This is a genomic window from Streptomyces sp. NPDC059743, assembly GCF_042732975.1.
Lineage (GTDB): Bacteria > Actinomycetota > Actinomycetes > Streptomycetales > Streptomycetaceae > Streptomyces.
Genome location: NZ_JBHWGS010000007.1, coordinates 360,680 through 415,089, shown reverse-complemented (window position 1 = coordinate 415,089; position 54,410 = coordinate 360,680). Strand labels below are relative to the sequence as shown.

Here is a 54,410-nt window from a genome sequence, read left to right as displayed (position 1 = left end):
GCGTACCAGCCCCGCGTGGAGTGCTTCGAGTTGTCGCTTCCAGTCATCGGCCACGCATGCATTGTCGCAACTCCCGAGCGGGATATTGACCGAATACCTCAAGTGATCCAGAAGCTCGTACAAGCGCACTGATCGCTACGGCGGCAACTAACACCCTGCGGGCCCGCAGGGTCAGAAGGCGGCCTTGCGGTCCGGTCGGCACCTGCACAAAGGTGGGAGGGACATAAATCCTCGAACTGGAAATGGAAATCAGATAAGCGTGCAGGCAGAAGTAGCATCCAGCCCCAGAGAAGTCGCCCGGCCCGTAGCGACGAGGCGGTCCTCGTCAGCGGCCGACGTCCCGTTCTCGCGGACTAGGTGGTCCACCCGATATGCCGAGCCCCGGCCGTTCAGTAGCAAATGCTCTCCATTGTCTCCGGCACTTCCACCCTGACCGGTTGATTCCAGGTGAATCCCAGAAACTGTCCGTCGTTGTTCGAGCCTCCTGTGGCTTTGAGTAGATACGCGGGGCCGGATGCCGCAAAATGAAACGTCTCAGTCGATGACTCCGATGGCCAGATGGTCGCGGACCACCTGAACACGCATCGCTGGGCGTACAGAGCCTCCGAGAGTTCCGTCCGGGCTGTTGGAATCGGGATCTGCCAACCCTGCGGCAGCGCGGAAAGCGGTAGCTTTGGACGTCCTCAGCGGACAAAATCTTGGCATGTCAGATGATTGGCCCGCGCCCGGGCATACCTTCTCCTACCAGATGAGCACTCACCTGGACGGTGGCCCGTCCTTCGACTTGGACATCACCGCTCCCAGTGCCCGCCCGAGCGTGGACATCTCCACCTTCAGGGTGGGGCGCCACGGCGGCCCGGATGGGGCCGACCTCGCCTTCCGCGAACGCCTCTACGGGCTGATCGGCGCCATCGTGGTCGCAGGCGGACATGTGGAGGCTGCCATGAAGCGGCTCGTCCTGCTACTCAGAGACGATCAGGGCGGCTTCTCGCTGGTCGACAAGACATGGTCGGACCTCCACAAACTGCTGGTGGCGCAGTCGCGTCGGAGCCTTCCGCAGGCCACCGCACTTGCCGTGACCCTTGAGTGGGGCGAGGCCAACGAACTCAAACGCCGCCGTGACGACGCCGTTCACGCTTCCTGGTGGAACTGGGACGGCGTAGGTGTCATCCGGTCCCGCTTCTTCAGGAAGCAGGACGGTGCCAACATCGTCTGTACCTTTGAGGACCTCGAGGAAGACACGAAGCTGCTCTTCGAGTACGCCGAGAGACTCGATCTGCTTCTCGGAGCAGACTGGCCGCAGGCGCGACTACCGCGCCGGACGTCATGAACTGCGCGGCTACGTACGGGCCACCTATGAATTCGCCGGCGCCCTCCACCCCGCCGCCGTCCCGGACGGGGTCGATGCCTTCGCACCGAGGTTCGCCGCCGTGACACCCGTCGAGGTGATGGAGGACGACAACCCCAACGCTAAGGAGTGCGACCGCACCTTCGGCATGGACTTCGAGAACTACATCATCGGGGCCGCTATCAACGGCAGGGACAACTACGACTTCGACCACCCCGACTACCGCAGGGCCCGTGCCGAGGTCATGGCCCGTGTCTGGGAACTGGGCTGGCGCGAGAAGGAACTCGGCAGCGTCGACCAGTCCATTGCCGCGAACACCGAGCGGCCTTACAGCACCAAAAGGAGGGTGGAGCGATACGGCAAGAAGTACGGCTGGATCGCCTACCACGAAATGGTCGGCCGTCTCGTGGACGTCGGCCGCGCACCAGCTCCCTTCGGGGACGCAGAACGCTTGATGCCCGACATCGACCCGGCCTTCCCCGACAGGCCCCCGGTGGCGCCCATGCCCCTTCCGCTGTGGGCGCCCGTGGAGCCCACTGACGACCAGACCTGGCTAACCTCGGGGACAGTGGCCGTCTCGGACCAGCTGTGGTCGCCCGAGGAGATCCACGGAGTGGACGGAGGCTGGCTTCTGGTCGAGGGATATCTGGACCAGAGTCCACACATTGCCAAACCCGAACAAGAACGTCAGCCCCACCACTGCACCCATCATCACGGTCACAGCACAGAGAGTGAACGCTCCCTCCGGCTTGGGCCCTACATCACCGTCAGCAACCTTCGACGCGTCTTTGAAATCCATCAGACCACCCCGCCCGCGCCACGAGCGCAAACCGGCCCTCGATCACGAGCCGGTCGGCCAAAGGACCCAGGTCAGACCGTCCACCTTCTGCGCCTACCAAGGGCTCGAACCTGCGGCCAGCGCTCTCCGTGCATCTGCGGTTCACGGTCAGTTGACCTCTCGGTCCAGGCCGGACCAGTACGGTTCGCGGAGCTTGAACTTCTGGACCTTGCCGGTGGCGGTGCGCGGGATGGCGTCGCGGAATTCCACGGTCGTCGGTGCCTTGTAGCCGGCCATCCGCTGCTTGCAGTGGGCGATGATGTCGGCTTCATGTGCCGTCGCCCCGTCCGCGAGGACCACCAAGGCTTTGATCGTCTCGCCCCACTTCTCGTGCGGGACGCCGATGACGGCTACCTCGGCGACCGACGGGTGGCTGAAGATCGTGTCCTCCACCTCGATCGACGACACGTTCTCACCACCCGTGATGATCACGTCCTTCTTCCGGTCGGAGATCGTCAGATGCCCGTCGGCATCGTCGAACGTGCCGCCGTCGCCCGTGTGGAACCAGCCATCCTCAAGAGCGGCCGAGGTCTCCTCCGGCTTGTCCCAGTACCCGTCGAGTACGACGTTCGACCGAGCCAGGACCTCCCCGGACTCGGAGATCTTCAGTCTGGCCCCGAGCGCGGGAAGTCCCGCGCGGGAGAGCTTGCGCGCCCGTTCCTCCGCGGGCAGGTTTTCATCGCCGGGCCGGGGCCGGTTGAAGGTGAGCAGTGGTGACGTCTCGGTCAGGCCGTAGATCTGAGTGAACTCCCAGCCCAGTTCCTCGTCCACCCGCTGGATCATCTTGCTCGGCGGCGGGGCCCCCGCGCAAACGATCCGCACCCTGTCCCTGCCCGGGATCTCTCCGTCCCAGGACGCCGCCGCATCCAGCACCGCGTTCCACACCGCGGGAGCACCACACATCAGCGTGACTCCGTGCTCGTCGATCCGGCGCAGGATTTCCGTGCCGTCCACCTTGCGCAGCACCACCTGCTTGACTCCCAGCCCGGCCATCACGAACGGCATCCCCCAGCCGTTGCAGTGGAACATCGGCAGTGTGTGCAGATAGACGTCCCGCTCCCACACCCGGGTGTGAAGCCCGAAGGTCACACCGTTGACCCAGATGTTGCGGTGGGTCAGCTGAACGCCCTTGGGGCGGGCGGTGGTTCCCGACGTGTAGTTGATCGTCGCGGTGGCGTCCTCGTCCGGCCTTGACCATGGGCGCGGCTCGACGCCGAAGCGCATGAGTTCGGCCTCGGTCTGCTCGCCCAGCACGAAGCGGTGGCGCACCTTGATCCCGGAGAGTCCCGCGTCCAGCTCCGGATCGACGAACAGAACCGAGGCTCCGCTCTGCCGCACCACATACTCGATCTCTTCCGGCTTCAGGCGGAAGTTGACCGGCACACAGATCCGCCCGCTCATCGGCACAGAGAACAGCAGTTCAAGCAGACGCGCGGAGTTGTGGCTCACCACCGCCACTCGCTCCCCCTCCCCCACGCCGAGCGCATCGAGCCCCGCCTGCCAGGCCCGCACCCGCTCGCCGAGCCGACCGTACGTCGACACGGGCACGGGCGGGCCGGGTTGATCCCATTCGTCGACCACACCCGGGCTGGTACGAAACCCCTGCTCCGCGCGGTCGAGGAAGTCCGCGACAGTCATCGGTACCCGCATTGCTCTCTCCCTACCGTCCGGAACCAGCGCTTCTCAGTCGCTCAATCCCATTCGGAAAGGAATGTCCCCTGATCTTGACGCCTTGAAGACATCGTCGGAACGGCCGACATAGGTGAGATGGCCGTCGGCGTCACGCGCGCCGATGTCACCGGTCCGGTAGTAGCCGCCGGCCATCGCCTCCGCGGTCCGGTCGGGATCGCCGTGGTAGCCGGTCATCAGCCCGACCGGATAGGTGGAGAGATCGAGGCAGATCTCGCCCTCGTCCACGCCCGGCACTCTGGTGACCGGATCGACCAGTGTGACCGTGAAGCCGGGTGTCGGCCGTCCCATGGATCCGGCTTTGAGCAGCTGGCCGGGCGAGTTGGCGACCTGGACGGCGGTCTCGGTCTGGCCGAAGCCGTCCCTGATCGTCACGCCCCACGCGCGGCGGACCGTCTCGATCACCTCGGGATTGAGCGGCTCGCCCGCGGCGACGGCCTCGCGCGGCGGTGTGCGCAGCAGCGAGAGATCGGCCTGGATGAGCATCCGCCATACGGTGGGCGGCGCACAGAAGCTGGTGACTCCGGCGGCGTCCATCTCTGCCATCAGCCGGGCCGGGTCGAAGCGCGTGTAGTTGTGGATGAAGACGGTCGCCTCGGCGTTCCAGGGCGCGAACAGATTCGACCAGGCGTGCTTGGCCCAGCCGGGCGAGGCGATGTTGAGATGGACATCGCCGGGCTTGAGCCCGATCCAGTACATCGTCGCGAGATGACCGACGGGATACGAGACATGGGTGTGCTCGACCAGCTTGGGGCGTGCGGTCGTGCCCGATGTGAAGTACAGCATCAGCGGGTCATCCGCATGGGTGACACCGTGCGGTGTGAAGGTGTCCGGCCGGGTGTACGCGTCCTCGTACGGGAGCCAGTCCCCGTCCCGGGTGTCGCCCTCTTCGGTGGGAGCGCCGACGGGACCGCTGACGGGACCACCGGCGGGACCGCCGACGACGATCCTGGTGAAGCCGCCCGCGATGCCGACGAACTTCCCGGTGTCCTCGGCGCGGACGATCACATGGCGGGCCCGGCCGCGTCCGATACGGTCGCGCAGATCGACGGGGCCGAGCAGCGGAGTCGCGGGGATGACGACGGCCCGCAGCTTCATCGCGGCGAGCGCGGTCTCCCACAGCTCGGTCTGGTTGCCGAGCATGACGACGATCCGGTCCTCGGCCCGGACGCCTTGCTCACGCAGCCAGTTCGCGACCTGGTTGGAGCGGGCGGACATCTCGGCGAAGGTGAGCCGGGTCCGCCGTCCGTCCTCCTCTACGAGATGCAGGGCGGTGCGGTCGTTGCCCTCGGCGATGCGGTCGAACCAGTCGAGCACCCAGTTGAAGCGTGTCGGCCGCGGCCAGGAGAAGCCCTCGTACGCCGTCGCGTAGTCCTCTCGGTGCGCCAGCAGGAAGTCGCATGGGCGGACAGGCCATAGCATCGTGTAATCGGTGACGCAGGTCTCACTACCCCCGGATCGGGGTGGCGAGCCCAGTGGTGCGGTGCGGGCGGTGTGTGCGGTGCGGGCGGTGCGGGTGGGAAGGAACGGAGGCAGCGTGATGGCCGAGGCGGTGGAGATGCGGTCGGCGCTGGCGCGGCTGCGCAGGACGACCGGGCTGACCGTGGCCTTCGGCGGGCTGACACACGACGTGGGAGAGCTGCGGATCGCCGAACTGAACGGTGCCGCGACAAGCGCCCTGCGCGGACTCGCGATCTCCTCCGGCAACGGTCTGGGCGGCAAGTCGATCGCCATGGCCAGACCATGCGCGGTGACGGACTACCGGGAGGCGCGCTACATCAGCCATGAGTACGACGCGGCGGTGGCGGCGGAAGGGCTGCGCTCGGTGCTCGCCGTGCCCGTGGTCGTACGGCGCCGGGTGCGCGGAGTGCTGTACGGCGCGCTGCGCAGCGCCCTGCCGATCGGCGAGCGCACCTTCGACGCGGCGGTGTCCGCCGCGCGGGATGTGGAGCAGGCGCTCGTCGTACGGGACGAGGTACGGCGGCTGCTCTCGGTGACGCGCGAGGCGACGGCGGGCGCCGGAGCCTGGGAGGAGATCCGGGCGGCCCATGGCGAGCTGCGCGCGCTGGCACCGCGGATCGTGGACGCGGAGCTGCGCGAGGAGCTGCTCGCCGTCTGCGGCCGGCTCGCGGGCGCCGCGCGCCCGGCCGGCACTCCCCCGCGCCCGCTGCCGGTCACGCTCGCGCCGCGCGAGGTGGACGTACTGGGCTGTGTCGCGGCGGGCTCGACCAACGCGACGACGGCGGAACTGCTCGGACTCCGCCCGGAAACGGTGAAGGGCTATCTCCGCTCGGCGATGCGCAAGCTCGGCACGCACACGCGCCTGGAGGCGGTGGTGGCGGCGAGGCGCGCCGGTCTGCTGCCATAGGTGGAGCCCGTAGGCAGGGCCCTCTTTGGGACCTGCTGGACCTGTAGCACCTTTTGAACCTGCTGGACCCGTAAGACCTGTTGGACGTACTGGAGGTATGCGCATGGTGTCCACGGACCGGTTCCTGGCCTTCGCCGTGATGTCCCTGCTGGTGATCGTGATCCCGGGACCGAGCGTGCTGTTCGTGATCGGCCGGGCGCTGGCCCACGGTCGGCGGACGGCTCTCGCCACCGTGCTGGGCAATGTGGCGGGCTCGTACGCCCTGGTGGTGGCGGTCGCGCTGGGGATCGGCGCCCTGGTGGAACGGTCGGTGGCCGTCTTCCTCACGGTGAAGCTGGCGGGCGCGGCCTATCTGGTCTTCCTGGGCGTCCAGGCCTTCCGGCACCGCAAGGAGATGCGTGTCTCGGCCATGTCCGCGCCGACAGGCCCGGCGCGCGGTGATCTTCGTACGGTCGGGGACGGTTTTGTCGTAGGGATCACCAACCCGAAGGGCGTGGTGTTCTTCGCGGCCGTGCTTCCTCAGTTCGTGGACCACTCGGCGGACCATCTGCCGGCGCAGATGCTGCTGCTCGGACTCGTGCCGATCACGATCGGTCTGGTCACGGACACGCTGTGGGGACTGGGCGCGTCCGCGGCACGGAACTGGTTCGCGCGCTCGGACCGCCGGCTGTCGCTGGTGGGCGGGGCGGGCGGTTTCGCGATGATCGGTCTGGGTGTGACGGTCGCGGCGACGGGCCGCGCCGACTGAGCGGCGCCGCGCCGCCCGTGCCAACCGCGCGGCCCGCGCCGCCCGCGCCAGGAGCGCGTCAAAATACGGGCCTTCCCGATCAGCGCTCCGTCATGGGCCCGGCGGTCCGCCGTCCGCCGGGCATAGCTTCCTGGTGTCAGTCAGTGAACGACTCCCCTGGGAGGACACCATGGAGCGCCTCATCACCGAGGAAGCGGACCCCGACTCGGACCCCGACTCGGATTCCGGCCCGGATCCCGACTCCGAGAATCCCGACCCGGACCTCGACCCCGAAGGTTCCGGCGCGGACGCCGGTCCCGGCCCGGACAAGCGTCGTACGGCACGGTCGCCGCTGTACGTGCCCGTACGGCTCGGCTCCTGCGGCGGGCAGCAGTTGCGCTTCGCCCGTACTCCGCTCGGCGCGCGGACCGCGATCGGTTTCACCAGCGCCCGGAAGCTGACCGCCGTCCTCGGCGAGCAGCAGGCCTGGATCAGGCTCGCGGAGCCCGTGCTGCGCGCGCTGGCCGCACCGCTCGGCGCCACGATCGTCACGGTGGATCCCCAGCTCACCGCGCCCGCCACGGCCACAGTCCCGGCCCCGGCGCCCGCTCCGGCGCCCGCTCCGAGGACGGCCCCGGCAAGCGCCTGTGCCCGCCATGCCCATGCCCTGGAGCTGCCGGAGGCGATGACCGTATGACCACGGAACCGTCCCTACCATCCCTACCGTCCCTGCTGATCAGCGAGCTCAACACGCCGACGGTCTGGCCCGCGTCCGCCGTCCTCGCGCCCGGTGGCGATATCGCCGTGGCCGGCGTCGGCCTCGCCGAACTGGCCGACCGCTACGGCACGCCGGTGTACGTCCTGGACGAGGACGAGGTACGAGCCCGTGCCCGGGCATGGCGGCGGGCGCTGCCCGGCGCCGAAGTCGTCTACGCCGCCAAGGCGTTCCTCTGCCGGGCGGTCGTCGACTGGATCGAGCAGGAGGGCCTCGGACTCGACGTCTGCTCCGCGGGCGAACTGCGACTGGCCGCCGGCCGCGGCTTCCCGCCCGAGCGGATCGTGCTGCACGGCAACGCCAAGTCCCCGCAGGATCTGAGCACCGCGCTGCGTCTCGGCGTCGGCCGGATCGTCATCGACTCGGCCTGCGAGACGGCCAGGATCGCCGCGCAGATGCCGGGACCGGAGCCGCAGCGGGTGATGGTCCGCGTACTGCCCGGTATCGAGGCGGGCGCGCACCCCAAGATCCGTACGGGAACGGAGGGCCAGAAGTTCGGCCTCTCGATCGCGGACGGCTCGGCGGCGGACACCGTCGACCGGATCCTCGGCCAGCCCAGGCTCGAACTCGTCGGTCTGCACTGCCATCTCGGCTCGCAGATCGCCGAGGCCGAACCGTACGCGGAGGCCGTACGCCGACTCGTGGCCTTCCTCGCGGCGATCAGGGACCGCCACGGCGTGATCCTGCCCGAGCTGAACCTCGGCGGCGGCTTCGCGGTGGCGTATCTGCCGGGAGATCCGGCGCCCGCGCCCTCGGTCTACGGTGAGCTGATCACCCGGACCTTGGCGAGCGCCTGCGCCGAACACGGTCTCCCCGTACCCGCGCTGACCGTGGAACCGGGCCGCTCGATCATGGCACCGGCCGGGATCGCGCTCTACCGGGTGCTGTCGGTCAAGCGCGGCGCCGGCGGTGTGTTCGTGGCCGTCGACGGCGGGATGAGCGACAACCCGCGGCCCGCGCTGTACGGCGCGCGCTACACGGTCCGCCGGGTGGGACGTACCTCCACGGCTCCGATGCGGACGGCGACGGTCGTCGGCCGGCACTGCGAGGCGGGCGATGTACTCGCCGGTCCTGTGGAGCTGCCGGAGGACATCAGGCCCGGCGACGTACTGGCGGTTCCGGCGGCCGGCGCGTACCAGGTGTCGATGGCGTCGGGCTACAACATGACGGGCCGCCCTCCGGTGGTGGCGGTCTCCAAGGGCGGATCACGGCTCCTGGTGCGCCGGGAGAGCTTCGAGGACCTGGGCGCCCGGGACATCGGCCTCTGAGCAGAGCTCGGGCCTCGCGGACTTCGGGACCGTCGATCAGTCCGTGTGCGAGTCCGCGGACAAGGACGCCAGGGCGAGAGGCAGCCGGGCCGGTGGTAAATGCCGCGACACGCGGTTCGGACGCTTGTTAGCTTGCCCGCCATGAAGCCGCTCAGCGAGAACGAGATCCGTGGCTCGTTCGTCAACTGCTCCAAGGGCGAGGCCCGCAGGATCAGCCTCCCCCGCGATCTGGACGGCCTTCCCTGGGCCGATCTGGACTTTCTGGGATGGCGCGATCCCGGCGCGCCGGACCGCGGCTATCTCGTCACGGAGCGCGAGGGCGTGTGGACCGGGATCACGCTGCGCGGACCGTCGTCCGGACAGAAGAGCGTCTTCAAGTCCAGCATCTGCTCGATCTGCGTGACGCCGCACACCGCGTCCGGCGTCGATCTCATGAGCGCGCCCAAGGTGGGCCTGGCCGGCCGTCAGGGCAATGCCGTCGGGATCTATATGTGCGCGGACCTCGCGTGCCCGCTCTATGTCCGGGGCAAGAGAAAGACTCTGCTCGGCCGTCGGCTGGAGGAGTCGCTCACGGTGGCCGAGCAGATAGCCAGAGCCCGCGCGAACCTGGACCGGTTCCTGGACAAGCTGTACGAGCAGCCTGCCAGGGCGACGTAACCGTACGCCGGACTCCGTACGCCGCATTCCGTACGCACCGCGCCCCGCCACGCACGCCGGAGCGCGGGTGGCGGGGCGGTGGGCGCGAGCCCTGGGCGTCCCAGGGCCCGGGCCTGCGGTCAGGCGCCGTACGAGCCCGGCGACGGGCGGCGTGACGGGCGCGCCAGGGTGTAGCCGGCGATGCCCGCGAGCGCGCCGAGCACACCTCCGGCCACGGTCCAGATCCAGCGGTCCGTCCACCAGCCCGAGGCCCAGCCGTCCTCCGGCTCGGACGCGAGCACCGTCCCGTCGTCCTCGCCGTCGTCCGTACCGTCCCCGCTCCCGGTATCCGTGGACGCGTCGGCGACGCCCGGTACCAGCGGCGCGGCCAGCTTTCCGCCGACCGCGTACGCACCGCCCTTGTCCGCGGTGGATGCCTCGATCTCCGTACGTACCGGGAGCCCGAGGTCCTCCTCCTGCGCGTTCACGACGGTCAGACGGACGTAGTAGCTGCCCGGCAGCGGATCGTTGGCCCAGGGCTCGGCCCACGCCCGTACGGTACGGAGCGTGCAGCGCAGCGCGACCGTGTCCGCGTCGGCGGCGACCGCCCTGGTCTGGGCGCCGTTCACACAGGGCTGGCGGCGGCGCAGCCCGTCGTAGACATCCACCTGCCAGGTGACCGCGCCCTTCCTCCCGGCGGAGGACTCGGGCAGCGTGACCGTGGCGTTCACGGTCGGGCGCTGTCCCGCGTCGGCCGGGAAGACCCAGTAGAGATAGTCACCGGTGGAGGCCTCGGCCGTGGCCCGCTGTCCCGGCTTGAAGGCGGCGGCCGTACGGAAGGACGTGCCCGCCTCGGTCGGTCCGGCGGCGCTCTCCGAGCCGTCGGCGGTGGGCGTGGGAGTCTCGTCGGCGACGGCGGCGCCCGCCGTACCGAGCGCCGTACCGAACAGCAGCGCTCCGGTCAGCAAGGAGCGCGTGAGCAGGGAGCGCGTGAACAAGGAGCCCGTGAGCAGGGCGGTGATACGCATCAGTTGGTGCTCCTGACGACACGCAGGCGGGAGATCCAGCCCCAGAGCAGTCCGGCGACCAGACCGGTGAGGACCAGGGTGACGAGCAGCCACCAGCCGCGGCCGAGACCGAACGCGGCGACATCGGACGCCATGTCGGGCGAGTCCACCAGATCGACGGTCAGCTCGACGGGCAGGCCCGGAGTGGTCTGCACGGAGTCCGGCGCGGAGAAGGCGTTGCTGACCTGGAGACAGACCGTCTCCGCGGCCGGCTTCACACCATCCACGTCATCGGCCGGCGGTTTCGGATAGCGCAGCCCTGCCGAGATCACATCGGTGCGTCCGTCACCCGCCTCCGAGCCCCGGACGATCTCTCTGCCGTGTACGGTCACGGCGCGCAGCAGCACCGCGTAGTCCCGGTCGACGGCGCGGTCCGCGGCGACGCTCACCGAGGCGCGCAGCTCCTGGCCGGGAAAGACATCCACGCGGTACCAGCGGTGCTCGGAGAACTTCTCGCGGTCGCTGTAGAGGCCCGGCTTGATCTGCGGCGCGTCGGCGCAGCGCGCGGCGCCCTCGGTCGCGACCGGTGTGACGACGGGATCGGCGGCCCGGTCGACCAGCTGTTTGACGCGGCCGGAGAGCTCGTCGGTGTGCCGAACGGAGGTGTAGGTACCACCGGTGGCCTCGGCGATACAGGTGAGCTGGCGCCGGGTCTTGGCGTCAGGCACGAGCCCCAGCGTGTCGATGGTGAGATGGATGCCGCGGGCCGCGATCTCGCGCGCGACCTCGCAGGGATCGAGCGGCGCGCAGGTGTCCTCGCCGTCGGTGATGAGGACGATACGCCGGGTGGCGTCACCGCCGTCGAGGTCCTCGGCCGCGCCCAGGAGGGCCGGTCCGATCGGTGTCCAGCCGGTGGGGACGAGGGTGGCGACCGCGGTCTTCGCCTCCGTACGGTCCAGCGGTCCCACGGGATAGAGCTGCCGGGTGTCCTTGCAGCCGACCTCGGTGTCCTTGCCCGGATAATTGGCCCCGAGGGTGCGGATGCCCAGCTCCACCTCCTGCGGCACCGCGTCCAGCACCTCGTTGAACGCCTGCTTCGCCGCGGCCATCCGGGACCGGCCGTCGATGTCACGGGCCCGCATCGAGCCGCTCACATCGAGGACGAGATCGACCTTCGGTGCCGGTTTCCCGGTAGGTTCATCGGCGGCGGCAGCGGGAGGGAAGAGCCCTAGGGCCAGAGTGGCCACCAGACCGCACACGGCGGCTGCCGACCGTTTACTTATGATCATCGCCGGATGATATGAGAATGGTACCAGGGAACCAAACGCGAGCTGACGAGGCGTCAGAAGGCGTCAAGTGCGTGACGTACGGAGGAGGTTGAGGCATGGGTGGAGTGAACAGACGGCGGTTCATCGGCATGGGCGCGCTTGCCGCCACCTCGGTCCTCGCGGCGCCCGCTCCCGGCGCGGACCGGTCCCGGTCCGGACCTGCCGCCGACACGGCCGACGCTCCGGCCACGCCCTCCCGGCCGCGCGCCGCAGCCGTCCGACCGCTCTTCCTCGGTACGTACACCTCCGCCGCGGGCGGCGGCAGCGGTGTGGGACTCGCCACATACGATCCCGCGACGGGCACGATCTCGGGCGCCGGAACGGTCACGGACGTCGAGAACCCGTCGTATCTCGCCGTACATCCCGACGGCGGCACGCTGTACACCGTCAATGAGCAGCAGAACGGCGGAGTCACCACGATCGCCCTGGCCGAGGACGGACACCACCGGATCCTCGGCACCCGGAGCACCGGCGGAGCCGGGCCCACCCATCTCTCGGTGCATCCGGACGGGCGGTGGCTGCTGAGCGCGAACTACACCTCCGGCAGTGTGGCCGTGCATCCCATCGACGCGTCGGGCGCGCTGGGCGAGCGCACGGATCTGGTGGCGCACTCCGCTCCGCCGCCCGGTCCCGGCCAGGACGGCCCGCACGCCCACCAGATCGTCACCTCGCCGGACGGCGGCCATGTCCTCGCCGTCGATCTGGGCAATGACACGGTCTACACCTACCGGCTGGACACAACGGCCGGGACGCTCGCCCAGGTCTCGTACGCGCGGCTGCGCCCGGGCGCGGGCCCTCGCCATCTCACCTTCCATCCGTCGGGCGCGTACGCCTATCTCGCCAATGAGCTGGACAACACCGTCGTCGTCTGCGCGTACGAGCCGGCGACCGGCCTGCTGACGCCCGGCGAGCCGCAGTCCACCGGCACGCCCGGCGCGAACGGCGGCTTCCCGTCCCAGCTCGTGGTCACCGACAACGGCGCCTTCGCCTACCTCGCCAACCGCGGCCCGAACACGCTCACGCGATACGCCGTCGAAGCAGCCGGCGCCACACTCCGGCTGCTGGACACCGTGCCGGCCGGTGGCGACTTCCCGAGGCAGCTCGCCCTCTCGCCCGCCGGAAATCTGCTGTTCGCGGCCAACCAGCGGTCGAACACGGTGACGGTCTTCCACATCGACCAGACCGGCGGCGCACTGCGCCCAGCGGGCGAGCCATTCCCCGCACCGGTGGCGGTCTGCGCGCTGCCGCTGTAGGCGCTCGCGCTATAGGGCTTCGCACTACAGGGCCGAGCGATCCGACCGAGGGCTTCTAAACGGGCCTGGTCATGGTGTGGTGAGGGTGTCGCACACGACAGCCGTGACGAAGTTGCCCCAGGCGCGGTGGGAAACCCGCCCAGCGGGGATCTTCCTGTTCTTGGAGTCACGGAACGCGACACCAGAGGTGGAGGGGATGGGTGCGACCTCGACGCAGTTGCCGTTGCCGGCGGTGTAACTACTTGTGCGCCACGAGGCATCGCTGAGGTCGACCGCGTAGTGATCGGCCAGCTTGTTCATTTTCAGACCAGCTCTTTCTCGATACGTACGATCAACTCCCGGCTATCATCCTCCGAGAGCGCGGCACCGGACAAGCTTGTAAACAGGCGGCTCAGACGCCGGAGGGTCAGCAGATCGTCCCGGTAGCTCGTCGTGTTCTCGGCCGACTCCGTGAACGCGACGTCTGCCTGTGTATCTTTCGCCGATGCAAACAGGATGAAAGCTCCTGTGCTGGCCCCCTTCTCACCCGCTTCGAATGGGATGACTCGGAAGCGGACGTTGTCGCGCTCCGACACCTCGATCAGGTGCCGCAACTGCTCACGCATGACCTCCGCCCCGCCGACCAGCAGGCGCAGCGCCGCTTCGGTGACGACAGCCTCGAAGAACAGCGCGTCGTCCTCGCGAAGCCGCTCCTGGCGCCGCATCCGCACCTCGACCAGGCTGTCAACCTGATCCGGGCCGAGGGCGGCGTAGCCGTCTCCGGTCACTTTGCGGGCGTAGCTCGCCGTCTGGAGAAGCCCGGGGATCAGCAGTGGCTGGTACTCGGAGCATCGGGTGGCCTCGGCCTCGTAGGCGAGGAACTCCTCGTAGTTGGCGCTGATGACGTCCTTGAACGCGTGCCACCACGGGGGCACCCGCTGGCGCCCCTTGACCATCAGGTCGTTGAGTTCGGAGAGCAGCGGGTCTTCGACTCCGAACAGCTCCATGAGCCCCTCAAAGTCCTTCTTGGTGCAGGCACGCTTCGCTTTCTCGATGCGGCTGACCTTGGAGTTGTGGCAGTTGAGGTGTGCTCCCACTTCCTCAGTGGTCAGCCCTTGCTGGTCGCGCAGCTTGCGAAGCTCGTTACCCAACTTCCGGCGTGCGGTGAGTGGGCTAACGCTGGTCACAACTGTGAAGGAGCCCGACTGGGAGTCGATGACCGGCCGAGGCATGTTCCTTGTCGAGGCACTCTCCGAGGACTGGACGGCCGTACCCACTCCCACCGGCAAGGACGTCTACGTCACCCTGGTCGCTCCGACCGAACAGCCGTTACAGGAACGCGTCAGCCTGACGAGGTGTCCGGCATGAGCGTCACTGCCCAGGGTGCGCATCAGCGGCGAGCTGTGTTACTGAGCCTTCGTGGCGACCTCTGCGCCGACGCGAGCTGGTTGGGCGGTGCACTGCCCGGAAGTAACACCTGGCGTGATCCGGCACCTCCGACGCCCTCGGTGATCAGGGCGAACCGGCTGCCGAAGCCGGCCGTCATACGCAAAAGGCTCTACGACAGCCCGCGGGCCACGCATTCATGGGCCTTACCCCGCCTGAGCGTTGACCCGCCCACCCACACGGAGAAGGACGCCTCCGTCATTGAGCGGTCCGCCGCTGTGAAGGCGTTCACCGGCGGTGACCTCACGAGCGAATACCGCTCGAAGAGAGGAGCGCTGGTGTCGCTCGCTCTGACTGCATGTCCTCGGCAAACCAGCGGAGACCTCCTTGCCCCATGGCGACCGAATCCGACCTGGGTCGCACCCATCCAGGAAATGCGCCAAGTCGCGACAGGCACCTACAACACCGGAGGACAAAGTGACTGACCTCGGCACTCTCACCATTCCCAAGAAGAAGACACTCGACGTCGGGAACGGCGTGTCGTTCAGCACCAACGGCCACTACTTCACGGCCCCCTCGGAACTCGACCTCGACACCTGCATCGACGGCCTCACTGCCCCGCTGTCGGTGATCGCGCAGGTCACCAAGCGATGCGACATGGACTGCGACTACTGCTCCGAGACCCTCCAGCGGCCGGACCCCACGCTCGACCAGCTCGACACCATGCGCAAGAACCTGAAGGGCGTGAAGCGGGCCTTCCTTTCCGGCGGTGAGCCTCTGCTCCGGAAGGACTTCTCGGAGATCGTCGACATGTGGCACAAGGACTTCATCCTCGCCGTGCCCACCAACGCCACTCACGGACATCAGCACGCCAGGAACATCGCAGGAAAGATCGCCTACGCGAACATCGGCCTCGAAGGGCCGCGCGGTGTCACCAACCGGGTACGAGGCGACTACGACACGATCATGAAGGGGGTTCAGGCGCTCCAAGAGGCCGGTATCCCGCTGGCCCTGTCGACTGTCGTTCTGCGGTCGTACTCGGAGTACCTGCCCTACACCGTGCAGATCGCAGACATGCTCGGCGCGGGCAAGGTGAAGCTCATCATGCCGCTCCGCAAGGGCAACGCCCTGGATCTGGCCGAGCACGAGTTCATGTCCCACGAGGAGGCGGACAGCGTCTACCGGCGGATCATGGAACTGCGTACCACACTCATGTGGCGGCCTGCCGTGCGCCTGACCAAGTGGACCCCGGAGAACGAGGGGCACATGATCTGTGTCGAGCCGAACGGGATGGCCAACGCATGGCCGGTGTACGTTGCCAAGGACCTCTTCGAGCCCCTCGGCAACGTAATGGAAGAGCCGATCACAGAGCTTTGGAAGCGCTACCGGTTCAAGCGCAACCACGTCACGAAGTACCTCGGCAGGTCCATCCTGGCGGCCGACTACACGGAGCCAGCCGATGCGTGAGCTGACCAGCCTTCTGCATCCCAAAACTCCGTACGGAGCTGAACAGCGCCCCTTCGGGCACAGAATCCACCTTCTCACGGGGCTGGCGTGCCAGTGGGCCGACGTGGACGGCGATCCGGTGCTGGTAACGGCCGGCGCCGTCTTCCTACCGGTCCACCGGACCGCAGAACGGAAGCTCGATCCGGACCTCACGCAGTTCGCCTACCGACTGGCGGCCAGCGAGAGCCCGGAAGACAACGGCGCGATGCTCCGCTTCGTCGACAGCATCCTCGTCCAGGCACGCCGACACGCCGCCGGTATCGCCTGGCACTCCTTCGCGGACGACCTCCACGTCATGACGACTCTTGCCACGGAGAGGTTTCCGGGCATCATCGCTGTCGGCGAGGCATGGCAGGACCGGCAGCACCGGGAACGTGGCGTCGTATCAATGGTGGACACCGCCGGCGACGCCCACTTCGACGGCCTGATCGTAGAAGCCATGGATCTCCAAGGCCTGGAGATCAGTCCCGTCCTGCACACCTTCCAGCACCAGAACACAGTCCAGAATCTCGCCGAAAAGCTCTTCGCCGGTGAGAGTCACGACCGGCTGACGGAAGAACTCGGCGCGGGAACACTGACTCAAGCGGCAGCCGTCACTCTCCTGGGCGGCAAGCTGATGGAACGCCTGACCTGGGACAAGCCGTTCGACCTCGGCGGGGTGATCGACAAGGCCGCCTGGGACCGCTTCCCGTCCGTCTTCGCCACGACCACCGGCTCTTCCCAGTAGCGTCACACGGCAGGGGTCGGCCGAACCGGTCGGCTCCTGCCGTGTGAGGAGACCCATGATCACTGTCAGCAATCTCGACCGCCCCACGTTGCTTCCCAACAAGCCGGCAGGAGTTCGCCGCATCGCGTCGATCGACGTCGAGTGGACGAAGAACTACAGAATCACGAACGGGAACAAGCCCTTCTGCTACTCGATCGTCTACATCGATCTGCCCGGCCAGAATGCGCTGGTCGACCTCGGAGATGTCGACTTCGCCTTCACCAGCGTCTACGTCGAAGAACCTGACGAGATGCAGGAGTTGATCCGAGGGGCGGCCAAGGTCGTCGGCTCAGCGGTGGAGCAGGCTGATCTGATCGTGGGACACCAGCTCTGCGCCGACCTCTCCGTCCTTGCCAACGCCGGCGAACAGGCGCACCCCGCCATCGACGAGGCACGAGCCACCTGGAAGCGGCGGCGCGATCCTCGCGTGGAAGACCCGGCCTTCATCGACACGAGGTACGACGCGGGCCACCTCCTGAGCGGCACCTCGCGGCGTCTGGTCGACGTCTGCGAGGAGCTGCAACTGGACGTGACCCAGCCCGAACTGCGCGGCACGTCGATGACGGCCCTGCACCGCAAGTGGCTGGACCACAACAACATCGAGGCGCGCGAGCGCATCAGCACACTGAACGTCCGCCACTCCCTGTCCACCGCGTATGTAGCCGTCCACGCCGCCGGACTCGGCCGGTGGGATCAAGTCCACGGACTCAACGTCAACCGGAAGATCGCAGCCGGTGCCGACGGGGCGTGGAAGTGGCTGCGGTCATCCACCTTCACCACACTCTTGGGGGACACATGCCCATCCGGGACTGCGCCGTTGTAGCAGTCGAAGGCACCCAGGCAGGGGGGGAAAACAACGCTCGTACACGCACTGACCGCTCACTACCGTGAACAGGGCATCAACGTCACATGCATGGACGAGCCTGCCCGCTACAGCCCGTTCCTCGAAGACATCGTGCTGCACAACGTGGGCACCTTCGACCTGGTGGCCGAACTCGATGCCTTCGCCCAGCAGCTCTCCGTTCCCATGAGGACGGCCCGGCACCACAAGCTGCTCATCGCCGACAAGACACCGGCCAATGTCCTCGGTTACGCCCGAACCGTTCTCGACCTCTCCGAGCCCGGTGTCGGGGCGATCGTGGCCGCGATGGACGCCCTGTGCAGAGCTTGGATGCCCCTCGCCTACGACGTCGTGATCTTCAGCCGCGACCGCTTCGACCAGAAGTCCGGCGGCGACCGCTTCCGGGAGAAGGTCCTGACGCTGCGCGACGAGATAGAAGACGCTGTCCACCACGCGACCACGGGCAGCGGCGTCAAGGTCCTCGAACTGCCGACCGACCTGTCCACCGATGGGCGTGTCGAGTGGATCGCCGAACAGCTCGACGGCCTGGGACTCGCCGACGCCTGAGCACTTGACGCTAGGGTCCTCCTCTCAGAACGGATCTGCCTGGAGGACTCGTGCCACAGCCCCCTGTCCATGAAGTCATGCTCATCCTTGAACAGGGCGAATACCTTCTGCTCGCCGAACGCGCGGGAGGCTACGCCGCTGGGCAGCTCAATCTGCCGAGCGGCAAGGTCGAATTCGGAGAGGACGTCTTCGAAGCCGTCGCACGGGAAGGACAGGAAGAGGTGGGTGTCACGATCCACCGTGATTCCCTGCGCATCGTCCATGTCATGCAGTACAAGAATCCCGAAGGCGGAGTCCGGCTGAGTTGGTTCCTGGCGACCTCCCACTGGGATGGCGAGCCGGTGAATGCGGAACCCGATAAATGCGCACGCATCATGTGGTGCAAGCGAAGCGAAATCCCGGACAACACCTACGAGTCCAATGCCCTCGGAATCCAGCACTATCTGAAGGGTGAGCCACACTCTGTGCACGGCTGGGTCAGCAGGGCGTAGGCGCATACAAGATCCCGCGTCGGCCTCCAGGGCCTCCCACCACAGACCTCCCGGACCCGGTGGGCGCCCGTCCGTTCCAAGGCGCTTCGCCGTTTTCGTGCATGGGAGCGCTCCCAGTGATTTGATGGCGAGCAGCCCGTTTCCCGCTCCTGGACCAGGCTCGGGCACACTCGCGACAGGAGGTCGCACGATGGCGGCGAAGGGACGTACGGGCCAGCCCACGCTGGAGGAGGTCGCGGCGCTCGCGGGCGTCGGCCGGGGCACGGTGTCGCGCGTCATCAACAATTCACCGCGCGTGAAGGACACCACCAGACACCTTGTCGAGCGGGCGATCGCCCAGCTCGGCTACATACCCAACCGGGCGGCCCGCGCCCTGGCGGGAAGCCGTACCGACGCCGTGGCACTGGTGATACCGGAGACCGAGAAACGGTTCTTCGCCGAGCCGTACTTCTCCGACATCGTCCACGGTGTGGGCGACGGTCTCGCCGACACCGATCTGCAACTCCTGCTCACCCTGGTCCGTACGGAGAAGGAGCGGCAGCGCTTCCTCCAGTACGCACGCGCCCGCCGTATCGACGGCGTTCTGCTCGTTTCCCTCCACGACAGCGACACACTGCCCGATCTGCTCGCCGCGATGGAGATGCCCACCGTCCTCAGCGGTCGCAGATCCGGCGACGAGTCCGTGTCCTATGTCGACTCCGACAATGTGGGCGGCGCACGTGCGGCCGTACGGCATCTGTCGGCGTCGGGACGGCGCGGTATCGCCACCATCACAGGACCGTTGGACATGTATGTGGCGCAGTGCCGGCTGCGCGGCTACGAGGAGGCCGTACGGAACACACCCGGCGGCCCTCGGCCCTCCTGGATCGCCCATGGTGACTTCACGGAGGAGAGCGGGCGCCGTGCGATGGCCGAGCTGCTGGCGCTCCATCCCGGACTCGACGCGGTGTTCGCCGCCTCCGATGTGATGGCGGTGGGCGCCCTGCACACACTGCGGGCGGCGGGCCGGAGGATTCCCGAGGATGTGGCCGTGGTGGGCTTCGACGACTCGCCCATCGCACGCCACACGGATCCTCAGCTCACCTCGGTGCGGCAGCCCGTGGAGGAGATGGGACGGACCATGGCACGCGTGCTGCTGGAGTCGATCAGCGACGCCTCGTCGGCCTGGCAGCATGTGGTGCTGCGGACGGAACTGGTGCGCCGCGCCTCAGGGTGACCGGCCGGGCTGGTATGGCCGGTCGGGTTGGTATGGCTGCGCGTCCCGGCTCAGGCCACGGAATCGACCCGGTGGATCGGCGTGTGCGCGCCCTTCAGCGGGACACCGCTGCCGCCTCTGCGCACCGCGACGATTTCCGCGGCGATCGACAGCGCCGTCTCCTCGGGTGTACGCGCACCGAGGTCGAGCCCGATCGGCGAGTGCAGCCGGGCCAGTTCCCGTTCGGTGACACCGGCCTCGCGCAGCCGCCTGTTGCGGTCCTCGTGCGTCCGCCGCGAGCCCATCGCGCCGACGAAGGCCACCGGCAGCCGCAGGGCCGACTCCAGCAGCGGCACATCGAACTTGGCGTCATGGGTCAGTACGCAGAGCACCGTACGGCCGTCGGTCCCGGTCGACGCCAGATAGCGGTGCGGCCAGTCCACGACGATCTCGTCGGCGTCCGGGAAGCGGGCCCGGGTGGCGAAGACGGGCCGCGCGTCGCACACCGTCACGTGGTAGCCGAGGAACTTGCCGACGCTGACGAGCGCCGAGGCGAAGTCGATCGCCCCGAAGACGATCATGCGCGGGGCCGGCACGCTCGACTCGACGAGCAGCGTCAGCGGCTGTCCGCACCTCGATCCCTGCTCGCCGATGACGACCGTGCCCGTGCGGCCCGCGTCCAGCATGGCCTGGGCCTCCGCCGCCGCCGTACGGTCCAGCTCCGGATGTCCGCCGAGGCTGCCCTCGTACGATCCGCCGGGCCGTACGAGCAGGGCGCGGCCACGCAGTTCCGCCGGGCCCTCGGCGATCCGCGCGAGCGCCGCCGCCTCGCCGTGTGCGGCGGCGGCCAGCGCGGTCGCGAACACCGCGTCGGCGGGCTTCCCGGCCGTGTCCGCCCGTACCGCCGTGTCCGCCGCCGTGTCCGCCCGTACCGGCGTCACCAGGATGTCGATGACTCCACCGCAGGTCAGCCCCACGGCGAAGGCGTCGTCGTCGCTGTAGCCGAACCGCTGGAGAACGGTGGCGCCGTCCTCCAGCGCCTGCCGGCACAGCTCGTACACCGCGCCCTCCACACAGCCACCGGAGACCGAGCCGATCACCGTGCCCTCGCTGTCGACGGCAAGCGCGGCGCCCGGCCCGCGCGGCGCGCTGCCGCCGACCGCCACCACCGTGGCGACGGCGAAGTCGCGCCCCTGCCCGACCCACCGGTTCAGCTCTTCGGCGATGTCCAGCATCACGGTCCTGCCTTCTCCCGGGCCCGCCCTCGGGCGGTCCTGCCACTGAGCCTGCCACTGAGCCTGCCACTGAGCTGACGGAGCGTCAGGTGCGATCGTACGTACGGCCGTCAGGTGCCCGTGAGATGTTCCGGCCGTACCGGCGTCCTGTTCAGCTCCAGACCGGTCGCGTTCCTGATCGCCGCGAGCACCGCGGGAGTTGACGACAGGGTCGGGGCCTCGCCGATGCCGCGCAGTCCGTACGGCGCGTGGTCGTCGGCCAGTTCGAGTACGTCGATGGGGATGGTCGGCGTGTCGAGGATGGTGGGAATCAGATAGTCGGTGAAGGACGGATTGCGCACCTTCGCGGTCTTCGGATCGATCAGGATCTCCTCCATGACCGCGATGCCCAGTCCCTGTGTGGTGCCGCCCTGGATCTGGCCCTCGACGGAGAGCGGGTTGAGCGCCTTGCCGACATCCTGGGCGACGGCCAGTTCGATCACCTTGACCAGTCCCAGCTCCGTATCCACCTCGACGACCGCGCGGTGCGCGGCGAACGAGTACTGGACATGGCCGTGGCCCTGTCCCGTACGGAGGTCGAAGGCCTCGGTCGGCCGGTGGCGCCACTCCAGCTCCAGCTCCACCGCCTCGTCCTCCAGCACGTCCGCGAGATCGGCGAGGACCTCACCGGCGTCGGTGACGACCTTGCCGCCTTCGAGCAGCAGCTCGGCGGTGGCCCACGCCGGGTGGTACGTACCGAACTTGCGCCGGCCGCGCTCCAGGACCTTCTCCCGGACGGCCTCGCAGGCGTGCTTGACCGCGCCGCCCGTGACATAGGTCTGGCGCGAGGCCGAGGTGGATCCCGCGGAGCCGACCCGGGTGTCCGCGGGCTGGATGGTGACCTGGGCGACGCCGAGTTCGGTCCGGGCGATCTGCGCATGGACGGTGACACCGCCCTGGCCGACCTCGGCCATCGCGGTGTGGACGACGGCGACCGGCTCTCCGGCGATCACTTCGAGCCGTACACGCGCGGTGGAGTAGTCGTCGAAGCCCTCGGAGAAACCGACGTTCTTGATACCGACCGCGTAGCCGACACCTCGTACGACGCCTTCGCCGTGGGTGGTGTTGGAGAGTCCGCCGGGCAGGGCGCGTACGTCGGCCTCCTCACCGGCCACGAGCCACTGCTGCTCGGGCGGCAGCGGCCGGGCCTTGACGCGGCGCAGCAGTTCGGCGACGGGCGCCGGCGAGTCGACGGGCTGTCCCGTCGGCATCAGCGTGCCCTGCTCCATGGCGTTGAGCTGCCGGAACTCCACCGGATCCATATCGAGCGCCGCCGCCAGCCGGTCCATCTGCGCCTCGTACGCGAAGCACGCCTGGACGGCGCCGAAGCCGCGCATCGCGCCGCAGGGCGGGTTGTTGGTGTAGAGCGCGAGCGCCTCGATGTCGACATTGTCGATGGCGTACGGGCCTGCGGAGAGGGAGGCGGCGTTGCCGACCACGGCCGGCGAGGAGGAGGCGTACGCGCCGCCGTCCAGCACGATCCGGCACCTCATATGGGTGATCCGGCCGTCGCGTGTGGCGCCGTGCTCGTACCAGAGCTTCGCCGGATGGCGGTGGACATGACCGAAGAACGACTCGAACCGGTTGTAGACCATCTTGACCGGTTTGCCGGTGCGCAGCGCCAGCAGACAGCCGTGGATCTGCATCGACAGATCCTCCCGGCCGCCGAAGGCGCCGCCGACTCCGGAGAGCGTCATCCGGACCTTCTCCTCGGGCAGCCCGAGGACGGGAGCGATCTGGCGGAGGTCGGAGTGGAGCCACTGGGTGGCGACATAGAGATCGACTCCGCCGTCCTCGGCGGGCACCGCGAGCCCGGACTCCGGGCCGAGGAAGGCCTGGTCCTGCATGCCGAAGACATAGTCGCCCGAGACGATCACATCGGCGCGCGCGGCGGCGGAGTCGGCGTCGCCGCGGACGATCGGCTGGCGGTGCACGATGTTCGGGTGCGCGACATGCCCGCTGTGGTGGTCGCTGCGGCCCTCGTGGACCAGCGGCGCGCCGGGCGCGGTGGCCGAGGCCTCGTCGGTGACGACGGGCAGTTCGGCGTAGTCGATACGGATCTTGGCGGCGGCGCGGCGGGCGGTCTCGGGATGGTCGGCGGCGATGACGGCCACCGGTTCACCGTGGTGGCGGACCTTGCCATGGGCGAGGACCGGTGTGTCCTGGATCTCCAGCCCGTAGTTCTTCACCGGGGACGGGAGATCGTCGTAGGTCAGTACGGCGTGGACACCCGGCGTGGCGAGGGCCTCGGCGATATCGATCGACCTGATCTCGGCGTGCGCCACGGTGGAACGCAATGTGTGGCCCCACAACATGTCTTCGTGCCACATGTCGGAGGAGTACGCGAACTCTCCGGTGACCTTGAGGATGCCATCGGGACGGAGTGTCGACTCGCCGATGCCGCCTCTGGTCCGGGAGCCCTGGCTGAGACTGGTGGGAGTTCCGGTGGTGGGCATGGCCGTCAGACCGTCTCTTCCTGTCGGGCAGCCGCGAGCCGGACCGCGTCGAGAATCTTCTCGTAGCCGGTGCAGCGGCAGAGGTTGCCCGAGAGCGCCTCCCGGATGTCCGCGTCGCTCGGGGAGGGCGTACGCTCCAGCAGCTCGTCGGCCGCGACCAGCAGTCCGGGCGTGCAGAAGCCGCACTGGACGGCGCCCGCGTCGATGAACGCCTGCTGGACCGGGGACAGTTCGCCGCTCTCGCCGTGGCGGGCGGCGTCGGGGGTCGCCGTCGCCTCGCCGGGCGCGGCGCTGGTCGCGGCGTCGGCTGCGCCGCCGGGGCCGGCCGTGTCGCCTGTCGCGGCGCGGTTTCTGGCGTACTCCGCGAGGCCCTCGACGGTGATGACCTCGCGGCCCTCGACCTGCCCGGCCGCCACCAGACAGGAGCAGACCGGGACACCGTCGAGCCGTACCGTGCAGGAGCCGCATTCGCCCTGCTCACAGGCGTTCTTGGAGCCGGGCAGACCCAGCCGCTCCCGTAGGACGTAGAGCAGGCTCTCGCCCTCCCAGACGTCGTCGGCCCGCTGCTCACGTCCGTTGACCGTGACATTGACGCGCATGGCTATGCGGCTCCTTCCAGGGCGCGGCCGGTGCCGCGGTACTGCTCCCAGGTCCAGCCGAGCTGGCGGCGGGCCATCACGGCGACCGCGTGACGGCGGTAGCGCGCGGTGCCGCGCACATCGTCGATCGGATTGCAGGCACCCGCGGCCAGCGTGGCGAACTCCCGGGCGATGGACGGTGTGATGATCCGGCCGCTCTCCCAGAAGCCGCCCTCGGCGAGCGCCGCGTTCAGGAACTCCTCGGCCGTGCGCGCCCGTACGGGAGTGGGCGCGGCGGAGCCGATACCGGTCCGTACGGTCCTGGTCGCGGGATGCAGGGCCAGTCCGAAGGCGCAGACGGCGATGACCATCGCGTTGCGCGTGCCGACCTTCGAGTACTGCTGCGGACCGTCCGCCTTCTTGATGTGCACCGACCTGATGAGTTCGTCGGCGGCGAGCGCGTTGCGCTTCACTCCGGTGTAGAACGCGTCGATCGGGATACGGCGGCTGCCCCGTACCGACTCGACCTCGACCTCGGCGCCCGCGGCGAGCAGCGCCGGATGCGCGTCACCGGCCGGAGAGGCGGTGCCGAGATTGCCGCCGACGCCGCCGCGGTTGCGGATCTGCGGCGAGGCGACGGTGTGGGAGGCGAGCGCGAGGCCCGGCAGCTCGGCCCTGAGGTGCTCCATGATGTGGGTGTACGGCACGGAGGCGCCCAGCTCGACGGTCTCCTCACCGACCGTCCATGTGCTCAGCTCGCCGATACGGTTCAGATCGAGCAGGTACTCGGGCCGCCGGTGGTCGAAGTTGATCTCGACCATGACGTCCGTGCCACCCGCGATGGGCACAGCCGTGGGGTGCTCCGCCTTGGCGGCGAGCGCCTCCTCCCAGCTCGCTGGGCGAAGGAAGTCCATGAGTGGCTCTCTTCTTGATCGGTGGCGTCTGGATCGGTGGCGATTCCTGACCGGTCGCGATCGGGGTCTCTTCATGAGCTCTTAACGCTGTGTGGCACAAGTACACAAGCAGTGCTCCGCCTGGTGCAGTCACCGAAACCATGAAGGAGTTGGCTGGTCGCCTTCCGGGTCTTGTAGATTCGAACGAAAGACTGGACTCGGTAACTGTGAGGTCTTCCTCCTGAAACATGCGTACGCGGGCTGTGCGCGTACGCCACTGACTTCACTGACTTCAGGACCCATGAACTTCGGCCCATGAGCTTCGGCCCATGAGCTTCAGGATCCACGGGCTTCAGGAACTACGGGCTTCAGGACTCCGAGCCACTCGGCACCGACGGGTGGACGGGTGGGCGACCACGAGAAAGATCGGCGGCGACGACGAGATGCGGCTGCGCGCACTGCTGGGAACCGATGCGCTGGGCCTGCGGCTGCTGGGCGGCGAGGACGAGCTGGACCGGACCGTCCGCGGAGTGATGACCACCGATCTGCGCGACCCGAGCCGCTATCTCTCCGGCGGTGAGCTGGTGCTCACCGGTCTCGCCTGGCGGCGGCGCGCCGAGGACTCGGAGCCGTTCGTCCGTATCCTGGTCGGCGCCGGAGTCACCGCGCTGGCCGCGGGCGAGGCGGAGCTGGGCGAGGTGCCCGACGATCTGATCATGGCGTGCGAGCGCCATCGGCTACCGCTCTTCGCGGTGAGCGAGGACGTGGCGTTCGCGGCGGTCACCGAGTATGTGGTCCGCCAGGTGTCCGGCGAGCGGGCGGGTGATCTGGCCGCGGTCGTGGACCGCCACCGCCGGCTGATGACCGCGGGCCCGGCGGGCGGTGGCCCGGATGTGGTCCTCGATCTGCTGGGCTCCGATCTCGATCTGCGGGCCTGGGTGCTCTCGCCCACCGGCCGGCGGATCGCGGGCGCGAGCGAGCCGCTGCCGCCGGCACGGGCCGCCGCGCTCGCCGGTGAGCATCTCGCCGCGATCCGCGCGGGACGCCACAGCCCGTACCGCACGAAGGTCGACGGGACGACGTACTCCCTGTTTCCGGTGAGCGGCTCAGGGCGTGGGGCGGCGATTCCCACCGACTCCCGTGATGTACGCGATACGCGTGATGTACGTGATGTGCGCGAGACCGTGCTCTCCGACTGGCTGCTGGTGGTGGAGGCGGACGCGGGCGACTGGCCCGCGGCCCGGCTCGATCTGCTCCAGGGCGTCACGCAGTTGATCGCGGTGGAACGCGACCGACGGGACGCGGCCCGTACGGTACGGCGCCGGCTCGCCCAGGAGGTGCTGGAACTGGTCCAGGCGGGCGCGGCTCCCGCCGAGATCGCGGCCCGGCTGCGGGTGACCGCGCCGGTGCTGCTGCCGGGACTGGGCGCCGCGCCGCAGTGGCAGGTGGTGGTGGCCAGGGTGGAGTGGGGACAGGGCGGCCGGGACGCCATGGACGGTACGAACGCCATGGACGGTACGGAAGGTCCGGACGCGGACGGTACGAAGACGGCGGTGGCGGGCGGTCCGGTGGCCCAGGCGCTGCTGGAGGAGATCCTGGTGGATCCCGCGACGGTGGGAGGCACGGCGATGGCGGGCGTGGGAGCCGACTCCGCCGACCGGATCGCGGTGGCCCGGACGGAGGACGAGGCGATCGCGCTGGTGCCGCTGCCGACGACACCTCCTCGGACGCCCGAGCCGGTGGACGGACACGGGCCCGGCCCCGGACCCAGGCCCGGTACAGCGCCCGGCCAAGCGGCGAGGCAGGCAGCGGGCCAGGCACCGGACCTGGCCGACGACCCGGGACTGCACGCGGACGCGCTCCTGGCCGCCGTACGAGGCCCTCTGACGGCAGGTCTGGCGGACGACGGACGGCTGACCCTGGGTGTCAGCGCGGCGGTCCACTCGGCGGAAGGGCTCCGCGGCGCCCTGGAGGAGGCCCGCCACGCCCGCCGGGTGGCTGCGGCCCGGCCCGGCCGCGTCTGCGCGGCGGGCCACCATGAACTGGCGTCACACGTACTGCTCCTCCCTTTCGTCCCCGACGACGTCCGCCGCGCCTTCACCGCGCGCCTGCTGGATCCTCTGCGCGACTACGACCGCCGCCACCGCGCGGAGCTGATCCCCACCCTGGAGGCCTTCCTCGACTGCGACGGCTCCTGGACCCGATGCGCGGCCCGGCTGCATCTGCATGTGAACACGCTGCGATACCGGGTGGGCAGGATCGAACAGCTCACAGGACGCGATCTGTCGCGCTTGGAGGACAAGCTCGACTTCTTCCTGGCACTACGCATGAGCTGACACTCAGCCGTGTACGGGCGTGCGCCTAGATGAATGAGTCCGATGTTCTCAGTGGTCGTAGGCGATCAGGGATCGTTTGGTCTTGGCGCCGGTGGTCCAGTTGTGCCAGATGCCTGCGGCGAGGGCGAGGAGTCGTTGGCCGGTGCGGGCGAAGACGCCGACGGGGGTCCTGCCGCCGTGCTGTTCGAGGCTGAGCTGGCCTTTGAGGGTGTCGAAGACGGCTTCGATCCACTGCCGGACCCGGGCGAGGCGGCCGTGGCGGACGGGCTCGTCCTTCCGGTCGGGCCGCACCAGATGGACGCCCAGGCGTTCAGTGAGGAACGTCTCGAACTCCCGCCCGGCGAAGCCCTTGTCCGCGAGGATCACCTGGCCCGCGCGGACGAGGTGGTGGTCGCGTTCCAGCAGCGCGGTCATCACCTCCCGTTCCCCGAGTTTCGGGTGTGCCAGGCACCAGGACACCGGCATGCCCTCCGCGGTGGTGACCAGGTAGAGCCGGAATCCCCAGAAGAAGCGGGAATGGGAGCGGCAGTAGCCGTAGCCGGCCTGCCCGGCCAGTTCGGAGCGTTTGACGGTCTCGCGGGAGGCCGCACAGGGCAGTGGGGTGGAGTCGATCAGCCGCAGGTCGTCGTGCCAGGTCGGCACCTGCCTGGCCAGAGCCTCGATGACCTGCGAGATGAGCGGGCCGGCGGCGTTGAGGCGCTTGTTGTAGGCCGATTGCTGGGGCAGGTAGCGGAAGAGGTGTCCCAGCCGGGCGTGCGAGAAGCGGACCCAGTGCCGGGCAGAGGGAAAGCCCAGCAGGACCTGGGCGACCGCCAGGCACAGCAGTTCGGCGTCCGTCAGTTTCGGGGGTCGCCCGATCCGGCGACAAGGCGCCACATGGTCGTCGATGAACACGTACAGTGCCGCCAGAAGGGCGTCCAGGTTTGTCTTCACACACGAACCAACAGGCGCCCTTCGCCAGGTCGCGGCCAGCACACACATCGGACTCATTCATCTAGGGAGCGTCTTCAAAGTTCCGTCTGCCCGGTGCTGTGTGGTGCACACGCTCCCTGGGGCGTTCCGGGAGGGACGGGCTGTGCGGTATCGCGCTGCGCCACGAATACGAACTCGCTGCCCGGCCGGTCGGGTGCGTCGCGTACGTCTTCGATGACGAAGCCGTGCTCGTGCAAGTCCTGCTCGATCTCGGTGCGTTCGCGGAAGCGGAGTGTTGATTCCGAGGTCAGTACGTCCCCGTCCGTGGCGAACACGTGCGTACCCCGGAAGCTCACCAGCGGCAGGCTCACGTCCGTCAGCTCGGCCCAGGTCTCGACGTGGCCGACGCCCGGGATGTCCGTCATGCGGTACGTGGTCTCGCGCGTCCACTGCGCCCACTCCTCCCACACGCGCCGCGCCGGATCGCGCGTCTCGAGGACAAGCCGCCCGCCGGGCCGCAGCGCCTCGTACGCGCCGCGCAGCGTCGTACGCCACGCCTGCGGACCGGTGATCGCCTGGGCGACGTTCCCGGTCATGGTCACCAGGTCGGTCCGCATGGGCGGCAGGTCCCCCGCGTCGCCGTCGAGCCAGCGCACCCGCTCCGCGCCCGGCTTGCCACGCGCGACGTCGACGGACGCCCGCGCGGGATCGATCCCGGTGACAGTCATCCCGCGCTCGGCGAGCAGCAGCGCGAACACGCCCGTACCGCACCCGATGTCCAGCACGGACCGCGCCCCGAACTCCTCCGCCATCGCGAGATACGCGTCGAGATCGCCGCGGTCCGGATCGAGCGGGTCGTAGACGGCGGCGAGGCGCGGATGCCCGAAAGCTGCGTCAACCATGAAGGCGAACGTATGCGGCCCCAAGCCCGCACGGCCACTGAGTTTTCGGGTTACGGCGCCAAGCGGGCGCGGCAAAGTACCCCGCGGACGGTGCGGGCGGCCCCGACAGACAGGACCGCCTCGACAGGCATACCCATCGGCCTCCCACGGAGATCACACCATGACTGCTCAACATCCCCTCACCTACGAAGCGTTCATCGGACTCGCCACCGCCGATCCGGATGTCCTCGGTCTCGTCCTCAAGGGATCGCAAGCCCACGAGGGCATGGTCACCGAACACTCCGACCACGATCTGTATGTCGTTGGGCTTTCGCAACAGGCCCTAGTCGCTCTTCCTACCGGAAAACCGCTTGCCTGCGGCGCTCGCCGTGATCACTCTGGCCCGATGGACCTCGAAGAAGCGGCCCGAGCGTGGCGTGAAGACGGCTTCGTCATCCTCCCTGGTTTCCTCCCGCACGATGAGCTGAAGCCCGCGGCGGGCGAACTGGATTTGCTCTTCCCGTCCGCTGAGGGCTTCCACGACTCAACCGATCCGCGACGCGAGCGCTTCATCGGCGACCAGTTCGCCGGGATCGACTACTTTCCCTTCGCCAGCACGGAGATCAGCCTGCTGGCTGTGAACCACCGGATCCTGGCGCTCGCCGAGACGCTGCTGGAAGACGGCGGTGTCCAGATCTCCGGGGCGGAGGCCTGGGCGAAGTACGCCGGCGCCAGCGACTACGACCAGGACCTGCACCGCGACTACCTGGGCCATAGCCTCCTGGTGCCCAGCACCGCGCCCGGCTTCCGCCAGCTGGAGATGTTCGTGTACCTGGCGGACGTGCCCGAGGAGTTCGGCCCGGCGCACTTTGTCCCGCGGAGGCACACGGCTGACCTCCCCGCCGTGCCCGACAGGTATCTGCGGCCCGGTCTCGAAAGCAAGAGCCGCTTCCATGACGGCAGCGGAAGCCCGCACCTGTACGGAGCGCAGGTGCCGGCAGCCGGTCCTGCCGGGACGGTCGTCGCCTTCGAGATCGGCACCGTCCATCGTGGTACGGCCATGACCGCGGCGCGCGGCGCCCGCTACACCATGCATCTGAACTTCCGTCCGCCCGGCGTCCATTGGGGCCAGCGCCGGGGCTGGGCCTACTCCGCCGTTCAGCAGGACTGGTTCACGTTCGTCGAGCGTGCCACGCCGCGCCAGCTCCAGGCATTCGGGTTTCCACCGCCCGGGCATCCTTACTGGACACCGGAGACGCTGGCCGGGACGGCGCTGCGGTATCCGGGGCTCGACCTCACGCCTTGGCATCGGCCTGGCTGATGCCCTGCCGCAGTGCGCGGGCTGTAGCCCTGGAGGCCTGCACGGGATCTCGCCGGGCGGTCCGGACGTCGCCAAGTGCTCTGCCGTGCCATGTCCACGCCGGTTGACGCCGTCACCCGATACGGGCATGGAAAGATCCAACCTCGCCACGAGGAGGGCTCTTCGGCGGCGCGGCCACCGACCGTACCGCCGCCGTCGCCGCAGGTGACAGCGTTTCCGAGGCTCTCGCGGCCTGTCGATGGCGCCTCCGGGACCACCGTCAACCGCCCGTACGGAGCGGCTTCGGCGACCAAGGGATTGTGAAATTTTTCACCTGACCTATTGGCCCGGCATGCCCATCCGTGCTGAGATGCGTCCACACTCAACAGCACAATGGCGCGCTCGGGGAGGGCAATGTGGCGCATACCGCCATGTCTGGTTCCGGAACCACTGCCGGTGACGACCCACTCCAGACCGCGGTATGGCGGCTGCGCTCACGCGGCTGTTGGACCGACGCAGCGGCCCTGCTCGCGCCACACATCACCGCTCCCGCGCCGGCGCTCCAGCGGGCCTCGCTGCTCGTCGAGCGCTGTCTGTTCACGGGGACCGGCTGGCCGGAGGCCGAGGACGCGCTCCGCTCGGCGGAGGCCACGGCCCGCGAGGACCACGAACGCGGCGCAGCCGCCTGTGAGCGCGGTCATCTCGCGTACGCCTCGACCGTCCTCGGCGTACGCGACCGCGCGGACGAGGCGCGCGCAGCGCTCGGCCGGGCGGCGGCCCTGCTCGACCCGACGGCTCCTGGCCGCGCTCTGCTCGACTTCCGGCGCGGGCTGATCGCCGAGCATCTCTCGGACTCGCCGCAGTCCGCCCGCGCCGCGTACCGCCGTGCCCATGCCGCCGCCACGGCGCACGGCGAGACGCTGCTGCTCTCCTTCACCTGGCGCCATCTCGCCGGGCTCGCCCTGCGGGAGGGCGAACTGGCCGAGGCGAGACACGGCTTCAGCGAGTCCCTCCGTATCCGCGAGGAGCTGGGCTATCTGGTCGGTACGGCCCCGGCGCTGGCCGCCCTGGCCGATGCCGAGCCCGAGCCGGAGGCCACCCGGCTGCGCGAGGAGGCGGGCCGTCTCTTCCGTCTGCTGGGCGGTGTGCCGACCTGGCTGGCGGACCAGCTCGCCCCACGGGCCCCGGTCGTCCCGGTCGTCGGTCCACGGGCCGCCGACGCCTGACCTGACCCGTACGCTCCAGCCGGCGCCCATACGCTCCCGTCGGCGCCCACACGCTCCCGGCCGGTGCCCGCACGCGCCGGCCGGCCGGCGCCGGCACATACGGTCGGTGACGCGAACGCAAACGCGGACCGGCCTCGATATCGCAACCCGACCGCAACCCGACCCCGCTGACACCTCATCAACCATCACGGGTACCCTCCGGCACTACGGCAATCCGGTGTCCCCGGATCGCTGTAGTGCTCACCCATGTCCGCGCCCTACGATCCGGAGGCACCCGCACAGCCCTGCCAGTCCCGTCCTGACGTACCGTCAGACAGCAGCTCCGACCTGGGGTTCAGGCACCGAAGACCCCCAACACGGAGCCTTGCTGAATTTCCGTCAGATACCGGATACGGAACCGAAGGACATGGACGTCAAGCCTTGGTGTGATGATAAGATCGCCGAGCTTGCCAAGCGGTGGTAAACCCGCTATGGCATAAAGGGAAAGTCAGCGCATCGGCCCAGAAATCCGCCACCCCGGGGAGAGCTATGCCATCAGCCGGGCCTTTCAAGGCAGTCCGGCGGGCGAGTATGCGCGGCCGATCCCGTATGTCTGAGACTGTGAGCGCACTCGAACGCAGCGTCCAGACATTCAGTGTCCGGTGCCCCAGTCGCCCGAAGAGAGCCTTATGACGCAATACTTCCAGGATCCAGCGCTGTGGGGTCTGATAGCCGTTGGTACTCCTGTCGCAGCGACCGCGATCATTCGCGGTAGAAAGTCGATCACCGAACTCAAGAAGGAAAAACAGGAACTCAGGGCACATTACGCCAATCTGGAAAATCACTACTCGGAGGCCGTCGAAGAGGCCAAGGACCGAGCAGAAGAGGCGACCAAAACCGCTCTGAAATCCGCGATGCGGACGCTCCAGGGCCTCGCCAGCGAGCAGCAGCTCGCCATCACGAAGCTCCAGGACAAGTACGGAGAACTCCAGATTCTCCAGGACCTCCTCGACATCGACCACATGAATTCGCAGTTCGCCCGGCGTGCGCAGTCCATCGCCGTTCTCTGCGACGGATGGCTCGGCCGCCAGCGCGCCTCGGCCTCCCTCTATGACGTGGTCCGCAGCGCGAAGGGCCGTATCCGCCACTTCACGCGCGTCGAGATCCGGGCCCAGAGCAATTTCGCCATCGTCAGCCGCGCCGTCGAACCGGTCGCGCTCACGCTCGCCGAACTGCTGGACAACGCCACCAGTTACTCGGCGCCCGAGACGATGATCGAGATCAATATCCGCCCTGTGCCCAAGGGCGTCTGCATCATCGTCGACGACGCCGGCGTCGGCATGAACGAGGAAGAGAAGAGCAGAGCCGCCAAGCTCCTTTCCAGCGAACGCTCCCCCGGTGTCTCCGGTCTCGGCAACCCGCCGCAGTTCGGATTCACCGTGATCGGTGTGCTCGCGGCCCGCTACGGCTTCACGGTCTCCGTGGACTCGACTTCTCCGTACGGTGGCGTGCGCGCGGTCGTGCTTCTTCCCGAGGAGCTCCTCACGTCCATGCCCGCGCCCGCGCCCGAGCCCGAGGAGAATCCCGCCATGGCCGCGTCCTCCCCGATGCCTCCAGAAGAGACCCCGGCGACGCGCGGCACCACTTTCGGCGGACTGCCGAAGCGGCGCCGGCGAGGCGCGATATCCATCGTTCCGGCGGCCGAGAGCACGGAGACGCCCGCCCGCTCCAGCGAGCAGGCCGCTTCCGTCATGGGCGCGTTCCAGCGGGGAACGCAGTCGGGCCGTCGTTCCACCAACGCAAGCAGCGAAGGGCATGAGTCTCAGTGAATTACGATCTGTCATGGATGCTTGACAGTGCTCTGGAAGTGCCCGAGGCGCGCCACGCGATCCTTGTCTCCGCGGACGGCCTGCTCATGGCCCGTTCGAACGATGTCGGCAAGGACCACGCCGACACCGTCGCCGCCGCGATGAGCGGAATGCAGTCGCTGAGCCGCACGGTCGCCGACTTCTGCGGCGGACCTCCGAGCGAGCGTCCGCAGTGGCGTCAGACGCTGGTGGAGTTCGACCACGGCTGGGTCTTTCTCATCTCCGCCGGTGAAGGCGCCTATCTCGCCGTCTCGGCATCCCCCGACGTCGACATGGCGGAGATCACCTTCCGCATGATGCAGCTCGTCGGCCAGCTCGGTAAATCCCTGACCAGTCCCCCTCGCGAGATTGCTGACACCAAGGCATGACGACTCCGGACGAACCCGAGCTGGAACGAGAAGCAGCGCCCTTAGTTCGACCGTATGTCATCACCAACGGACGCAATCTGCTGGATGACGACGATTTCTCACTCATCACACTGGTCACGGTGGCCGCCGAGGGCCCCAGAACGGGACATCTCGATCCCGAGAAGCTCCGTCTGCTGGATCTGTGTGCCGGCGGCTATCTCTCGGTCGCCGAAATAGCCGGGCACACCAGTCTGCCCGTCGGTGTCGTCAAAATTCTGCTGTCCGATCTCACGGAGCAGGGGTATCTCGTGACGCGTGCCCCGATACCTCCCGCGAAGCTTGTCGAGCGGCACATACTCGAGGAGGTGCTGAATGGCCTTCAAGCCCGTTTTGGATGACGGCGTATATCTGCGCAATTCAGTGCAGACGGCGGCGAAGATCCTTGTCGTCGGCCACTTCGCCGTCGGCAAGACGACGTTCATCGGGACCATGTCCGAGATTCCGCCGCTGCGCACCGAAGAGGTGATGACACAGGCGGGCGAGGGAGTGGACGACCTCCGGGGCACCCCGGGCAAGACCACGACGACCGTCGCCATGGACTTCGGCCGGCTCACCCTCAGCGAGAGACTCGTTCTCTATCTCTTCGGCACACCTGGCCAGCAGCGCTTCGTCCAGGTGTGGGAAGACATGTCCCGGGGAGCTCTCGGGGCATTGGTGTTGGTGGACCCGCAACGCCTCGAAGAGTCCTTCGCGGTGATGGACCTGGTCGAGCACTACGGAATCCCGTACGCCATCGCGGTCAATCGCTTCGACGGCACACCGAGCCACACGGACGAGGAGATACGGGAGGCGCTCGACCTGCTCCCCGAGACGCCTCTCGTCAATTGTGACGCACGCGACCAGCGTTCGTCAGCGAATTCGCTCATTGTCCTTGTCCGTTATCTCCAGTCGCGCCTCAGCTAGGAGTTCACCATGCAATCCCACTCGGAACACCAGGCGCCACCACCGGGCTGCCCCGCCCATAACAGCGGCAAGAGCGTGCCCCTGCACGGACCCGAATTCGCCGCCGATCCCCAGGCGTTCTACGAGTATCTGCGGCAGCACGGTCCCGCAGCGCCCGTCGAACTGGCTCCGGGTGTGGAGGCTTCGCTCGTCACGGACTACGCCGCGGCGCTGCATGTGCTCCAGAACCCCGACACCTTCGCACGTGACGCGCGTCGCTGGCGCGCCCTCAACGAGGGCCAGATACCGCCGGACAGCCCCATCCTGCCGATGATGGCGTACCGGCCGAACTGTCTCTTCTCCGACGGCGCCGATCATCTGAGGCTCCGTCAGGCCGTGACGGAGTCGCTGGCCAAGATCGACACTCACCGGCTGAGCCGGCACACCGACCGTGTCGCCACGTATCTGATCGACCAGTTCAGCAGCCGTGGCAAGGCCGATCTGGTCAGCGACTACGCACAGTTGGTACCTCTGCTGGTCTTCAACGACATCTTCGGCTGCCCGGCCGAGATCGGCGACCGGCTGGTCTTCGGTATCTCCAGTCTCTTCGACGGGGTGGACGCGGAGAAGGCGAACGAGGTCCTGACCGAGTCGCTGCTGGAGCTGGTCGCGCTGAAGCGGGCCAAGCCCGGCGACGATGTCACCTCCTGGCTGATGCAGCATCAGGCGCGGCTGACCGACGAGGAGATGATCCACCAGCTCGTCACGCTCATCGGCGCGGGCACCGAGCCCACGCAGAACATCATCGCGAGCGCGCTGCGGCTCCTGCTGTCGGACGACAAGTACGCCGGCGGACAGCACGCGGCCGGTCTGCTGGTCGAGGACGCCATCAACGACGTGCTGTGGAACAGCCCGCCGATAGCCAACTACGCCGTGCACTACCCGATGTACGACGTCGACCTGTCCGGGAGCAAGCTGGACGCCGGTGATCCCGTGGTCATCAGCTTCGCCGCGGCCAACACCGATCCGAGTCTGTCCGTGAGCCGTCAGACGCTCAGCAAGCGGGCCCATCTCGCTTGGGGCGCCGGGCCGCACGCCTGCCCGGCCAAGGATCCCGCCCTGCTGATCTCCGTCCTGGCGATCGAGAAGCTGCTCAACAGCCTGCCGGACATCGAGCTGGGCGTCCATGTGAACAGTCTGTCGTGGCGGCCGGGCCCGATCCACCGCGCGCTCAACGCCCTGCCCGCCCGGTTCACTCCCGTACGCAGGGAGAAGAGGGCGTCCGCGCCTCAGCCGAGCACCTCCCGCACGCTCGGAAATGCCCCGGCCCAGCCGCAGCACGCGGCGCAGAAGGGTACCTGGTGGAGCGGATTCCTGTCCTGGTGGAAGGTGTGACATGCCCAACAATTGGGGACGATTTACCCTCGCATGAATGTTCAACCATAGGGGTAGACAGGGTTGGCGAATCTTATGTGATCTCTTGAAAGAAGGAGTCGCTGTGGAGCCTTCCCTGGCCACCTCATCCGTCGACCGACGCTCTGTGGTTTCGCTATTCTCCCGTCTGCGCACATCGAGCGGACAGTCAAATCCATTGCCTTTCTACAAAGAGCTCAGGGCAATGGGAAATATCATGCCCGCTCCTTGGGGCGGGCACCTGGTGACCTCCTACAAGCTGTGTGACCAGGTACTGAGGAACCGGGCCTGGCAGGTGCCGGGCAACGAGTGGCGAACTCGGCAGAAGGACGCCGCACGCTGGAGTGCACCTGCTTCGCTCCAGATGGGGAGCACGATGCCCATGCTCAACCCGCCGCATCACACGCGGATGCGGCGGTCGGTGGGCAGCATGTTCGACCGTAAATCCCTCGACGCCATGAGGAATTCGATCGACCGAATAACCGAGCGGCTCCTCGACCAGGTCCGGGAGGAGTTGCACGACGGTGAACCGGACTTCGTGGAGCTGGTCTGCGAAGAATTGCCCGTAATAACGATCGGTGAATGGCTCGGGCTGCCGGCCGCGGATTATCCGCTGCTGCGTTCGCTCACCCACGACCAGGTATTCACCCAGGAATTGTTCCCGTCGCCGAGCCAGCTCGCGCTGTCCGACGCCGCGACGGCTCAGCTGCGGGAGTACTTCACCGAACTGATCCGGGAGCGCCGCAGGGCACCCGGGGACGACAAGGTCTCGGTCTGGCTGCGGACCTGGGACGAGCTGGAGTCCGACCAGGACGCGGCCGACGCCGCCGTCCACTCGCTGGCGCTCTTCGTGGTCCTGGCCGCGCTGGAGACCACCTCGCATCTGCTGGCCACGGCGGTGTGGCTGCTTCTGGAGCATCCCCGCCAGCTCGACTGGGTACGCACGCATCCCGAGCACATGCCGGGCGCGATCGAGGAGACCCTGCGCTACGACCCCCCGATCCATATGATCAGCCGGATCGCCGCGGAGGACACCACGCTGGCCGGAATGCCCATCGAGCGCGGTGAGATGGTGCAGCTCATGGTCGGTGCCGCGCACCACGACCCGGACCAGCACACCGATCCCGACCTCTTCGACATCCGCCGCAAGGCCGCGCATCTCAGCTTCGGCGGTGGAGTCCACTACTGCCTCGGGGCGCCGCTGGCCCGGCTGGAGGCGACGTCCCTGCTGACCACGCTGCTCAAGCGGATGCCCGGACTGCGTCTCGCCGACGGACCGTCGTACGCGCCGCGGGTGGCCTTCCGGCGCCTCAAGTCGTTCCGCGTCACGGCTTCCTGACGGTACGGCTTCCCGACGGTACGGGCTTCCTGACGGCACGGCATCCATAAAGAAGCGGCACAAAACACAAGGAACAGCATGGTGGAAGACTTCAAGGCTCTTCACGTCCTGCACGAAGGGCCTGTCCTGAAAGTGCGGTTGAACAGTCCGGAGACGGGTAATGCCGTCTCCGGACCGCTTCTCGACGAACTCCTCGCCGTACTCGACACCGTTCACGGCGATCCCGCTATCCGCGTGCTGATTCTCTCCGCCGCGGGAGACGACTTCTGTCTCGGCGGTGACCGCAGCGAGTTTCCCGGTCTGCTCGCCGCCCATTCCGGTGGTGCGGGCCTGCACTCCCTCGGCAACAAGGCCCGGCGGATGTGCGACGCCCTCGCGAGCGTCCACGCGGTGACCATCGCCCGGCTGCACGGCGGCGTGGTCGGGGCCGGGCTCGGGCTCGCGGTCTTCTGCGATCTGCGCGTCGGCGCGGACGACTGCCGCTTCAGAATGCCGGAGCTGGGTCTTGGAGTGCCTCCCGCCTGGGGAGGCGTGCTGTCACGGCTGCTCAGCGAGGCGGGAGCCGCCCAGATCCGTGAACTGATGCTGACGGCCGAGAACTTCGACGCCGCCAGAGCCGCCGAGCTGTCCATTCTCCACAAGGTCGTCCCGGTGGATGAGCTGGACCGGACCGTCGAGCGGTGGACCAAGCCGCTGCTCCGCAGATCGCCCGCGGCGCTGCGGACCACCAAGGCGATGCTGAACGCCTACGCGGGCGCCAACCGTCTGGCCGACGCGACCTTCTTCGACGCGGAACTGCTGACGGCAGCGGTGTCGGCCGCGGAAGCCGCACGGCAGAGATGACGCCTTCGTAGCTGCTCAGGGCCGCTTTCAGTCGGCCGGGCCGGCGAAGTGCTCTCGTACCAGGGACTGAATGACCGTCAGATCCCTTGTCTCCAGGGCATCCAGCAGAGCCGAGTGCTCCGCCGCGTCGGCGATCAGATCGGCGCGGCGCGCAGCCGGAGCGCTGACCAGCGGCCACTGGGAGCGGCGGTGCAGATCGTCGGCGACCATGACCAGTTGGTCATTGCCGCAGAGCGAGAGCAGCGCGCGATGGAAGGCACGGTCGGCCTCCGCGTACGCCGCACGGTCCCCGGAGGCGGCGGCCGTGGCCGTCGCCTCCGCCAACGGACGTAGCTCCGCCCAGCGTTCGGCGGATACGGTACGGGCCAGCCGCAGCATCACCGGTACCTCGATGAGCGCACGTACCTCGGCCAGCTCCGCCAGCTCCCGCGCGCTGCGCTCGGTGACCCGGAAGCCGCGGTTCGGGACGACCTCGACCGCGCCTTCGAGCGCGAGCTGCTGCATGGCCTCGCGTACGGGAGTGGCGGAGACACCGAAACGCTCGCCGAGCACGGGAGCCGAGTAGACCTCACCGGGAACCAGCTCGCCGCCGAGGAGCGCGGAGCGCAGGGCGGCGAGGATCTGTCCCCGTACAGAGTGTCGGCGCACGATCCGGGGCGTGGCCGGCTCACTGTGCGTGTGCTCACCACGGGCCGACGCGTGCTCGCCACGGACCGGCGTTTGCTCACCACGGTCCGCGCGCCGGGCATCAGGACCGGCCTGGGACGGGATCGGCGCGGCGCTCTCCGCCGCCCTGCCGCGCTGCTCCACCCCGCCCACCTCCGCACACCCGGCGTCGCCGTAGCCCCGGCCCGGCGCCGGATTCATCTGTGCACGATAGGCCGCCGCTGCCGCACTTCAAACCCGATCACATCGGGTAAGGTAAGGCTTACCTGCAAACGATCCCGATTCGGTGGTCCCCTGCATGACCGTGCCCACGCTGCTGCCCGGCCTTCACGCCTCTCCCGTGACGGACGCGTACGCCCGTCTCACCGAGGTGTTTCCCTCGCTGAGCATCGACCACCTCACCGACGGTGAGCGGCCTCCGCTCGGCGGCGGCTGGGTCGGCGCGGCGGATCTCGCCGCCGGAGGCGTGGCGCTCGACACATTTCTCGACTGGGACAAGGCGCAGGTCAGCCGGGACTACGGACAGCGGGCGCGGCCCGATGTGATCGCCAGTTTCGCGCTGCACCGCTATGCCTGGCCGGCCTGTCTGCTGATCACCGTGCCCTGGTTCCTGCATCGCCGCGTGCCCAGGATCCCCGTCGGGAATGTCTTCTTCCAGCGGACGCTCGGCCGGATGAGCGTCCAGGTCCAGGACTTCGCGTGTCTGCCGGACGATCCCGCGGCGGCGCTGCCCGGTGCCCAGGTCGTACCGGACGAGGAGGCCCTGCGCACCGAGGTACGGGTCGCCGCCGCCGACCATCTCGGACCGGTTCTGGACGGCTTCGGCCCGCGGATGCGGCGCGGCCGGAGGGCGCTGTGGGGCATGGCGACCGACGAGATCGTCGAGGGCCTCTGGTACATCGGTCATCTCCTGGGCGAGGAGCGGCGCGCGATGGCGGAGCTGGAGCTGCTGCTGCCGGGCACGACCGGACCGTACGTCGGCACGGCGGGCTTCCGCGAACTGACGGGCCCCGGCGGGGAGTCGCTGCCGACCCGGGACCGGGCGAGCTGCTGCCTCTTCTACACACTGCGGCCGGAGGACACGTGTGTCACCTGTCCGCGTACATGCGACGCCGATCGCGTCCAGAAGTTGAGTACGGGCGTCTGACCCCTCGTCACCCGAGGAGCCAAGCCACCCGCTAGGGTGATATTAATCGAACATGACAGCCGCCTCCCGTGCGGCAGTTCTGGTCGATCGCGCCTATCAGTGTGCCCCACCACCTCGTTGGCGTCTTCTTGCTCCAAAACCCCCTGAGCGGCACCGCTCTTCCGCCAATATGGCGCCCGAAACGCCCTACTGCGATGCAAGGAACACCGCATGCGACTGACCGACATATCGCTGAACTGGCTGCTTCCCGTCGGCGTCCTGATCGTCGGAATCCTGGTGGCGGTGGCAGTGCTCGCGCGCGGTAAGCGCGCCGGTGACAAGGCCGCGGCCGAGGATTCATGGGAACGCAGTGAAGAACGCCGCAGACGGAAGGAGACCATCTACGGCGCCGCCTCCTACGCACTTCTCTTCTGCTGTGCGGCGGTTGCCGCCGCCCTCTCGTTCAAAGGCCTGGTCGGCTTCGGCCAGGAGAACCTCAGCCTGAGCGGCGGCTGGGAGTATCTCGTCCCGTTCGGTCTCGACGGCGCGGCGATGTTCTGCTCCGTGCTCGCCGTGCGCGAGGCCAGCCACGGTGACGCGGCCCTCGGCTCGCGACTGCTGGTGTGGACATTCGCCGGTGCCGCCGCCTGGTTCAACTGGGTGCACGCGCCCAGGGGTCTGGGCCACGACGGCGCGCCGCAGTTCTTCTCCGGCATGTCGCTCTCGGCCGCGGTCCTCTTCGACCGCGCGCTGAAGCAGACCCGCCGGGCAGCGCTGCGCGAGCAGGGCCTGGTGCCCCGTCCGCTGCCGCAGATCCGGGTCGTACGGTGGCTGCGCGCTCCCCGGGAGACCTTCGGCGCCTGGTCGCTGATGCTTCTCGAAGGCGTACGCACGCTGGACGAGGCCGTCGAGGAGGTCCGCGAGGACCGCCGTCAGAAGGAGCAGAACCAGCACCGCAGGCGTGAGCAGCAGAAGCTGGACCGGGCGCAGATCAAGGCGCTCAACCGGCAGCACCGGGCCTGGGGGCGCGGTGGCGGCCGTCAGGTTCCGCTGACCGCGGGGAGCGGCGGATCGGGCTCACCGGCCGCGGTCGAAGCCTCCGCGGAGCCTGCCATAGTGGAACAAGGTCAACTGCCTCAACGCTCGCAGCTCTCCCTCCAGGCCGTCAAAGGCGGTGAGGCCCGCACCGTGGACCTGACCGCGGAGGACGACACCCAGGCGCTTCCCCGGCTCGACTCCCTGGAGCGCAAGCTCACGGATCTGGAGCGGCAGTTCGGCTGAGCCGGATCGCTCCGTAACCCGGATCGCCCCGTAACACAGCACCCGGACCGGTGTGACGGACTCCCGTCGCGCCGGTCCGCTGTTGTGTTACGGATCCGCCGTTGTGTCACGTGCCCGCGTTGTGTTGCGCGTTACGCCGCTTCGCCGTTCATCTCGAACCAGACCACCTTGCCCAGTGGCCGGGCCCGTATGCCCCAGTCGTCCGCCAGCGTCCTCACCAGCGCCAGACCTCGGCCGTGCGTCGCGTCGTCGGCCGCCGGCGGCTGTGTCTCGGGCCTGGTCAGCGGCAGCGGCAGGGCGGTGACAAAGTCCCGGACCTCCACCCGCAGCCGTGAGTCCGCGACGGTCGCCGTGACGACCGCGCCGCGCTCGGTGTGCACCAGCGCGTTGGTGACCAGCTCGCTCATGAGCAGCTCCGCCACCTCCGCCGAGTCCCGCTCCCGCCAGTGCAGCAGCATCTCCCGCAAGGCGTGCCGCACTTCCGGGACCGCCGCGAGATCGGCACCGCCCACTCTGCGCCGTAGCCCTGTCATGGTTCTGTCCCCCCGTTGCACTGGTGACGGATCCCGCTCTCGAACGCTTACGAAAAGCATGCCCGCGCCCGGATCACGGCACTCACGTGTCGGCCGATGTCGTTCCGCGCGGTGGCGCCTCCCGGCTGGGGGCCGTGGTCGGGGCGCGTTTCGGCGCGGGCCGGTTTTCGTGTGCGGGTGTCGGTCGCTACCGTGCGGTGCGCGCCTGACGGCACGGTGCGGTGCGCCTCCCGGCGGGGGCCGGTGCGGTGGTGGGTGCGGGTGCCGGGGCACTCCGGAGGTACATGTCCGGACGGCATGATTTACGCCGCGTGCGGGTCTCGTTGTTAGGTGCGGGCCGGTGTGCGGCACAAATCACGCTTTAGTGTCCGGACACGCACCTCCTCCGACCCCGACCCCCTCCCGCCGGACCCCGGCTACCCGCCCGATCCGGGCACCCACCCAAGCCCGTCCGGCGATTGAGGACGGAACGGCCCGCCCCGGTACCGGGTTCCCGGTCGGTAGGGGCCAGCCCCTTCGCCGTACGGCCGCAGGCCGAATAAACCAGCCCGTCCGGCGATTGAGGACGGAACCGGCGCGGGCTACTCCTCCCAGACTCCCGCGGCGGTGCGGTCGTCGGCGTATCCCTCGATCCTGAGTTGGATGTCCGCGAGGTACTCGGTCAGGCCCGGAGCGCCGGTACGGGCCCAGCGGGCGGCCAGTTCGCCGGCGAAGGCGGGCTCGCCGCGCAGCGGTTCCGCGAGGCCGGCGCTGCACAGCAGGAGCGTGTCGCCCGGCCGGGCGACCGAGGCACGGAACCGGAACGGCTCGGGCGGCGGCGGCAGCGGGCCCTCTATATAGGGGGACGGCGGCTTGGTGATCGCCAGATCCATGGTGAGCTGGTCGGCGTCCAGGGCCTCGGCGGGCCGGGAGCCGAAGCCGACGACCGGATCGCCGGTGACGGCGGCCGGCTCGGGGATCGCCGGTTCCAGGTCGTGCCACACGCCGTCCCGCAGCCGGAAGAGGCCACCGTCGCCGACTCCGAAGAACACCCGCGTCCGGCACTCCGGATCGGCGGAGAGCAGCAGACAGCGCAGGCTCGCGGTGTACTCCTCGGGTGCCACGCCCAGTTCGGCGGCGCGGGCGCGGAGCCTGCCGAAACCGCGGTCGGTGAGCCGGTGCAGCCCGGACTTGAGATCGCCTCTGCGGCCCGCTCTTATGTCCTCGGAGAGCCGGCCGTGGCTGCGCCCGACGGCTCCGCCGATCCACCGGCACACGTCCGCCGCAGCCCGATGCGTGCCCTCGGCCGCGCGGGAACCACTGGCGACGGCGACGAGGACGAGCGCGCCGGCGCCGCTGCCGAAGCGGGCGGTGAGCAGCGCGTCGCGGCGGGGCTCGCCGCGGTAGCGGGCGGAGTCGCCTCGTGCGGATACGGCCCGCAGGGAGTACGAGCCGTAGGACGCGCCGTCCAGGACGGTGTCGGGGACGAGTTCGTCCAGCCGCTCGGCGTCGGCGGCAGGCAGCGTGGCGGGCTGAGGCGCGTAGGTCGGAGGCCGGTCGCCGAGATGGGTGACGGCGGGCCTGGGTGAGGACGGCAGTGGGGTCGACGGTGGCGGAGCGGACGGCGACGGGGCGGACGGCGGTAAGGCCTGTGACGGCGTAGCCGGAGCCGAGGTCGGAGCCGGGGCAGGAGGCGGTGTCGGCTCGGGCTCTCGGCGCGGTTGCGGCTGTGGCGTGCCCCAGGCACTTCCGGTGGCCGGGCTTCCGAGAGGGCCCTGCTGTCTGGGCAGCCATACGGTGTCGTTGTCCGCGGGCCCGTCGGCCGGGCCGTTGCCAGGGCCGTTTGCGGGCTCGGGCCGGCGCGGATCCGGGACCGACGGGCGTTCCGGACCGGAGGAATCCCTCGTCCCTGGCAGCGGTCTCGCGTCGCTGGGTGTGTAGGACGGAGGCGGCGGCTCGGCTGGCGGCTGCGACCGCGGTGGCGGCGACTGCTGCGGTGGCGACTGCTGCGGCTGCTCCCACCAGGCCCTCGGCCGCTCCGCCTCGATCCCGTCGCGGCCGGGCCCTTGGACTTCCTTCGGCGTATCGGGCGCGCCCTGTGCACCCGTACCGACCGCGCCCGTACCGACCGCGTCCGCCGCCGAGTCGAAGCGGTCGTCGAGTGTGTCCCCCGAAGCGGCGGCGGGACCGGTGTCCGGTGCGGACTCTTCGTACAACCGGTTCCACCAGTCGTCGGCGGCTGGCCTCTGCCCCTGCTGGCTCATGCCCCTATCTTCGACCGCGCCGAGGGTACGAAAACGGGGCACCCGGAAATATTCAAGTCCGCCGGGCGGCCCCACCCCCCACGGGAAGGACGCCCGGCGAACGTCACAGGTCCAGCGCGGGCCGATGCGCCGCCACCAGGGCCGCGCATATCGCTCTCCCGAGCAATCCAGGCCAAATCGCACCCAAGGGGCATATGACCGGGGTCTGTTGCTGCTGTGATGGCGCCACCTTGGCAGAGTGCCGTACCGAACAGCGATGATGTGGCACGGCGGGTTTACGCCGTGGCCGGTATCCGCCACGGCCCGCCGTGGAACACAGGTGTCCGGGGAGGGGAGCAGGGGTGCTCGGAGCGATAGGTCTCGACGAGAGACAGGAGTCCGCCTACCGCGCGCTGGTGGCGATCGGCGCCGCGGAGGTCGCGGATCTGGCCCATCGGCTGGCGCTCCCCGAGCCGGACACCGAACAGGCCCTGCGCCGGCTGGAGCGGCAGGGCCTGGCCGCGCAGTCCTCGTCCCGTACCGGACGGTGGGTCGCGGCGCCGCCCGCCGTCGCGCTGGGCGCGCTGCTCACCCAGCACCGCCATGAGCTCGAACAGGCCGAACTGGCCGCCGTGCTGCTCGCCGAGGAGTACCGCGCGGAGGCCACCGAGCCGGCCGTGCACGATCTGGTCGAGGTCGTGACGGGCGCGAGCGCGGTGGCCCACCGTTTCCTTCAGCTCCAGCTCGGCGCGACCGAGGAGGTCTGCGCCCTGGTCACCGGAAAGCCGGTGGCCGTGACCGGTATCGACAACGAGGCGGAGGAGCGCGCGGCGGCGCGCGGTGTCGCGTACCGGGTGGTGATCGAGCGCGAGGTGCTCTCGCTGCCCGCCGGTATCACCGAACTCTCCGCGGCGCTCGGGCGCGACGAGCAGGTCCGGGTCGTCGAACGCGTGCCGACGAAGCTGGTGGTCGCGGACCGCACTCTGGCGATGGTGCCGCTGACGGGCCGTGGAGCGGAACCGGCGGTCCTGGTCGTCCATGCCAGCGGGCTGCTGGAGTCGCTGGTGGGGCTGTTCGAGTCGGTGTGGCGGGAGGCGCTGCCGCTGCGGCTCGGTACGGACGGCGCGGTGGCGGAAGGCCGGATGCCCGGTCCCGACTCCACCGATCTGGAGATCCTGTCGCTGCTGCTCGCCGGGATGACCGACGCGAGCGTCGCCAAACAGCTCGACCTGGGACTGCGGACCGTACAGCGCCGGGTGAAGGGCCTGATGGAGCTGAGCGGAGTGACGACGCGGCTCCAGCTCGGCTGGCACGCGTACGAGAAGGGCTGGGTGACGCGCGGTCTGCGGGAGTGAGCCCGTTGCGTGGTGGCGGTGATTCTTGGTGCCGGTATTGCGTGGCGCACGTTATTCGTGGTGCCGGTGTCGCGTGGTGACGGTGCTACATGGTGCCGGCGGCGAGCCGGATCGTGGGACCCGTGGCGGATGCGCGCGGACAGGTGCCCGTGTGACGCTGGGATCATGACCCGATTCAGCGAGTCCGAGCGCGCGTATCTGAGGACCCAGCGACTGGGACGGATGGCGACCGTCGATCCGAAGGGACAGCCGCAGGCCAATCCGGTCGGCTTCTTCCCGCAGGACGACGGCACCATCCTGATCGGCGGGCTCGCCCTCGCCACCACCAAGAAGTGGCGGAATCTCCAGACGAATCCGAAGGTGGCGCTGGTCGTCGACGACATCGTGAGCACGGACCCATGGACGGTACGCGGTGTGGACATCCGAGGTGAGGCGGAGCTGCTGACCGGTCCGCACGACCTCGGCGCGCACTTCAGCCAGGAGCTGATCCGTATCCATCCCCGGAAGATCCATAGCTGGGGCCTGGACTGAAGCAGCAGGCGCCGGAGGCCGAGGCCGGACCCACCCGGACGCGGAGGCCGGGACACCCGCCCGTCCCGGCCCCGGCCCCGGCGCCCGCCTCCCGGCTATCTCGTACGGCCGCTCCGCCCGCCGCGCTTGGCCTCCATGGCCGCCCGGCCCTCCGCGCCCTTGCGCTTCCACTCGCGCCGGATCTCACCGCGCAGCCGGGCATCGGTCTTGGCGATGATGCGCTGGTTCTCCCGCAGCAGCTTGCGGTAGCTCTCCAGCCGGCGTACGGACAGCGAACCGTCCTCCACCGCGCCGAGCACGGCACAACCCGGCTCGGACACATGGGCGCAGTCATGGAAGCGGCACCGCTTCGCCAGTTCCTCGATCTCCGAGAAGACCTGCCCGACTCCGGTCTCGGCGTCCCACAGCCCGACGCCTCGCAGCCCGGGTGTGTCGATGAGCACTCCGCCGCCGGGCATCGCGAGGAGATTGCGTGTCGTGGTGGTGTGCCGTCCCTTCCCGTCGACCTCGCGGGTGGCCTGCACATCCATCACATCGTCCCCGAGCAGTGCGTTCGCGAGCGTCGACTTTCCCGCGCCGGAGACGCCCAGCAGCACACTCGTACCGGCCGACAGCACGGCCGAGAGCACCTCCACGCCCTCCCCCGTCGCCGCGCTGACGGCGAGCACCTGCACACCGGGCGCGGCGGTCCGTACGTCGTCCACAAGATGGCCCAGCACGGCCGGATCGCCCACGAGATCGGCCTTGGTCAGCACGATCAGCGGGAGGGCTCCGCTCTCCCAGCCCAGGGCCAGAAAGCGTTCGATCCGGCCCAGATCGAGTTCGACGGCGAGCGATACGGCGATGATCGCGTGATCGACATTGGCGGCCAGGATCTGTCCCTCGGACCGCAGCGAGGAGGTGGACCGTACGAAGGCGGTACGCCGCGGCAGATACTCCCGTACGAAACGGGGATCACCGCCCACCGGATCGACCGCCGCCCAGTCACCCGTGCAGATCACCCGCAACGGATCGTGCGGAGTGACAAAGGCGGTGTCGGCGCGCACCACACCGTCGGCGGTGACGGCATCACACTGCCCACGGTCGACCCGTACCACCCGGCCGGGCAGCAGCCCTTGCCGGACGTACGGCGCGAACTCCGCGGCCCAGCCGTCGTCCCAGCCGTACGGGACGAGCGGATGCGCGGCGGAAGAAGCCTCGAAAGAGGCAGGAGAGAAAGACAACGGGAAACCCTTCACAAGGGCGGCCCCGGCACACGCGCCGATCAGGCGCGGAAAGGAGAAAGGTTCGTCAGCCGGAGACCACGGGAGTGTCATTGATGAACTTCTGGATGCGGGCAGCGCCCATCACAACGACAGTCATCGGTCACACCTCCCTGGTCACACACAGATCGCATGGACCACATAGATCTGGACCACATGGATCCGGATCACATACGGCCGAACGCGGCAGCCACCGGCCACCGCAGCGAACGCCCACACCCTAGCCCTGGCGCACACGACCGTGCCAAGCGTTTTTCGCCGGGGCCGCTGTTCGTGTCGTGTACCGCGTGGCGTCGGGTCGGCGATACCGGGCATTCCTCCTTGATGGGTGACCTTGAGAGCCTCCTTCCGCTTCGTTCCGCACGCTCCGTTCCACATATCTCCGAAGAGACAGGGTCCCCACACTCATGCCCGAACTCAATCGGCGCCGGTTCCTTCAGATCGCCGGCGCGACCGCAGGCTTCTCCGCGCTCTCCGAGAGCATCGCCCGCGCCGCCGCCATTCCGGCCGGGCGGCGGTCCGGCACCATCCAGGATGTCGACCACATCGTCGTACTGATGCAGGAGAACCGTTCCTTCGACCACTACTTCGGTTCGCTCAAGGGCGTACGCGGATTCGGCGACCCGCGACCGGTGACACCGGTCGGCGGGCGGTCGGTCTGGCATCAGTCGGACGGTACGAAGGACATCCTGCCGTACCATCCGGACGCCGAGGATCTCGGTATGCAGTTCATCGCCGGGCTCGACCACGACTGGGCGGGCGGTCACCAGGCGTGGAACCAGGGCCGTTACGACCAGTGGATCCCGGCCAAGTCCCCGGGGACGATGGCGTATCTGAAGCGTGCGGACATTCCGTTCCACTACGCGCTCGCCGACGCCTTCACCGTGTGCGACGCGTACCACTGCTCGTTCATCGGGGCCACCGATCCCAACCGCTACTACATGTGGACCGGCCACACAGGCAATGACGGCAAGGGCGGCGGGCCCGTCCTCGGCAACGACGAGCTGGGATACGGCTGGACGACCTATCCCGAGCGGCTCGAAGAGGCCGGTGTCTCCTGGAAGATCTACCAGGACACGGGCGACGGGCTCGACGCCGCCGGTGGCTGGGGCTGGATAGACGACGCCTACCGCGGCAACTACGGCGACAACTCGCTCCTCTACTTCAACAACTACCGCAACGCCAAACCCGGCGACGCGCTGTACGAGAAGGCGCGTACGGGCACGGACGCGAAGAACGGCGACGGCTTCTTCGACATCCTCAAGTCCGATGTGAAGGCCGGGAAGCTGCCGCGAATCTCCTGGATCGCCGCGCCCGAGGCCTTCTCCGAGCACCCCAACTGGCCCGCGAACTACGGCGCCTGGTACATCTCGCAGGTGCTGGACGCGCTCACCTCCAACCCCGAGGTGTGGAGCAGGACGGCTCTCTTCATCACCTACGACGAGAACGACGGCTACTTCGACCATGTCGTACCGCCCTATCCGCCGGCCTCCGCCGCGCAGGGTGCCTCCACCGTCGACACCGCGCTCGACCAATTCCCGGGCGACAGCCGCCATGTCGCCGGGCCGTACGGTCTGGGCCAGCGGGTGCCCATGCTGGTCGTCTCGCCCTGGAGCACCGGCGGTTATGTCTGCTCGGAGGTCTTCGACCACACCTCGATCCTCCGGTTCATGGAGCGCCGTTTCGGCGTGCGCGAGCCGAATATCTCGCCCTGGCGGCGTGCCATTTGCGGCGATCTGACCTCCGCCTTCGATTTCGGCCTCAAAGACACCAGGCCCGCCTCGCTGCCGGACACCGACGCGTACGAGCCGACGGACCACGAGCGGCACCCGAGCTACCGGCCGGTCCCGCCCGACCGCGCCGTCCTGCCCAAGCAGGAGAAGGGCTCAAGGCCCACGCGTCCGCTGCCGTACGCGCCGTTCGTGGACGGCGCCTCGGTCACGTCGACCGGGCGTTTCACGCTCACCTTCAGCGGTGGCGCCTCGGCGGGCGCGTCCTTCACCGTGACATCGGCGAACCGTACCGACGGCCCGTGGACCTACACCACCGGAGCCGGGCAGCGGCTCTCCGACACATGGAACACGGCGTATTCGAACGGCGCGTACGACCTGTCGGTGTTCGGGCCCAACGGCTTTCTCCGTGCGTTCCAGGGCTCCGGCACCACCGCGGGCCCCGAAGTGACCGCCCGCCATGAGGCCCACGAGGCTCATGAGGCTCATGGGCACGGGAGCTCGGGCAAGGGCTCCGGCGCCGCGCGTGTGGTGCTGACACTGACGAACGCGAGCAGGACCGACCGCCGGCTGACGATCACCAACGCGTACGGCGGCAAGAGCGTGACGGTCAAGGTGCCGGCGGGCGGACATGTCGTACACCCGGTGGAGCTGCACGGCACCAAGCGCTGGTACGACCTGACGGTGGTGTCCGACAAGGACAAGGGCTTCCTGCGCCGACTGGCCGGACATGTCGAGAACGGCACGCCCGGTGTGAGCGATCCGGCGATCATCACCGGCTGACACACCACGGCGAACGGGCCGCTCGTACAACGTACGGGCGGCCCCTGGCCGTCGGCCCCGGCCGTCTCGTCAGCCCGCTACGGCCCTCGCGCTCAGCCAGACCGCCGTGTCCGGTGGCAGCAGTCGGCCGGTCGTCCCGTCACCGGCCAACTCGTCGCTGGCGAGCAGCAGTTCGGAACCGGCCGGCAGCGGCAGCGGCTCGTCGGAGAGATTGACACGGCACTCCAGGCCCGAGTTCCCGCTCTCACCACCGCCCGCGCTTCCGCCCTTGCGGAAGGCCAGTTCGCCCGGCGCCGACGGCAGCCACGCGAAGCTCTCGTCCCCGAGGTGGTGGCGGCGCAGGCGCAGCGCCGTACGGTACAGCTCCAGAAAGGAGCCCGGAGCGCCGGTCTGGGCCTCGACCGAGCGCTCGCCCCATCCCTCGGGCTGAGGCAGCCAGCTGCCGCCGGGCCCGAAGCCGTACGACGATCCCGTCCTGGTCCACGGCAGCGGCACCCGGCAGCCGTCGCGGCCCTTCACGGCGTGTCCCGTCCGCTCCCACATCGGATCGCGCAGCGCGTCCGTGGGCAGATCGGCCACCTCGGGCAGGCCCAGTTCCTCGCCCTGGTAGAGATAGGTCGTACCGGGCAGCGCCAGCGTCAGCAGCGCGGCGGCCCTGGCCCGCCTGCGGCCACGGTCCTCGTCGGGCGCGGGCTCCCGGCCGTCGGTCATCAGCCAGCCGCGGAGATCGGTGCCCTCGGGCACGCCGTACCGGGTGCGGTGGCGCACCACATCATGGTTGGACAGCACCCAGGTCGGCAGTGCTCCGTTGGCCGCCGCTCCGGTGAGCGAGGTGTCGATCACGTCGCGGAACGAGCCCGCGTTCCACGGACAGCGCAGATAGAAGAAGTTGAAGGCCTGGTGGAGTTCGTCGGGCCGGGTGTAGAGCGGCAGTCTGGCGGCGCTGACGCCCGCCTCGGCGACCATGATCCGCGGCGGCGCGTAGGAGTCGGTGATCTTCCGCCACTGCCGGTAGATCTCATGGACCTCGTCGCGGTCCCAGAACGGGTGGTTCTCGCCGCTGGGCGGGGAGTTGAGGGACGCCGAGTCACCGCCGTGGGTGTTGCGCAGCGGCGGGACGAGGTCCTTGCGCAGCCCGTGGGCCACATCGATACGGAAGCCGTCGACGCCCAGATCGAGCCAGAACCGCAGGATGGCCTCGAACTCGGCGGCGACCTCGGGATTCTCCCAGTTCAGATCAGGCTGTGCGGCAGCGAAGATATGCATGTACCACTGGCCGTCCGGAACCCGTGTCCAGGCCGCGCCGCCGAACTTGGACTGCCAGTCGGCGGGCGGCTCCGCGCCGTCGGGACCGGTTCCGTCCCGGAAGATGAAACGGTCGCGCGCGGCGGAGCCGGGCGGCGACGCGAGGGCCTCGGTGAACCACGGGTGCCGGTCGGAGCAGTGGTTGGGCACGATGTCGACGATGGTACGGAGACCGAGCGATCCGGCCCGGCCGAGCAGCGCGCGGAAGTCGTCCAGAGTGCCGTGGCGCGGATCGACCTCCCGGTAGTCGGCGACGTCATAGCCGCCGTCGGCCAGCGGGGAGCGGTAGAACGGCGTGAGCCAGACGGCGTCCGCGCCGAGGTCCGCCACATGACCGAGCCGGTCGGTGATCCCGCGGAGGTCGCCCATTCCGTCGCCGTCGGAGTCGGCGAAGCTCGGGACATAGACCTGGTAGACGACGGACTCCCGCCACCAGTCGCGGTCGCCGCCGATGCGGGTGCTGGTGCCGGTGCTGGTGCGGGCGCCGCTGGTGTCATCGCTACGGGTGCCGCTGCCGCTGCCGTTTCCATTGCCGTTGCCGTTGCCGTCCGGGAACGCGTGCTGAGTCACTGATACCTCTCGTGCCGGGATAGGAGGGCGCTGGGCCGACTGCCATGGTGCCGGTGCGATCATCCCTTGACCGCACCGGATGGGTCAGCCCAGGCCGTCATCGGCCGAGGTGGCGGTACCGGTGGATGTGATCGTTACCGAGTGGTCCTTGAGCGGAGTTCCGTCGTCCGCGGACGCAACGAGCGCAGCGCCAGCAGCAGCACACCGATGTCGTCGACGAGGACCGGATCGGGCAGCAGATCGACCGGGAGCAGCAGATAGCCGACGGCCGCCCAGAACACCCAGCCGTTCTCGACCGGCAGACCCGCCCGGCGCAGGGCGCGACGGGCCCGTACCAGCCGGACGAGCAGGGCGATCGCGATACCCAGAGTCAGCGCGACCAGGAGGGCGGCCACGGCGATGAGGATCTTCAGTTCGCTGCTCATGGCGGACTCCTCGTTCGAGGTCGTAGGGCGAGGTCGTACGGCGAGGTCGTCGGGCCGGATCGTCGGGCGGCCGGATCGTCGGACGAGGCGGTCGGGCGGTCGGGCGGGCTGCTCATGCAGCGGCCGCCGCGTCGGCCGCTGCTACCCGAGTACCCCGGGCGCGGGCCCGGCACCCGGAGGTCTCACCCGTACGCTCCCTCCGCCACGACCCTCTACCCACCAGTCCGACCAGTCGGTATGTTTCCGTGAGCCGGAACGGGATTGCCGGATGCAACGCGGCGGGAGGCCTCATCCGCCGGCCCACCCGAAGCACACGTCACTGATGCCCCGCAAGACCGCCCCATCGGTCGAATCCAGGTGCCGCGCCACGCCGTTCCACCTCCGGACGCCCGGCCTCCGCTCATATTCGGCCATGATCAACACGGGCGCATTTGGGGAGTACGCCGCACAAACGGGCGAGCCGACCTCCGGGACGCGGGTAGAACTTCCGCCGCTCCGACGCCTTCCGGCCATCACATACCGCACTTTCCGAACCCGCTGCGTCATACATCCACCACCCACGGTGAAGCATGTGTGATTGTGACGACCTGGCCATGTGGCCGAATGGCGCTCTCAGCCGATTCTCATGCTGACCGTGCGTTCTGACGGTCATTCACCGGCCACACTCCCGTCAGCACGGGCTTTGCAGCAATTAACTGACGGGTGACACGGCCGGCCGGCGGACCTCGCCAACACGCCTTCCCGTAGCCGGACTTCAGGCCCGCTCCAGGCGCGTGTCCGGTCGCGGCAGCCGTTCTTCGCCCGTCGGTCCAGAAGTGGGCCTTGCCCAAAGTCCAAACGGAGTCAACGATTCAGTCGTGCGATTGACAGGTTCACGGCCAAAACCGAATGGCGGTGGACGGTCGCACCACAGCGGCCCGCTCACCCAACGGACCGCGAGTTTCCCCCACCTATGGAGGATGTTGTGACCATCAAGCGCTTTTCCCCCCTCGGCGCGGTATCCGGACGCGTACGGCTCCTCGCCGTCGCCTCAGGTCTGGTGACCGCTGTCGCGCTTGCGGCCCCGACTGCCATCGCGGCGCCCGAGCCGGCCCCCGCCAAGGCCACCGCGGCCCAGCTCGCCGACGCCAGCACCGCCATCCGCGGCGCCGACATCGCCGGTACGGCCTGGTACACGGACAAGGCCTCCGGCAAGATCGTCGTCACCGTCGACAGCACGGTCTCGGCCACGGAGATAGCCGAGATCAAGAACTCCGTGGGTGACACCGCGGTCACGATCAACCACACACCCGGCAAGTTCAACAAGCTCATCGCCGGCGGCGAGGCCATCACCACCGGCGGCAGCCGCTGCTCCCTCGGCTTCAACGTCCGCAGCGGCTCGACGTACTACGCGCTGACCGCCGGACACTGCACCAACATCAGCAGCTCGTGGAGCATCGGCACCCGTGCCGGCACGAGCTTCCCGACCAACGACTACGGCATCATCCGCCACTCCAACGCGGCGGCGGCCGACGGCCGGGTCTACCTGTACAACGGCTCGTACCAGGACATCACCAGCGCCGCCAACCCGTCGGTGGGCCAGAGCGTCCGCCGCAGCGGCTCGACCACGGGCGTCCACAGCGGTACGGTCACCGGCCTCAACGCGACCGTCAACTACGGCAACGGCCAGATCGTCTACGGTCTGATCCAGACCAACGTCTGCGCCGAGCCCGGCGACAGCGGCGGCTCGCTCTTCGCCGGCAGCACGGCGCTGGGCCTGACTTCGGGCGGCAGCGGCAACTGCTCCTCCGGCGGCACCACGTTCTTCCAGCCGGTCGTGGAGGCCCTCAACGCCTACGGCGTCAGCGTCTTCTAGTCTCCACACGCACCACCGCACCACCGCATCACCTCACCATCGCGTCACCGCACAACGGCACGGACAACACGCTTCATCTGCTTGATCCTTCCTCGGAACACGGACGGGGCGCGCCCCAGGTGGGCGGGCGCGGGGGCGTCGCCGCCCTGCCATTATATTAATTCCCGGGCCCGGCCCCCGCCCGCTCGGGGGCGTTGTTCGACTACGCCGG

The 54,410-nt window shown here is 68.8% G+C and carries 47 protein-coding genes and 2 pseudogenes; 31 read left to right on the top strand and 18 right to left on the bottom strand.

Features of this window, described 5'->3' with window-relative positions:
• Positions 1–673: 673 nt before the first annotated feature.
• Positions 674–1,330, top strand: coding sequence for a hypothetical protein (locus ACFV6H_RS16290; protein ID WP_385542087.1), 657 nt, complete (start codon positions 674–676; stop codon positions 1,328–1,330).
• A 964-nt stretch (positions 1,331–2,294) separates the two neighbouring features.
• Here ACFV6H_RS16290 and ACFV6H_RS16285 read toward each other — a convergent pair.
• Positions 2,295–3,836 (bottom strand): AMP-binding protein, encoded by a 1,542-nt coding sequence (locus tag ACFV6H_RS16285; RefSeq protein WP_385542085.1) that lies wholly within the window; start codon positions 3,834–3,836, stop codon positions 2,295–2,297.
• 33 nt (positions 3,837–3,869) lie between these two features.
• Entirely contained in the window at positions 3,870–5,297 is a 1,428-nt protein-coding gene (locus tag ACFV6H_RS16280; protein ID WP_385542083.1) for an AMP-binding protein, read from the bottom strand.
• A gap of 118 nt (positions 5,298–5,415) precedes the next feature.
• On the opposite strand from ACFV6H_RS16280, the gene ACFV6H_RS16275 reads away from it, so the two are divergent.
• From ACFV6H_RS16275 to ACFV6H_RS16255, 5 genes are all read left to right on the top strand, one after another.
• The gene (locus tag ACFV6H_RS16275; RefSeq protein WP_385542081.1) at positions 5,416–6,243 is read left to right on the top strand and encodes a response regulator transcription factor; all 828 of its coding nucleotides are present in this window, start codon (positions 5,416–5,418) and stop codon (positions 6,241–6,243) included.
• 103 nt (positions 6,244–6,346) lie between these two features.
• Positions 6,347–6,991 carry a LysE family translocator gene (locus ACFV6H_RS16270; protein ID WP_385542080.1) on the top strand — a complete coding sequence of 215 codons (645 nt, stop codon included), beginning with the start codon at positions 6,347–6,349 and terminating at the stop codon, positions 6,989–6,991.
• A 169-nt stretch (positions 6,992–7,160) separates the two neighbouring features.
• Positions 7,161–7,667: an SAV_915 family protein gene (locus ACFV6H_RS16265; RefSeq protein WP_385542078.1), complete on the top strand. Its 507-nt coding sequence runs from the start codon at positions 7,161–7,163 to the stop codon at positions 7,665–7,667.
• The gene (gene lysA, locus ACFV6H_RS16260) at positions 7,664–9,013 is read left to right on the top strand and encodes a diaminopimelate decarboxylase (RefSeq protein WP_385542076.1); all 1,350 of its coding nucleotides are present in this window, start codon (positions 7,664–7,666) and stop codon (positions 9,011–9,013) included. Before ACFV6H_RS16265 ends, lysA begins: the two co-directional genes overlap by 4 nt.
• A gap of 141 nt (positions 9,014–9,154) precedes the next feature.
• The gene (locus tag ACFV6H_RS16255; RefSeq protein WP_385542074.1) at positions 9,155–9,670 is read left to right on the top strand and encodes an FBP domain-containing protein; all 516 of its coding nucleotides are present in this window, start codon (positions 9,155–9,157) and stop codon (positions 9,668–9,670) included.
• A gap of 119 nt (positions 9,671–9,789) precedes the next feature.
• On the opposite strand, the gene ACFV6H_RS16250 is transcribed toward ACFV6H_RS16255, so the two are convergent.
• Both ACFV6H_RS16250 and ACFV6H_RS16245 read right to left on the bottom strand, forming a co-directional pair.
• Positions 9,790–10,677 carry a hypothetical protein gene (locus ACFV6H_RS16250; RefSeq protein WP_385542072.1) on the bottom strand — a complete coding sequence of 296 codons (888 nt, stop codon included), beginning with the start codon at positions 10,675–10,677 and terminating at the stop codon, positions 9,790–9,792.
• Positions 10,677–11,945 carry a VWA domain-containing protein gene (locus ACFV6H_RS16245; RefSeq protein WP_385542070.1) on the bottom strand — a complete coding sequence of 423 codons (1,269 nt, stop codon included), beginning with the start codon at positions 11,943–11,945 and terminating at the stop codon, positions 10,677–10,679. Before ACFV6H_RS16245 ends, ACFV6H_RS16250 begins: the two co-directional genes overlap by 1 nt.
• A gap of 95 nt (positions 11,946–12,040) precedes the next feature.
• Between ACFV6H_RS16245 and ACFV6H_RS16240 the strand changes: the two genes are divergently transcribed.
• Positions 12,041–13,237: a lactonase family protein gene (locus tag ACFV6H_RS16240; protein ID WP_385542068.1), complete on the top strand. Its 1,197-nt coding sequence runs from the start codon at positions 12,041–12,043 to the stop codon at positions 13,235–13,237.
• Between the two features lie 69 nt (positions 13,238–13,306).
• Here ACFV6H_RS16240 and ACFV6H_RS16235 read toward each other — a convergent pair whose 3' ends face one another.
• Together ACFV6H_RS16235 and ACFV6H_RS16230 are read right to left on the bottom strand one after the other, a co-directional pair.
• The gene (locus ACFV6H_RS16235; RefSeq protein WP_385542066.1) at positions 13,307–13,537 is read right to left on the bottom strand and encodes a DUF397 domain-containing protein; all 231 of its coding nucleotides are present in this window, start codon (positions 13,535–13,537) and stop codon (positions 13,307–13,309) included.
• A gap of 2 nt (positions 13,538–13,539) precedes the next feature.
• Positions 13,540–14,403 (bottom strand): helix-turn-helix domain-containing protein, encoded by an 864-nt coding sequence (locus ACFV6H_RS16230; RefSeq protein ID WP_385542064.1) that lies wholly within the window; start codon positions 14,401–14,403, stop codon positions 13,540–13,542.
• Positions 14,404–14,407: 4 nt separating this feature from the next.
• On the opposite strand from ACFV6H_RS16230, the gene ACFV6H_RS16225 reads away from it, so the two are divergent.
• The 7 genes and pseudogenes from ACFV6H_RS16225 (at position 14,408) to ACFV6H_RS16195 (ending at position 19,989) form a co-directional block, all read left to right on the top strand.
• Positions 14,408–14,584, top strand: coding sequence for a hypothetical protein (locus ACFV6H_RS16225; RefSeq protein WP_385542063.1), 177 nt, complete (start codon positions 14,408–14,410; stop codon positions 14,582–14,584).
• Between the two features lie 495 nt (positions 14,585–15,079).
• Complete coding sequence (locus tag ACFV6H_RS16220; RefSeq protein ID WP_385542061.1) at positions 15,080–16,069, top strand: radical SAM protein; 990 nt, start codon at positions 15,080–15,082, stop codon at positions 16,067–16,069.
• Complete coding sequence (locus ACFV6H_RS16215) at positions 16,062–16,835, top strand: hypothetical protein (protein ID WP_385542059.1); 774 nt, start codon at positions 16,062–16,064, stop codon at positions 16,833–16,835. The genes ACFV6H_RS16220 and ACFV6H_RS16215 overlap by 8 nt, the downstream gene beginning before the upstream one ends.
• A 55-nt stretch (positions 16,836–16,890) precedes the next feature.
• Complete coding sequence (locus tag ACFV6H_RS16210; protein ID WP_385542057.1) at positions 16,891–17,697, top strand: hypothetical protein; 807 nt, start codon at positions 16,891–16,893, stop codon at positions 17,695–17,697.
• Between the two features lie 33 nt (positions 17,698–17,730).
• Positions 17,731–18,282: pseudogene (locus tag ACFV6H_RS16205) on the top strand (hypothetical protein); the annotation flags it as partial.
• Between the two features lie 77 nt (positions 18,283–18,359).
• Positions 18,360–18,773, top strand: coding sequence for an NUDIX domain-containing protein (locus ACFV6H_RS16200; RefSeq protein WP_385542055.1), 414 nt, complete (start codon positions 18,360–18,362; stop codon positions 18,771–18,773).
• Between the two features lie 190 nt (positions 18,774–18,963).
• Positions 18,964–19,989, top strand: coding sequence for a LacI family DNA-binding transcriptional regulator (locus ACFV6H_RS16195; RefSeq protein WP_385542053.1), 1,026 nt, complete (start codon positions 18,964–18,966; stop codon positions 19,987–19,989).
• A gap of 50 nt (positions 19,990–20,039) precedes the next feature.
• Here ACFV6H_RS16195 and ACFV6H_RS16190 read toward each other — a convergent pair whose 3' ends face one another.
• The 4 genes from ACFV6H_RS16190 to ACFV6H_RS16175 all read right to left on the bottom strand — a co-directional run bounded on the left by ACFV6H_RS16190 (position 20,040) and on the right by ACFV6H_RS16175 (position 25,190).
• Positions 20,040–21,203 (bottom strand): XdhC family protein, encoded by a 1,164-nt coding sequence (locus tag ACFV6H_RS16190; protein WP_385542146.1) that lies wholly within the window; start codon positions 21,201–21,203, stop codon positions 20,040–20,042.
• A 110-nt stretch (positions 21,204–21,313) separates the two neighbouring features.
• A complete protein-coding gene (gene pucD / locus ACFV6H_RS16185) occupies positions 21,314–23,698 on the bottom strand; it encodes a xanthine dehydrogenase subunit D (RefSeq protein ID WP_385542051.1) in 2,385 nt (794 codons plus the stop codon).
• A 5-nt stretch (positions 23,699–23,703) separates the two neighbouring features.
• A complete protein-coding gene (locus tag ACFV6H_RS16180; protein WP_385542049.1) occupies positions 23,704–24,297 on the bottom strand; it encodes a (2Fe-2S)-binding protein in 594 nt (197 codons plus the stop codon).
• 2 nt (positions 24,298–24,299) lie between these two features.
• Positions 24,300–25,190, bottom strand: a complete 891-nt coding sequence (locus ACFV6H_RS16175) for a xanthine dehydrogenase family protein subunit M (RefSeq protein ID WP_093604386.1) — start codon at positions 25,188–25,190, stop codon at positions 24,300–24,302.
• 422 nt (positions 25,191–25,612) lie between these two features.
• Here ACFV6H_RS16175 and ACFV6H_RS16170 point away from each other — a divergent pair, with 422 nt between their 5' ends.
• On the top strand, positions 25,613–27,505 hold the full coding sequence (locus tag ACFV6H_RS16170) for a PucR family transcriptional regulator (RefSeq protein WP_385542144.1): 1,893 nt from the start codon (positions 25,613–25,615) through the stop codon (positions 27,503–27,505).
• A 48-nt stretch (positions 27,506–27,553) separates the two neighbouring features.
• On the opposite strand, the gene ACFV6H_RS16165 is transcribed toward ACFV6H_RS16170, so the two are convergent.
• Both ACFV6H_RS16165 and ACFV6H_RS16160 read right to left on the bottom strand, forming a co-directional pair.
• On the bottom strand, positions 27,554–28,438 hold the full coding sequence (locus ACFV6H_RS16165) for an IS982 family transposase (protein ID WP_385542046.1): 885 nt from the start codon (positions 28,436–28,438) through the stop codon (positions 27,554–27,556).
• A gap of 74 nt (positions 28,439–28,512) precedes the next feature.
• Positions 28,513–29,319 (bottom strand): class I SAM-dependent methyltransferase, encoded by an 807-nt coding sequence (locus ACFV6H_RS16160; protein ID WP_385542044.1) that lies wholly within the window; start codon positions 29,317–29,319, stop codon positions 28,513–28,515.
• On the opposite strand from ACFV6H_RS16160, the pseudogene ACFV6H_RS16155 reads away from it, so the two are divergent.
• The 10 genes and pseudogenes from ACFV6H_RS16155 to ACFV6H_RS16110 form a co-directional block, all read left to right on the top strand.
• Positions 29,318–29,623 (top strand): annotated as a pseudogene (locus ACFV6H_RS16155) (hypothetical protein); the annotation flags it as partial. The gene ACFV6H_RS16160 and the pseudogene ACFV6H_RS16155 sit on opposite strands and share 2 nt — an antisense overlap.
• A gap of 81 nt (positions 29,624–29,704) precedes the next feature.
• The gene (locus ACFV6H_RS16150) at positions 29,705–30,619 is read left to right on the top strand and encodes a phytanoyl-CoA dioxygenase family protein (protein WP_385542142.1); all 915 of its coding nucleotides are present in this window, start codon (positions 29,705–29,707) and stop codon (positions 30,617–30,619) included.
• A 410-nt stretch (positions 30,620–31,029) separates the two neighbouring features.
• Positions 31,030–31,824 (top strand): hypothetical protein, encoded by a 795-nt coding sequence (locus tag ACFV6H_RS16145; RefSeq protein ID WP_384981237.1) that lies wholly within the window; start codon positions 31,030–31,032, stop codon positions 31,822–31,824.
• Between the two features lie 668 nt (positions 31,825–32,492).
• The gene (locus ACFV6H_RS16140) at positions 32,493–33,632 is read left to right on the top strand and encodes an ATP-binding protein (protein ID WP_384981234.1); all 1,140 of its coding nucleotides are present in this window, start codon (positions 32,493–32,495) and stop codon (positions 33,630–33,632) included.
• Positions 33,629–34,039, top strand: coding sequence for a roadblock/LC7 domain-containing protein (locus ACFV6H_RS16135; protein ID WP_385542041.1), 411 nt, complete (start codon positions 33,629–33,631; stop codon positions 34,037–34,039). Before ACFV6H_RS16140 ends, ACFV6H_RS16135 begins: the two co-directional genes overlap by 4 nt.
• Positions 34,036–34,416, top strand: a complete 381-nt coding sequence (locus ACFV6H_RS16130) for a DUF742 domain-containing protein (protein WP_093602390.1) — start codon at positions 34,036–34,038, stop codon at positions 34,414–34,416. The genes ACFV6H_RS16135 and ACFV6H_RS16130 overlap by 4 nt, the downstream gene beginning before the upstream one ends.
• Positions 34,391–34,981 (top strand): ATP/GTP-binding protein, encoded by a 591-nt coding sequence (locus ACFV6H_RS16125; RefSeq protein ID WP_093602388.1) that lies wholly within the window; start codon positions 34,391–34,393, stop codon positions 34,979–34,981. The genes ACFV6H_RS16130 and ACFV6H_RS16125 overlap by 26 nt, the downstream gene beginning before the upstream one ends.
• 9 nt (positions 34,982–34,990) lie before the next feature.
• A complete protein-coding gene (locus ACFV6H_RS16120; RefSeq protein WP_384787097.1) occupies positions 34,991–36,355 on the top strand; it encodes a cytochrome P450 in 1,365 nt (454 codons plus the stop codon).
• Positions 36,356–36,590: 235 nt separating this feature from the next.
• Positions 36,591–37,712, top strand: coding sequence for a cytochrome P450 (locus ACFV6H_RS16115; protein WP_385542038.1), 1,122 nt, complete (start codon positions 36,591–36,593; stop codon positions 37,710–37,712).
• A gap of 78 nt (positions 37,713–37,790) precedes the next feature.
• A complete protein-coding gene (locus ACFV6H_RS16110) occupies positions 37,791–38,555 on the top strand; it encodes an enoyl-CoA hydratase/isomerase family protein (RefSeq protein ID WP_384981226.1) in 765 nt (254 codons plus the stop codon).
• 27 nt (positions 38,556–38,582) lie between these two features.
• Here the strand turns inward: ACFV6H_RS16110 and ACFV6H_RS16105 are convergent, their stop codons facing one another.
• Complete coding sequence (locus ACFV6H_RS16105; protein ID WP_385542036.1) at positions 38,583–39,422, bottom strand: GntR family transcriptional regulator; 840 nt, start codon at positions 39,420–39,422, stop codon at positions 38,583–38,585.
• A 97-nt stretch (positions 39,423–39,519) separates the two neighbouring features.
• On the opposite strand from ACFV6H_RS16105, the gene ACFV6H_RS16100 reads away from it, so the two are divergent.
• Together ACFV6H_RS16100 and ACFV6H_RS16095 are read left to right on the top strand one after the other, a co-directional pair.
• Positions 39,520–40,368, top strand: a complete 849-nt coding sequence (locus tag ACFV6H_RS16100; RefSeq protein ID WP_385542034.1) for a (2Fe-2S)-binding protein — start codon at positions 39,520–39,522, stop codon at positions 40,366–40,368.
• A gap of 210 nt (positions 40,369–40,578) precedes the next feature.
• Positions 40,579–41,628, top strand: coding sequence for a DUF2637 domain-containing protein (locus ACFV6H_RS16095; protein ID WP_093602376.1), 1,050 nt, complete (start codon positions 40,579–40,581; stop codon positions 41,626–41,628).
• A gap of 131 nt (positions 41,629–41,759) precedes the next feature.
• On the opposite strand, the gene ACFV6H_RS16090 is transcribed toward ACFV6H_RS16095, so the two are convergent.
• Both ACFV6H_RS16090 and ACFV6H_RS16085 read right to left on the bottom strand, forming a co-directional pair.
• A complete protein-coding gene (locus tag ACFV6H_RS16090; protein WP_093602374.1) occupies positions 41,760–42,161 on the bottom strand; it encodes an ATP-binding protein in 402 nt (133 codons plus the stop codon).
• 581 nt (positions 42,162–42,742) lie between these two features.
• Entirely contained in the window at positions 42,743–44,404 is a 1,662-nt protein-coding gene (locus tag ACFV6H_RS16085; RefSeq protein WP_385542031.1) for a protein phosphatase 2C domain-containing protein, read from the bottom strand.
• 341 nt (positions 44,405–44,745) lie between these two features.
• Between ACFV6H_RS16085 and ACFV6H_RS16080 the strand changes: the two genes are divergently transcribed.
• Together ACFV6H_RS16080 and ACFV6H_RS16075 are read left to right on the top strand one after the other, a co-directional pair.
• Entirely contained in the window at positions 44,746–45,738 is a 993-nt protein-coding gene (locus ACFV6H_RS16080; protein WP_384981214.1) for a helix-turn-helix domain-containing protein, read from the top strand.
• 165 nt (positions 45,739–45,903) lie between these two features.
• Positions 45,904–46,269, top strand: a complete 366-nt coding sequence (locus ACFV6H_RS16075; RefSeq protein ID WP_384787119.1) for a PPOX class F420-dependent oxidoreductase — start codon at positions 45,904–45,906, stop codon at positions 46,267–46,269.
• 95 nt (positions 46,270–46,364) lie between these two features.
• Here ACFV6H_RS16075 and rsgA read toward each other — a convergent pair whose 3' ends face one another.
• Positions 46,365–47,492, bottom strand: coding sequence for a ribosome small subunit-dependent GTPase A (rsgA, locus tag ACFV6H_RS16070; RefSeq protein ID WP_385542028.1), 1,128 nt, complete (start codon positions 47,490–47,492; stop codon positions 46,365–46,367).
• Between the two features lie 446 nt (positions 47,493–47,938).
• Here rsgA and ACFV6H_RS16065 point away from each other — a divergent pair, with 446 nt between their 5' ends.
• Positions 47,939–50,044: a phosphocholine-specific phospholipase C gene (locus ACFV6H_RS16065; RefSeq protein WP_385542026.1), complete on the top strand. Its 2,106-nt coding sequence runs from the start codon at positions 47,939–47,941 to the stop codon at positions 50,042–50,044.
• Between the two features lie 69 nt (positions 50,045–50,113).
• On the opposite strand, the gene ACFV6H_RS16060 is transcribed toward ACFV6H_RS16065, so the two are convergent.
• Positions 50,114–51,802 carry a glycoside hydrolase family 13 protein gene (locus ACFV6H_RS16060; protein ID WP_385542140.1) on the bottom strand — a complete coding sequence of 563 codons (1,689 nt, stop codon included), beginning with the start codon at positions 51,800–51,802 and terminating at the stop codon, positions 50,114–50,116.
• 251 nt (positions 51,803–52,053) lie between these two features.
• Positions 52,054–52,344: a hypothetical protein gene (locus ACFV6H_RS16055; protein WP_384981205.1), complete on the bottom strand. Its 291-nt coding sequence runs from the start codon at positions 52,342–52,344 to the stop codon at positions 52,054–52,056.
• Between the two features lie 964 nt (positions 52,345–53,308).
• On the opposite strand from ACFV6H_RS16055, the gene ACFV6H_RS16050 reads away from it, so the two are divergent.
• On the top strand, positions 53,309–54,199 hold the full coding sequence (locus tag ACFV6H_RS16050; RefSeq protein ID WP_384981203.1) for a S1 family peptidase: 891 nt from the start codon (positions 53,309–53,311) through the stop codon (positions 54,197–54,199).
• Positions 54,200–54,410 lie beyond the last annotated feature (211 nt).

Excerpts from the sequence above, each read along its gene's own strand:
- ACFV6H_RS16085 (WP_385542031.1), bottom strand. The coding sequence starts at position 44,404 with ATGAGCCAGCAGGGGCAGAGGCCAGCCGCCGACGACTGGTGGAACCGG.
- ACFV6H_RS16140 (WP_384981234.1), top strand. The coding sequence starts at position 32,493 with ATGACGCAATACTTCCAGGATCCAGCGCTGTGGGGTCTGATAGCCGTT.
- ACFV6H_RS16270 (WP_385542080.1), top strand. The coding sequence starts at position 6,347 with ATGGTGTCCACGGACCGGTTCCTGGCCTTCGCCGTGATGTCCCTGCTG.
- ACFV6H_RS16150 (WP_385542142.1), top strand. The coding sequence starts at position 29,705 with ATGGACCTCGAAGAAGCGGCCCGAGCGTGGCGTGAAGACGGCTTCGTC.
- ACFV6H_RS16055 (WP_384981205.1), bottom strand. The coding sequence starts at position 52,344 with ATGAGCAGCGAACTGAAGATCCTCATCGCCGTGGCCGCCCTCCTGGTC.
- ACFV6H_RS16095 (WP_093602376.1), top strand. The coding sequence starts at position 40,579 with ATGCGACTGACCGACATATCGCTGAACTGGCTGCTTCCCGTCGGCGTC.
- ACFV6H_RS16285 (WP_385542085.1), bottom strand. The coding sequence starts at position 3,836 with ATGCGGGTACCGATGACTGTCGCGGACTTCCTCGACCGCGCGGAGCAG.
- ACFV6H_RS16280 (WP_385542083.1), bottom strand. The coding sequence starts at position 5,297 with ATGCTATGGCCTGTCCGCCCATGCGACTTCCTGCTGGCGCACCGAGAG.
- ACFV6H_RS16235 (WP_385542066.1), bottom strand. The coding sequence starts at position 13,537 with ATGAACAAGCTGGCCGATCACTACGCGGTCGACCTCAGCGATGCCTCG.
- ACFV6H_RS16175 (WP_093604386.1), bottom strand. The coding sequence starts at position 25,190 with ATGGACTTCCTTCGCCCAGCGAGCTGGGAGGAGGCGCTCGCCGCCAAG.
- ACFV6H_RS16065 (WP_385542026.1), top strand. The coding sequence starts at position 47,939 with ATGCCCGAACTCAATCGGCGCCGGTTCCTTCAGATCGCCGGCGCGACC.
- ACFV6H_RS16090 (WP_093602374.1), bottom strand. The coding sequence starts at position 42,161 with ATGACAGGGCTACGGCGCAGAGTGGGCGGTGCCGATCTCGCGGCGGTC.
- ACFV6H_RS16200 (WP_385542055.1), top strand. The coding sequence starts at position 18,360 with ATGCTCATCCTTGAACAGGGCGAATACCTTCTGCTCGCCGAACGCGCG.
- ACFV6H_RS16170 (WP_385542144.1), top strand. The coding sequence starts at position 25,613 with ATGCGGCTGCGCGCACTGCTGGGAACCGATGCGCTGGGCCTGCGGCTG.
- ACFV6H_RS16115 (WP_385542038.1), top strand. The coding sequence starts at position 36,591 with ATGCCCGCTCCTTGGGGCGGGCACCTGGTGACCTCCTACAAGCTGTGT.
- ACFV6H_RS16125 (WP_093602388.1), top strand. The coding sequence starts at position 34,391 with ATGGCCTTCAAGCCCGTTTTGGATGACGGCGTATATCTGCGCAATTCA.
- ACFV6H_RS16105 (WP_385542036.1), bottom strand. The coding sequence starts at position 39,422 with ATGAATCCGGCGCCGGGCCGGGGCTACGGCGACGCCGGGTGTGCGGAG.
- ACFV6H_RS16275 (WP_385542081.1), top strand. The coding sequence starts at position 5,416 with ATGGCCGAGGCGGTGGAGATGCGGTCGGCGCTGGCGCGGCTGCGCAGG.
- ACFV6H_RS16245 (WP_385542070.1), bottom strand. The coding sequence starts at position 11,945 with ATGATCATAAGTAAACGGTCGGCAGCCGCCGTGTGCGGTCTGGTGGCC.
- ACFV6H_RS16240 (WP_385542068.1), top strand. The coding sequence starts at position 12,041 with ATGGGTGGAGTGAACAGACGGCGGTTCATCGGCATGGGCGCGCTTGCC.
- ACFV6H_RS16195 (WP_385542053.1), top strand. The coding sequence starts at position 18,964 with ATGGCGGCGAAGGGACGTACGGGCCAGCCCACGCTGGAGGAGGTCGCG.
- ACFV6H_RS16160 (WP_385542044.1), bottom strand. The coding sequence starts at position 29,319 with ATGGTTGACGCAGCTTTCGGGCATCCGCGCCTCGCCGCCGTCTACGAC.
- lysA (WP_385542076.1), top strand. The coding sequence starts at position 7,664 with ATGACCACGGAACCGTCCCTACCATCCCTACCGTCCCTGCTGATCAGC.
- ACFV6H_RS16180 (WP_385542049.1), bottom strand. The coding sequence starts at position 24,297 with ATGCGCGTCAATGTCACGGTCAACGGACGTGAGCAGCGGGCCGACGAC.
- ACFV6H_RS16130 (WP_093602390.1), top strand. The coding sequence starts at position 34,036 with ATGACGACTCCGGACGAACCCGAGCTGGAACGAGAAGCAGCGCCCTTA.
- ACFV6H_RS16265 (WP_385542078.1), top strand. The coding sequence starts at position 7,161 with ATGGAGCGCCTCATCACCGAGGAAGCGGACCCCGACTCGGACCCCGAC.
- ACFV6H_RS16100 (WP_385542034.1), top strand. The coding sequence starts at position 39,520 with ATGACCGTGCCCACGCTGCTGCCCGGCCTTCACGCCTCTCCCGTGACG.
- ACFV6H_RS16210 (WP_385542057.1), top strand. The coding sequence starts at position 16,891 with ATGATCACTGTCAGCAATCTCGACCGCCCCACGTTGCTTCCCAACAAG.
- ACFV6H_RS16110 (WP_384981226.1), top strand. The coding sequence starts at position 37,791 with ATGGTGGAAGACTTCAAGGCTCTTCACGTCCTGCACGAAGGGCCTGTC.
- ACFV6H_RS16190 (WP_385542146.1), bottom strand. The coding sequence starts at position 21,203 with ATGCTGGACATCGCCGAAGAGCTGAACCGGTGGGTCGGGCAGGGGCGC.
- ACFV6H_RS16255 (WP_385542074.1), top strand. The coding sequence starts at position 9,155 with ATGAAGCCGCTCAGCGAGAACGAGATCCGTGGCTCGTTCGTCAACTGC.
- ACFV6H_RS16120 (WP_384787097.1), top strand. The coding sequence starts at position 34,991 with ATGCAATCCCACTCGGAACACCAGGCGCCACCACCGGGCTGCCCCGCC.
- ACFV6H_RS16145 (WP_384981237.1), top strand. The coding sequence starts at position 31,030 with ATGTCTGGTTCCGGAACCACTGCCGGTGACGACCCACTCCAGACCGCG.
- ACFV6H_RS16215 (WP_385542059.1), top strand. The coding sequence starts at position 16,062 with ATGCGTGAGCTGACCAGCCTTCTGCATCCCAAAACTCCGTACGGAGCT.
- pucD (WP_385542051.1), bottom strand. The coding sequence starts at position 23,698 with ATGCCCACCACCGGAACTCCCACCAGTCTCAGCCAGGGCTCCCGGACC.
- ACFV6H_RS16250 (WP_385542072.1), bottom strand. The coding sequence starts at position 10,677 with ATGCGTATCACCGCCCTGCTCACGGGCTCCTTGTTCACGCGCTCCCTG.
- ACFV6H_RS16075 (WP_384787119.1), top strand. The coding sequence starts at position 45,904 with ATGACCCGATTCAGCGAGTCCGAGCGCGCGTATCTGAGGACCCAGCGA.